This window comes from Tenacibaculum ascidiaceicola (genome assembly GCF_047470925.1).
Classification (GTDB): domain Bacteria; phylum Bacteroidota; class Bacteroidia; order Flavobacteriales; family Flavobacteriaceae; genus Polaribacter; species Polaribacter discolor.
In genome coordinates this window covers 403,700-461,370 of the sequence record NZ_JAZKJP010000005.1, presented here as the reverse complement: position 1 = coordinate 461,370, position 57,671 = coordinate 403,700, and the positions used below count along the sequence as shown (strand labels likewise).

Annotated in this window: 57 protein-coding genes and 1 riboswitch (1 of these 58 cut by a window edge); of the genes, 36 read left to right on the top strand and 21 right to left on the bottom strand. The window is 32.3% G+C overall.

Annotated elements, in window-relative coordinates; translation table 11 throughout:
- Together VBY68_RS06580 and VBY68_RS06575 are read left to right on the top strand one after the other, a co-directional pair.
- On the top strand, positions 1-365 hold the 3' portion of the coding sequence (locus tag VBY68_RS06580) for an HAD family hydrolase (RefSeq protein ID WP_415269279.1). The gene continues 316 nt to the left of window position 1, outside the view; the window shows 365 of its 681 coding nt (coding positions 317-681); its start codon lies off the left edge, out of view; the stop codon is at positions 363-365.
- 10 nt (positions 366-375) lie between these two features.
- The gene (locus VBY68_RS06575) at positions 376-762 is read left to right on the top strand and encodes a pyrophosphohydrolase domain-containing protein (RefSeq protein ID WP_028892423.1); all 387 of its coding nucleotides are present in this window, start codon (positions 376-378) and stop codon (positions 760-762) included.
- A gap of 46 nt (positions 763-808) precedes the next feature.
- On the opposite strand, the gene VBY68_RS06570 is transcribed toward VBY68_RS06575, so the two are convergent.
- Positions 809-1,720 (bottom strand): TlpA family protein disulfide reductase, encoded by a 912-nt coding sequence (locus VBY68_RS06570; RefSeq protein WP_415269278.1) that lies wholly within the window; start codon positions 1,718-1,720, stop codon positions 809-811.
- Positions 1,721-1,787: 67 nt separating this feature from the next.
- Positions 1,788-2,837 (bottom strand): branched-chain amino acid aminotransferase, encoded by a 1,050-nt coding sequence (locus VBY68_RS06565; RefSeq protein WP_099215866.1) that lies wholly within the window; start codon positions 2,835-2,837, stop codon positions 1,788-1,790.
- Between the two features lie 119 nt (positions 2,838-2,956).
- Here VBY68_RS06565 and VBY68_RS06560 point away from each other — a divergent pair, with 119 nt between their 5' ends.
- From VBY68_RS06560 to VBY68_RS06545, 4 genes are all read left to right on the top strand, one after another.
- Complete coding sequence (locus tag VBY68_RS06560) at positions 2,957-3,469, top strand: DUF4920 domain-containing protein (protein WP_415269277.1); 513 nt, start codon at positions 2,957-2,959, stop codon at positions 3,467-3,469.
- Positions 3,469-3,888, top strand: coding sequence for a hypothetical protein (locus tag VBY68_RS06555; protein ID WP_415269276.1), 420 nt, complete (start codon positions 3,469-3,471; stop codon positions 3,886-3,888). The genes VBY68_RS06560 and VBY68_RS06555 overlap by 1 nt, the downstream gene beginning before the upstream one ends.
- 7 nt (positions 3,889-3,895) lie before the next feature.
- Positions 3,896-4,555 carry a tRNA (5-methylaminomethyl-2-thiouridine)(34)-methyltransferase MnmC2 gene (mnmC2, locus tag VBY68_RS06550; protein WP_099215869.1) on the top strand — a complete coding sequence of 220 codons (660 nt, stop codon included), beginning with the start codon at positions 3,896-3,898 and terminating at the stop codon, positions 4,553-4,555.
- Positions 4,556-4,761: 206 nt separating this feature from the next.
- Complete coding sequence (locus tag VBY68_RS06545) at positions 4,762-5,481, top strand: tRNA1(Val) (adenine(37)-N6)-methyltransferase (protein ID WP_415269275.1); 720 nt, start codon at positions 4,762-4,764, stop codon at positions 5,479-5,481.
- Between the two features lie 28 nt (positions 5,482-5,509).
- Here VBY68_RS06545 and VBY68_RS06540 read toward each other — a convergent pair whose 3' ends face one another.
- From VBY68_RS06540 to VBY68_RS06515, 6 genes are all read right to left on the bottom strand, one after another.
- A complete protein-coding gene (locus VBY68_RS06540; protein WP_415269274.1) occupies positions 5,510-5,938 on the bottom strand; it encodes an acyl-CoA thioesterase in 429 nt (142 codons plus the stop codon).
- A gap of 67 nt (positions 5,939-6,005) precedes the next feature.
- Positions 6,006-8,330, bottom strand: coding sequence for a 5-methyltetrahydropteroyltriglutamate--homocysteine S-methyltransferase (gene metE / locus VBY68_RS06535; RefSeq protein ID WP_415269273.1), 2,325 nt, complete (start codon positions 8,328-8,330; stop codon positions 6,006-6,008).
- A 187-nt stretch (positions 8,331-8,517) separates the two neighbouring features.
- Positions 8,518-8,704, bottom strand: a riboswitch (cobalamin riboswitch).
- A 109-nt stretch (positions 8,705-8,813) separates the two neighbouring features.
- A complete protein-coding gene (locus VBY68_RS06530) occupies positions 8,814-9,569 on the bottom strand; it encodes a DJ-1/PfpI family protein (RefSeq protein ID WP_415269272.1) in 756 nt (251 codons plus the stop codon).
- Positions 9,570-9,575: 6 nt separating this feature from the next.
- Entirely contained in the window at positions 9,576-10,850 is a 1,275-nt protein-coding gene (locus VBY68_RS06525; protein ID WP_415269271.1) for an NAD(P)/FAD-dependent oxidoreductase, read from the bottom strand.
- An 82-nt stretch (positions 10,851-10,932) separates the two neighbouring features.
- Positions 10,933-11,502, bottom strand: coding sequence for a Crp/Fnr family transcriptional regulator (locus VBY68_RS06520; protein ID WP_415269270.1), 570 nt, complete (start codon positions 11,500-11,502; stop codon positions 10,933-10,935).
- A gap of 113 nt (positions 11,503-11,615) precedes the next feature.
- Positions 11,616-12,986: a saccharopine dehydrogenase family protein gene (locus VBY68_RS06515; RefSeq protein WP_099215876.1), complete on the bottom strand. Its 1,371-nt coding sequence runs from the start codon at positions 12,984-12,986 to the stop codon at positions 11,616-11,618.
- Positions 12,987-13,066: 80 nt separating this feature from the next.
- Here VBY68_RS06515 and VBY68_RS06510 point away from each other — a divergent pair, with 80 nt between their 5' ends.
- The 14 genes from VBY68_RS06510 to VBY68_RS06445 all read left to right on the top strand — a co-directional run bounded on the left by VBY68_RS06510 (position 13,067) and on the right by VBY68_RS06445 (position 26,538).
- Positions 13,067-13,447 carry a DUF423 domain-containing protein gene (locus VBY68_RS06510; RefSeq protein ID WP_415269269.1) on the top strand — a complete coding sequence of 127 codons (381 nt, stop codon included), beginning with the start codon at positions 13,067-13,069 and terminating at the stop codon, positions 13,445-13,447.
- Between the two features lie 86 nt (positions 13,448-13,533).
- Positions 13,534-15,126, top strand: coding sequence for a phosphoenolpyruvate carboxykinase (ATP) (gene pckA / locus VBY68_RS06505; protein ID WP_099215878.1), 1,593 nt, complete (start codon positions 13,534-13,536; stop codon positions 15,124-15,126).
- 90 nt (positions 15,127-15,216) lie between these two features.
- Positions 15,217-16,839 carry an adenine deaminase gene (ade, locus tag VBY68_RS06500; RefSeq protein WP_415269268.1) on the top strand — a complete coding sequence of 541 codons (1,623 nt, stop codon included), beginning with the start codon at positions 15,217-15,219 and terminating at the stop codon, positions 16,837-16,839.
- Positions 16,840-16,847: 8 nt separating this feature from the next.
- Entirely contained in the window at positions 16,848-17,399 is a 552-nt protein-coding gene (gene ruvC, locus VBY68_RS06495; protein ID WP_099215880.1) for a crossover junction endodeoxyribonuclease RuvC, read from the top strand.
- A gap of 1 nt (position 17,400) precedes the next feature.
- On the top strand, positions 17,401-18,561 hold the full coding sequence (gene hemW / locus VBY68_RS06490; protein WP_415269267.1) for a radical SAM family heme chaperone HemW: 1,161 nt from the start codon (positions 17,401-17,403) through the stop codon (positions 18,559-18,561).
- A 12-nt stretch (positions 18,562-18,573) separates the two neighbouring features.
- Complete coding sequence (locus VBY68_RS06485) at positions 18,574-19,323, top strand: cyclase family protein (RefSeq protein ID WP_415269266.1); 750 nt, start codon at positions 18,574-18,576, stop codon at positions 19,321-19,323.
- A gap of 237 nt (positions 19,324-19,560) precedes the next feature.
- Positions 19,561-20,778, top strand: a complete 1,218-nt coding sequence (locus VBY68_RS06480; RefSeq protein ID WP_099215883.1) for an MDR family MFS transporter — start codon at positions 19,561-19,563, stop codon at positions 20,776-20,778.
- Complete coding sequence (locus tag VBY68_RS06475) at positions 20,769-21,146, top strand: VOC family protein (protein WP_028892442.1); 378 nt, start codon at positions 20,769-20,771, stop codon at positions 21,144-21,146. The genes VBY68_RS06480 and VBY68_RS06475 overlap by 10 nt, the downstream gene beginning before the upstream one ends.
- Before the next feature lie 47 nt (positions 21,147-21,193).
- Complete coding sequence (locus VBY68_RS06470; RefSeq protein WP_121146133.1) at positions 21,194-21,520, top strand: nucleotide pyrophosphohydrolase; 327 nt, start codon at positions 21,194-21,196, stop codon at positions 21,518-21,520.
- Positions 21,521-21,769, top strand: a complete 249-nt coding sequence (locus VBY68_RS06465; protein ID WP_121146132.1) for a hypothetical protein — start codon at positions 21,521-21,523, stop codon at positions 21,767-21,769.
- A 6-nt stretch (positions 21,770-21,775) separates the two neighbouring features.
- Positions 21,776-23,005, top strand: coding sequence for a 3-phosphoshikimate 1-carboxyvinyltransferase (locus VBY68_RS06460; protein ID WP_415269265.1), 1,230 nt, complete (start codon positions 21,776-21,778; stop codon positions 23,003-23,005).
- Positions 23,006-23,072: 67 nt separating this feature from the next.
- Positions 23,073-24,122: a tRNA preQ1(34) S-adenosylmethionine ribosyltransferase-isomerase QueA gene (queA, locus tag VBY68_RS06455; protein WP_099215887.1), complete on the top strand. Its 1,050-nt coding sequence runs from the start codon at positions 23,073-23,075 to the stop codon at positions 24,120-24,122.
- A gap of 68 nt (positions 24,123-24,190) precedes the next feature.
- On the top strand, positions 24,191-25,231 hold the full coding sequence (gene rlmN / locus VBY68_RS06450; RefSeq protein WP_099215888.1) for a dual-specificity RNA methyltransferase RlmN: 1,041 nt from the start codon (positions 24,191-24,193) through the stop codon (positions 25,229-25,231).
- 329 nt (positions 25,232-25,560) lie between these two features.
- Positions 25,561-26,538, top strand: a complete 978-nt coding sequence (locus VBY68_RS06445; RefSeq protein ID WP_099215890.1) for a polyprenyl synthetase family protein — start codon at positions 25,561-25,563, stop codon at positions 26,536-26,538.
- A gap of 61 nt (positions 26,539-26,599) precedes the next feature.
- Here VBY68_RS06445 and VBY68_RS06440 read toward each other — a convergent pair whose 3' ends face one another.
- The 8 genes from VBY68_RS06440 to miaB all read right to left on the bottom strand — a co-directional run bounded on the left by VBY68_RS06440 (position 26,600) and on the right by miaB (position 34,391).
- Positions 26,600-27,580: an alpha/beta hydrolase family protein gene (locus tag VBY68_RS06440; protein ID WP_415269264.1), complete on the bottom strand. Its 981-nt coding sequence runs from the start codon at positions 27,578-27,580 to the stop codon at positions 26,600-26,602.
- A gap of 229 nt (positions 27,581-27,809) precedes the next feature.
- Complete coding sequence (groL, locus tag VBY68_RS06435; RefSeq protein ID WP_099215891.1) at positions 27,810-29,447, bottom strand: chaperonin GroEL; 1,638 nt, start codon at positions 29,445-29,447, stop codon at positions 27,810-27,812.
- 99 nt (positions 29,448-29,546) lie between these two features.
- Complete coding sequence (locus VBY68_RS06430; protein WP_047788560.1) at positions 29,547-29,822, bottom strand: co-chaperone GroES; 276 nt, start codon at positions 29,820-29,822, stop codon at positions 29,547-29,549.
- A gap of 164 nt (positions 29,823-29,986) precedes the next feature.
- Entirely contained in the window at positions 29,987-30,331 is a 345-nt protein-coding gene (secG, locus tag VBY68_RS06425) for a preprotein translocase subunit SecG (RefSeq protein WP_047788559.1), read from the bottom strand.
- The gene (locus VBY68_RS06420; protein WP_415269263.1) at positions 30,332-31,075 is read right to left on the bottom strand and encodes a hypothetical protein; all 744 of its coding nucleotides are present in this window, start codon (positions 31,073-31,075) and stop codon (positions 30,332-30,334) included.
- A 2-nt stretch (positions 31,076-31,077) separates the two neighbouring features.
- The gene (locus tag VBY68_RS06415) at positions 31,078-31,587 is read right to left on the bottom strand and encodes an LptE family protein (RefSeq protein WP_415269262.1); all 510 of its coding nucleotides are present in this window, start codon (positions 31,585-31,587) and stop codon (positions 31,078-31,080) included.
- A 36-nt stretch (positions 31,588-31,623) separates the two neighbouring features.
- On the bottom strand, positions 31,624-32,856 hold the full coding sequence (locus VBY68_RS06410; RefSeq protein ID WP_099215895.1) for a sigma-54 interaction domain-containing protein: 1,233 nt from the start codon (positions 32,854-32,856) through the stop codon (positions 31,624-31,626).
- Between the two features lie 80 nt (positions 32,857-32,936).
- Entirely contained in the window at positions 32,937-34,391 is a 1,455-nt protein-coding gene (miaB, locus tag VBY68_RS06405; protein WP_415269261.1) for a tRNA (N6-isopentenyl adenosine(37)-C2)-methylthiotransferase MiaB, read from the bottom strand.
- A 199-nt stretch (positions 34,392-34,590) separates the two neighbouring features.
- Here miaB and topA point away from each other — a divergent pair, with 199 nt between their 5' ends.
- The 8 genes from topA (at position 34,591) to VBY68_RS06365 (ending at position 44,399) form a co-directional block, all read left to right on the top strand.
- The gene (gene topA, locus VBY68_RS06400) at positions 34,591-37,077 is read left to right on the top strand and encodes a type I DNA topoisomerase (RefSeq protein WP_415269260.1); all 2,487 of its coding nucleotides are present in this window, start codon (positions 34,591-34,593) and stop codon (positions 37,075-37,077) included.
- Between the two features lie 59 nt (positions 37,078-37,136).
- Complete coding sequence (locus tag VBY68_RS06395; RefSeq protein ID WP_415269259.1) at positions 37,137-38,297, top strand: formimidoylglutamase; 1,161 nt, start codon at positions 37,137-37,139, stop codon at positions 38,295-38,297.
- A gap of 96 nt (positions 38,298-38,393) precedes the next feature.
- Complete coding sequence (gene porK / locus VBY68_RS06390) at positions 38,394-39,773, top strand: T9SS ring complex lipoprotein PorK/GldK (RefSeq protein ID WP_099215899.1); 1,380 nt, start codon at positions 38,394-38,396, stop codon at positions 39,771-39,773.
- Positions 39,774-39,823: 50 nt separating this feature from the next.
- Positions 39,824-40,465 (top strand): type IX secretion system motor protein PorL/GldL, encoded by a 642-nt coding sequence (porL, locus tag VBY68_RS06385; RefSeq protein WP_099215900.1) that lies wholly within the window; start codon positions 39,824-39,826, stop codon positions 40,463-40,465.
- 43 nt (positions 40,466-40,508) lie between these two features.
- Positions 40,509-42,044, top strand: a complete 1,536-nt coding sequence (gene porM, locus VBY68_RS06380; protein WP_415269258.1) for a type IX secretion system motor protein PorM/GldM — start codon at positions 40,509-40,511, stop codon at positions 42,042-42,044.
- A 19-nt stretch (positions 42,045-42,063) separates the two neighbouring features.
- Positions 42,064-42,924 (top strand): type IX secretion system ring subunit PorN/GldN, encoded by an 861-nt coding sequence (porN, locus tag VBY68_RS06375; RefSeq protein WP_415269257.1) that lies wholly within the window; start codon positions 42,064-42,066, stop codon positions 42,922-42,924.
- Positions 42,925-43,084: 160 nt separating this feature from the next.
- Entirely contained in the window at positions 43,085-43,276 is a 192-nt protein-coding gene (locus tag VBY68_RS06370; RefSeq protein ID WP_415269256.1) for a hypothetical protein, read from the top strand.
- A 73-nt stretch (positions 43,277-43,349) separates the two neighbouring features.
- Positions 43,350-44,399: an NAD(P)/FAD-dependent oxidoreductase gene (locus VBY68_RS06365; protein ID WP_415269255.1), complete on the top strand. Its 1,050-nt coding sequence runs from the start codon at positions 43,350-43,352 to the stop codon at positions 44,397-44,399.
- A 64-nt stretch (positions 44,400-44,463) separates the two neighbouring features.
- Here VBY68_RS06365 and VBY68_RS06360 read toward each other — a convergent pair whose 3' ends face one another.
- Complete coding sequence (locus VBY68_RS06360) at positions 44,464-44,859, bottom strand: DUF983 domain-containing protein (protein WP_099215904.1); 396 nt, start codon at positions 44,857-44,859, stop codon at positions 44,464-44,466.
- A 119-nt stretch (positions 44,860-44,978) separates the two neighbouring features.
- Between VBY68_RS06360 and VBY68_RS06355 the strand changes: the two genes are divergently transcribed.
- A complete protein-coding gene (locus tag VBY68_RS06355) occupies positions 44,979-46,895 on the top strand; it encodes an ABC-F family ATP-binding cassette domain-containing protein (RefSeq protein ID WP_415269254.1) in 1,917 nt (638 codons plus the stop codon).
- Positions 46,896-46,978: 83 nt separating this feature from the next.
- On the opposite strand, the gene VBY68_RS06350 is transcribed toward VBY68_RS06355, so the two are convergent.
- Together VBY68_RS06350 and VBY68_RS06345 are read right to left on the bottom strand one after the other, a co-directional pair.
- Positions 46,979-47,386 (bottom strand): hypothetical protein, encoded by a 408-nt coding sequence (locus tag VBY68_RS06350; protein ID WP_415269253.1) that lies wholly within the window; start codon positions 47,384-47,386, stop codon positions 46,979-46,981.
- Positions 47,387-47,527: 141 nt separating this feature from the next.
- On the bottom strand, positions 47,528-47,920 hold the full coding sequence (locus tag VBY68_RS06345) for an SMI1/KNR4 family protein (protein ID WP_121146120.1): 393 nt from the start codon (positions 47,918-47,920) through the stop codon (positions 47,528-47,530).
- Between the two features lie 365 nt (positions 47,921-48,285).
- Here VBY68_RS06345 and VBY68_RS06340 point away from each other — a divergent pair, with 365 nt between their 5' ends.
- Genes VBY68_RS06340 through VBY68_RS06330 form a run of 3 tightly spaced genes read left to right on the top strand, consistent with a single transcriptional unit; the run spans position 48,286 to position 50,915 of the window.
- Complete coding sequence (locus tag VBY68_RS06340) at positions 48,286-49,149, top strand: winged helix-turn-helix domain-containing protein (protein WP_415269252.1); 864 nt, start codon at positions 48,286-48,288, stop codon at positions 49,147-49,149.
- A 30-nt stretch (positions 49,150-49,179) separates the two neighbouring features.
- A complete protein-coding gene (locus VBY68_RS06335) occupies positions 49,180-50,121 on the top strand; it encodes a 1-aminocyclopropane-1-carboxylate deaminase/D-cysteine desulfhydrase (protein ID WP_415269251.1) in 942 nt (313 codons plus the stop codon).
- On the top strand, positions 50,121-50,915 hold the full coding sequence (locus tag VBY68_RS06330) for a glucosaminidase domain-containing protein (RefSeq protein ID WP_415269250.1): 795 nt from the start codon (positions 50,121-50,123) through the stop codon (positions 50,913-50,915). Before VBY68_RS06335 ends, VBY68_RS06330 begins: the two co-directional genes overlap by 1 nt.
- A 175-nt stretch (positions 50,916-51,090) precedes the next feature.
- Here VBY68_RS06330 and VBY68_RS06325 read toward each other — a convergent pair whose 3' ends face one another.
- Positions 51,091-52,221, bottom strand: coding sequence for a vWA domain-containing protein (locus VBY68_RS06325; RefSeq protein ID WP_415269249.1), 1,131 nt, complete (start codon positions 52,219-52,221; stop codon positions 51,091-51,093).
- Between the two features lie 238 nt (positions 52,222-52,459).
- On the opposite strand from VBY68_RS06325, the gene VBY68_RS06320 reads away from it, so the two are divergent.
- The 3 genes from VBY68_RS06320 to VBY68_RS06310 are packed head-to-tail and all read left to right on the top strand — an operon-like array spanning position 52,460 to position 55,920.
- Positions 52,460-54,661, top strand: a complete 2,202-nt coding sequence (locus tag VBY68_RS06320; RefSeq protein ID WP_415269248.1) for a tetratricopeptide repeat-containing sensor histidine kinase — start codon at positions 52,460-52,462, stop codon at positions 54,659-54,661.
- Between the two features lie 2 nt (positions 54,662-54,663).
- A complete protein-coding gene (locus VBY68_RS06315) occupies positions 54,664-55,398 on the top strand; it encodes a LytR/AlgR family response regulator transcription factor (RefSeq protein WP_121146114.1) in 735 nt (244 codons plus the stop codon).
- 6 nt (positions 55,399-55,404) lie between these two features.
- On the top strand, positions 55,405-55,920 hold the full coding sequence (locus VBY68_RS06310) for a gamma carbonic anhydrase family protein (protein ID WP_415269247.1): 516 nt from the start codon (positions 55,405-55,407) through the stop codon (positions 55,918-55,920).
- Positions 55,921-56,001: 81 nt separating this feature from the next.
- On the opposite strand, the gene VBY68_RS06305 is transcribed toward VBY68_RS06310, so the two are convergent.
- Positions 56,002-56,466: a Spy/CpxP family protein refolding chaperone gene (locus VBY68_RS06305; RefSeq protein ID WP_415269246.1), complete on the bottom strand. Its 465-nt coding sequence runs from the start codon at positions 56,464-56,466 to the stop codon at positions 56,002-56,004.
- Between the two features lie 102 nt (positions 56,467-56,568).
- Between VBY68_RS06305 and VBY68_RS06300 the strand changes: the two genes are divergently transcribed.
- Positions 56,569-57,546 (top strand): endonuclease/exonuclease/phosphatase family protein, encoded by a 978-nt coding sequence (locus VBY68_RS06300; protein WP_415269245.1) that lies wholly within the window; start codon positions 56,569-56,571, stop codon positions 57,544-57,546.
- Positions 57,547-57,671: the final 125 nt, after the last annotated feature.

Here is a 57,671-nt window from a genome sequence, read left to right as displayed (position 1 = left end):
ATTATGCAATTTGTTTTGCAACGGGTTCTTTACTAAAACCAGCATTAATTAAATTAGAACAAGCAAATATAAATTTTGTGCCAAATTTAGTAGAAGCCTCAAATAATTTGTTTAGAAGAGAAGAAATAGTAAACTCAGCAATTAACAAAGCAAAAAACTATTTTCAAGTTCAGGAATTTAAAAATATTATTTCGGTTGGGGATGGTATTTGGGATTTAAGAACAGCAAAAAACTTAGGAGTAAATTTCTTAGGAATTAGAAATAAAAATCTATCAGATTTTAAACAAGAAGGGATTAAGAGTCATATTGAAGACTGGACAAGATTTAATTTTCAAAAAGTAAAAACAGAGTTACAAATCATATAAGTTATATAAAATGAAAAAAAGAATTGAAGCAGTACATGAATTTCATTCAGCATTTGGGTTAGGAATAAAAAATGAGCCAACAGCGAACATTGGAGAAGAACGAAACTTACTTCGTTTTAATTTGATGAAAGAAGAAAATGAAGAGTATTTAGAGGCTGCTCAAAATAATGATTTGGTTGAGGTAGCAGATGCTTTAGGAGATATGCTGTATATTTTATGTGGAACTATAATTGAACATGGAATGCAACATAAAATAGAAGAAGTATTCAATGAAATTCAACGAAGTAATATGAGCAAGTTAGGAGAAGATGGCAAGCCAATTTATCGTGAAGATGGTAAAGTGTTGAAAGGACCTAATTACTTTAAGCCAAACATTAAAGAAATTTTAGATAAATAAAAAAAAGCTCCTCATTGAGGAGCTTTTTTACATTTTGTTTTTCTATTTATTTACCCATAATTCTTTCTAATTCTGATGTTAATGTTTTTACATTACTAACCATTTTAATAATAACACCATTAGCATCTACAATTAAATGAGTAGGATATTGTTTTACTTTTAGTTTTTTGGCCATATAATCCTTTTGTTCAGGAATAGTTGGATATTTGAACTCTTTAGTTTCTAAAAACTCAACAAGTTCATCTTTTTTATCAAAAGCCAAACTAACAAACTCTATTTTATCATCTTTGTACTTGTCTACAAGTTCATTTAATTCAGGAAACTCTTCAACGCATACCTTACAAGTAATAAACCAGCATTTAATTACTAGTAATTTACCTTTTGTATCCGCTTTGTTATGTGCTTTACCTTTTAAGTCAACAAAATTATAATCAGGAAGTTTTTTACCTTCCATTTTAAAATATTGATGAGCTATTGAAGCTTTGCTAACAATTGATTTCTTAATTTTTTCGTCTGCGGAATCATCAATACCTGTAAGCTGATACAGTACTTTACCGTCTTTTTCAGATTTAACAGGAATATAGGCACCAGTACGAAGCAAGGTTAAAAAGATTCCCTTTTCCATAATAGCTCCCTCATCATCTAAAGGGGTAAAGGTTGACATTAAGTCAATATTTTCTTTTGTGTAAGCTTCCCAGTTATCAAAACTTTTCTGAATATCTTCAGTGTCAATAGAGGTAGAACTAGCTGAAGACTCATTAACAGTTAAGTTTTCTTCAGGGGCTTCCTCTTCTTCCTCAGAAGAAGTTTCTACAGTTTCTATAGGAGCAGTAACTTCACTACTTTGGGCTGTGATATTATTTCCGTTTTCTAATGAATTAGAATAAAAATCTAATCCAAAAAACGAAATAGCAAAACCAGCTCCTATTGATAATAAAGCAGGTATAATATTTCTCATTTCTTTAGAATTTTTTATTAAAATAACTTAATTCCGTTTACTAATATAGCTTTTTTAAATGAAATGATTAAATTTTAACCCTCCAGTTATGCTTGTCTTCTAATTTGTTATACTGAATGTTAAGTAGTTTTTCTTTAAAGAAAGAAGCATAAGAATCACTTACTTCAGGTAACTCAAAAGAGTCATTTTGATGTTTAAAACCTTTTATAGGGTTTATTACAGCAGCAGTACCCGAACCAAAGATTTCTTTTAGTTCACCTTTTTTTGCAGCTTCTTTAATTTCAGCAACCGATACTCTTCTTACTTCAACATCTATATTATAATCTTTTGCAAGTTGAATAATTGACTTACGAGTAACACCATCTAAAATACGGTCATTAGTTGGTGCAGTTACTAGTTTATCTCCTATTCTAAAAAAGATATTCATAGTGCCAGCTTCTTCAAGATATTCATGTGTATTAGCATCTGTCCAAACAATTTGTTGATACCCTTCTTTATGTGCTAAACTGGTAGGATAAAACTGTGCTGCATAGTTACCAGCAGCTTTTGCAAATCCAACACCACCATCTGCAGAACGACTATACTTTTCAGCAAAAATAACACGAACCTCACCTGCATAATATGCTTGAGCAGGCGAACAAATAATAATGAATTTGTATTCCTCAGCAGGAGAAGCAGCAATAGCACCTTCAGAAGCAATAATAAATGGACGGATATATAACGAGTTTCCAACACCTTTTTTAATCCAAGCATTGTCTAACTCAAGAAGTTTTTTTAATCCTTCAAAAAATACGTTTTCAGGAACTGGAGGCATCGCTAAACGAGCACCAGATTTATTAATTCTATGAAAGTTTTCATCTGGACGAAATAAAAACACATCATCATTATCATCCTTGTAAGCTTTCATTCCTTCAAAAACAGCTTGTCCGTAATGAAAAACTCTAGCCGATGGCTCAAAAGATAAAGGCCCGTAAGGCATAATCTTTGGTGTTTTCCACTCTCCGTCAGCAAAATCACAGACTAACATGTGATCCGTAAAAGTGCGACCAAATGCTAAGTTGTTAAAATCTACCGTATCTATTTTTGACTCTTTTATAAGCTCAATATCAATATTCATTGTGTTGTAGTTTTAGAAGTGCTACGAAGATACGAAATCTAGTGGTATATTTTAAGTTTAGCTTCTTGCTAGAAGAAATATAAGTATATTTGTTGAATGTTAATTTTAAAATTTTGAAAATGAAAAGACTACTAGTTTTTGCTATGGTTTTGAGCATAGCATTTATTTCTTGTAAGGTTGTAAAAAAGAATGGAACTTCTGATGTAAATAGCGCTAAAGAACAAAAAGTAGAATACGCATCATTTGGAGAAGAAATTTCAGATGCAGATGCTATTTCTGCTGAAGAAATGCGAACTAAATTCAAAAATTTAAAAAAAGGAGATACCCTAAACATAAAATTCACTTCAACAATTAATGAGGTATGTAAGAAAAAGGGATGTTGGATGAAGTTAGATTTGGGTGAAGAACAAGAATCAATGGTGCGTTTTAAAGATTATGGTTTTTTTATGCCTTTAAATGCAGATAATAAAGAGGTGATAGTAAATGGTAAAGCTTTTGTTACTGAGATTTCTGTAGATGAATTACAACATTATGCTAAAGACGCTGGAAAATCGGAAGAAGAAATAGCAAAAATTACAGAACCAAAATATACCTATGCTTTTGAAGCAGATGGAGTATTAATGAAGAAATAATGAAACAATCAATTATTGTTTTATTGATGTCTTTGGCGCTTTTTTCTTGTAAGGAGAAAAAGGAAGAACAAAAAGAAGAACTCATTATGTATCAATCTTCAGAAATGGCAGCTTTAATGAATGCTATGTATGAAGGAAACATGACAATTAAGAATAAGATTCTAGAAGGAGAATCAATAGGTGATTTTCCTGAAACTTATTTGAATATTCACTCTGCAGTTTTAACAGATCCAGCAGATAGGAATATAAGTTTTGAAGCTTTTTCAAAACAGTATATTCAAAATATGCAGCAAGTGTATTCAGGGTCAAAAGATTCTTTAAAACAAAATTTTAATCAAGCAGTAAACAGTTGTATTGCCTGTCATAAAACAACTTGTACAGGACCAATACCAAGAATTAAAAAGTTACTGATTAAATAGTTTAGTTATAAAACGGGAAATTATCATAACGTCCGATGGTTCTACAACCATTCATTTACCAGATTGGAATGAACAATATCATTCTAAGCATGGCGCAATACAAGAAGCATATCATGTATTTATTAGAAATGGACTAAAGTATGTAGATACTAAAAGTGTTTCTATTTTAGAAATAGGTTTTGGTACAGGACTCAATTGTTTTATTACGCTTTTAGAAGCAGATAGAAATATTGATTATGTTGGTGTTGAAGCTTATCCAGTAGCCAAAGAAGAAGTAGAGAAACTGAACTATGTTACGGAGTTGGAAGCTAATGATAAAAGAGAACTTTTTGATAAAATTCACAAAGTTTCTTGGGAAGAAAATCACAATATTACTCCCGATTTTTCATTGACTAAGCGTAAACAGTTTTTTGCTGAAATAACTGATGAAAATAGTTTTGATTTGATTTATTTTGATGCTTTTGGAGCAAGAGTACAACCTGATTTGTGGACGGAAGATATTTTTAAAATTATGTTTGCTGCGTTAAAACCAGAAGGGGTTTTAGTAACCTACTCAGCTAAAGGAAGTGTACGAAGAGCAATGCAAGCAGTAGGGTTTGATGTAGAGCGCTTACCCGGGCCTCCAGGAAAAAGAGAAATGTTACGAGCTACGAAAGTAGGCGAGTAATATTCAGTGTAGCTAAATGCTTCGAGGAGTAAAGCATTCAGCATAATTAATGTAGTAATTAGAAAAATAAACAAATGGAGTTTAAAAGACGCTTCGGTAACCGAAAAAAAGGAAATCCTAAAAGAGGATTGTTTCTAGTAATCTTATTAATCATTGTATTGTATTTATTTTTCAATGCAGAAAAAATTCTTGGGAGATTTTTATAAATGAAGCCATTTCAATTTAAAGAGTTTGCGGTACATCAAGATAAAACTGCAATGAAAGTTGGTACCGACGCTGTGTTGTTAGGTGCATGGTGTAATTTGGGAGATTTTCCAGATACAATGCTTGATGTTGGGTCAGGTACAGGAGTCATTTCATTAATGTTAGCACAACGAAGTGATGCAATGACTATTGATGCCGTAGAGGTTGATGGAGATGCTTATGAGCAAACTGTAGAGAATTTTGAGCAATCAGATTGGGGGGATAGGCTCTTTTGTTACAATGCTTCTTTTGTGGAATTTGCAGAAGAAATGTCTGAAGAAGAAGAAGAGTATGATATAATTGTATCCAACCCGCCATTTTATACCGATAACTACGAAACGGAAGATTTAGCGAGAAATAAAGCACGATTTACGAGTTCGCTGTCTTTTGAAGAGTTACTTAAAGGAGTGAGTGAAATATTGTCCGAAAACGGAAGATTCTCAACCATTATACCTTTTAAAGAAGAAGCGGATTTTATCAAGCTAGCTAAAAAACATAACTTATACCTAAACAGGGTTTGTAGAGTAAAAGGAAATCCAATGTCAGAAATAAAGCGTAGTTTATTAGAGCTATCGTTTACTGAAAGTTCTATACAAGAAGAAGAATTAATTATAGAAACTAAAAGGCACCAGTATACTGATGCCTATATTAATCTTACAAAAGATTTTTATTTGAAAATGTAACCTTTTGTATGGTTACATTTTCGAAGCTTTAATTTTGTTCTTGTTGTGAACAATGTAGTTCCTCTGTATCTGTTTTTATAACTACTATTGGGTTTTTATTTTCATCTATCGCAACAAAAGTAAACTCACCTTCGATGGCTTTTTCTCTATGTTGAGAGTACATCTGTTCAGTAAAAATTTTAACGGTAACTTTTAAACTTTTGTTGCCTATATAACTTACTTTTCCTACTAATTCAATAATAGTCCCAGCAGGAATAGGCTTTTTAAAATCAATTTTATCACTACTTACGGTTACAACTTTTTGTCTGCAAAATCGTGTTGCAGTAATAAAAGCAACTTCATCCATTAATTGCATGGCTGTTCCTCCGAATAGCGTATCATAATGATTGGTTGTATTTGGAAATACAGCTTTGAAAATTCGTGTTTCCGATTGAGTTATTTTTTCTTCAGTAGTCATTATTTTATATATATGTTGGTGTAATTAGTGCCTGAAAGAAATAGTTATTCAAGCACTTTTACCATTGTTAATTTACAGTTTCTAAGGTGTTAGTATTGTAGCTTAATGAAGCTTCTTTTGCAGCAGAAACCATAGCAAGTAATGCTTTTTCAGTTTCGTCCCAATGCCTAGTTTTAAGACCGCAATCAGGATTTACCCAAAGTAGAGAAGCTGGAATAACTTTTTGAGCTTTGTGTAGTAACTCAATCATTTCTTCTTTTGAAGGAACTCTAGGTGAATGAATGTCATAAACTCCTGGGCCAATTTCATTTGGATATTTAAAATCAGCAAAAGCATTTAACAACTCCATTTGAGAGCGTGAACATTCAATTGTTATCACATCAGCATCCATATCAGCGATGTTTTGAATGATGTCGTTAAACTCAGAATAGCACATGTGCGTGTGTATTTGTGTAGCATCATCTACACCACATGATGAAATTTTAAAAGCTTCAACAGCCCATTTTAGATAATTTTCCCAGCCCGATTTTCGTAGAGGGAGTCCTTCTCTTATAGCAGGTTCATCAATTTGAATAATTCGGATACCTGCTTTTTCAAGGTCAGCAACTTCATCGCGAATAGCCAATGCAATTTGTTTACACGTAACTGAGCGAGGTTGATCATCTCGCACAAATGACCATTGTAAAATAGTAACAGGCCCAGTTAGCATTCCTTTAACCCATTTGTCAGTTAAAGATTGAGCGTACTGTGACCAATAAACAGTCATTGGATGAGGTCGGTAAACATCTCCATAAATAATAGGAGGTTTTACACAACGACTACCATAACTCTGAACCCAACCTTTTTGAGTAAAGCTTACCCCAGCAAGTTGTTCGCCAAAATACTCTACCATGTCGTTTCGTTCATATTCACCATGAACTAATACGTCAAGACCTATTTTTTCTTGCCATTGAATGGTTTTTTGAGTTTCCTTTTTAAGTAAGTATTTATACTCCTCACTACTTAAATTTCCTTTTTTATACTGAGCTCTCCAGCTTCTTACCTCTTTGGTTTGAGGGAATGAACCAATAGTTGTGGTAGGGAATAATGGTAAGTTCAACACTTTTTCTTGAGCCTTTTTACGAACTGAAAACTCATTTTTTCTTTGAGAATCAAATTCAGTAACGGCATCAACACGCTGTTTTACATCATTATGGTGAATTAATGTTGAGGATTTTCTACTAGCTATAGCTTTTTTGTTTTCTTCAAAAGCGTTTAAAACAGGTTCATCACTCGTACTTTGAGATAACTTTTTTAACAAGCTTACCTCTGTAAGTTTTTGTTTTGCGAAAGCAAACCACTCTTTAATTTGATTGTCTAAAGATGTTTCTAAATCTAAATCACATGGAGCATGTAATAAGGAACAAGAAGGAGCTATAAAAACTCTGTCAGAACCTAATTTATCAGTAGCTTTTTGGATAAGTTGCAACGATTTTTCAAAATCATTTTTCCAAATATTTCTACCATCTACAATACCTAATGATAAAGTTTTATCTTCAGGAAGCGTGTTCAATACATCATCTAATTGTTCTTCACAACGAACTAAATCGATGTGTAGAGTATCTATAGGAAGTGTATTAGCTAATGAGAGATTGTCTTTTAAACCTTCAAAGTAAGTAGTAACTATAAACTTTAGTTTAGGGAATTTTTTTCTAATCTCATTATATATAAATTGATATGTTTCTTTGGCTTTTTCACTTAAGTCTAACGCTAAAAAAGGTTCGTCAAACTGAACCCATTCAGCACCTTGTGCTTGAAGTTCTTGTAAAATTTCAATATAAACAGGAAGTAGTTTTGAAGCTAAATCTAATTTATCAAAACCTTCCTCTTTTTCTTTACCTAAAAGGAGGTAACTAACTAAACCGATAATTACAGGTTTGGCATTAATACCTGCTTGTTTAGCTCCAACAAATTCATTAATAATTTTGTTAGAAAATAGCTCGAATTCTTGATTTTTATAAAACTCTGGAACGATATAATGGTAGTTTGTGTCAAACCATTTAGTCATTTCCATAGCAGTGATATCAAGTTCATCCTTCTGATACCCTCTTGCCATGGCAAAATAAAGATCAAGTTCAGAGTTTGAAATTTTTAAAGCTACTTCATTGTAACGTTTAGGAATAGCGCCAACAGTAAGTGTCATATCTAACACCTGATCGTAATAAGAAAAATCATTACAAGGAATAAGGTCTATACCTGCTTCTTGTTGTGTTTTCCAATTTTGTTGACAAATGTTTCTTCCTGTTTCAAGAAGTTCTTGTAAACTAGTTTTGCCCGACCAATATTGCTCGCAGGCTTTTTTGAGTTCTCTGTTGCTACCTATACGCGGATAGCCAAGAATGTGCGTTTGCATTTTCTTTTAAACTTTTATAATTAAACATTAATTTTAAAAGCTCTTTTAGATGCTTCGCAATACTAAAAAACGATGTGATGTTTGAGGAGAAATAATGACATACCAAAAAAGCACAGCATTTCATAAGTGAAAGTGTGCGTTAAAATATATCATCGGTATGACCCAAAAGCTTCAAATCGCGAAAGCATTGTCAATATCCGAATAGGCAGGTCTCCTGACTTATAACAGTTTTTATCATCCTTCCCGCTTTTGGCAGTGGATATACTAGGATAAAAACCTTTAGTGTGTTACTTACAGTTGCGCGACAGTTCGTGATTTTCACACGATTCCCTATTAATCTACAGCTAAGTAAAACCTTTCCGGTTGATGAAGTATGTAAAGAACTTATCGAGGTAAATGTATGTATTATTTTTTAAGAATAGAGAATAAAAAAAGCATCAGTATACTGATGCTTCTTGAGTTTTAACAAGATTTTAAATTTTGTTATTTTTCCCAGTTTTTAAGTTGATCCAGATATAAGTAGCTTTCAATAAATTTTCTATGTTCAGTATTTGTCATGATTTCGAGTAGTTCTAAAGCTGAAATATAACTTGCTAAATTTCCGTTTGAAGATAAAAATTTACCATCTTTAATAAAAGTTACCAAGCTGTCGTTTTGAACTTTTAAATTAGGGTAATCTTTTTGAAGCTGTTCACCACCACCAATCCATGTTACAATTTTATGGCCATCAGCTATACCAGATTTACCAATTAAATTAGCTCCAGCACAATTACTAACAGTGTATTTGGTTTCTTGATTTTTTGATTTTATAAAATCTATAACTTTAGCATTGTGTACTTGTGCATACATATCGTAAGCACTTGGTACAAATAAAGCTGTTAATTTAGGACAATTATCAAAAGTGTAGTCAGGAACAAAATGCATTCCTTCTTCGGTGGTAATTGGTTTTGTTGTTTCAGCTATAGTAACTACATTAAAAAGTTGTTTACCATCTTTGTCTACTTTTCCAAATACATCTGACGTTGCTATAACTTCTCCTTGTAAAACTCCGTTAAACATTAAAAGTCCTATAGTTGGTAAATCAGGGTTAAATGGTTTTAGGTGTTTAGTTAGTGTATCAGATGGAGATATAACTTGTTCAACTTCCTCAGTTTTTTTGTTGGTTTTCGATTTCTTAGAATTACAGCTGATAGCAATAATTACAAATATCAGCATTGTTATAAAGCTAATTTTTTTCATGTTTTTTTATTTTTTATCTCTTTCTGTAGGTTTAATAATCATTCTAAAATATTGGTCTTTATATATGTAGTAGCCTAACCAGTTGTATAGAGTTCTTACTTTGTTTTTAAAGTTTACAAGCCCCATGATATGTACAAAAATCCAAATTAGCCAAGCAATAAAACCTTTTAAAGACTGTTTCTGTCCAGGGAAGTCAAGTACAGCTTTGTTTCTTCCAATAATAGCCAGAGAACCTTTATCAGTGTATTGAAAAGCTTTCCATTTATTATTTTTCTTATGAAGATTTTTAGCTAAGTTTTTTGCTTGTTGTAAGGCAGGTTGCGCCAATTGTGGGTGTCCGTTAGGATAGTTTTTGTCTCCTAGAATCAAGGCACAGTCTCCTAAGGCGTAAATATTATCATATGAATGTACTAGGTTAAATTGGTTTGTTTTTAATCTTCTACCTGCGCCGAAACTATCCTTTGAAAAACCATCAAATGTTTTAGCAGATACACCAGCTGCCCATATAAGGTTTTTAGTATGTATTTCTTCTCCGTTTGACAAATACACGGTTTCGCCATCAAAGTCATTAACCATTGTATTCATTGTTAGCTTAACCCCTAGTTCACTTAATTTTTTAGAAGTGTATTCTTGTGCTTTTTTAGACATTGGTGCTAAAACAGAATCTTGACCATCAATTAGGTGTATTTCACCAAAATCATTTTCATCTAGCTCAGGGTAATCTTTTATTATAATTGAAGTTTTAATTTCAGCTAAAATCCCTGAGAGTTCAACTCCAGTAGGTCCAGCTCCTGCAATAACAAAAGTTAAGCACTTTTTCCTTTCTTCTGGATTGTGGATTCTAGTAGCACGGTCAAATCGAGTTAAAATAACATTTCTAAGAGACAAGGCATCGCTAATAGTTTTCATTGGTAAACTGTACTTTTCAATGCTTTTGTTTCCAAAAAAGTTAGTTTCTGTACCAGTAGCCATTACTAAGATGTCATACTCTATTTCTCCATTACTTACCACTATTTTGTTTTCTTCTGGAACAACTTTTTCAAGAGTACCGAGTCGAAAACGGGCGTTTTTAAATTTTCTTAAAATTTTTCTGAATGGATAGCTAATTGCAGATGGCTCCATAAAACCGGTGGATACTTGGTAGATTAAAGGAGGAAAGAAATTGTAGTTGTTACTATCTACTAAAATAATCTGATAATCTTCTGAATTTCCTAATCCTTTTATAAGTTCTAATCCAGCAAACCCGCCGCCAACAACGACAAGTTTTTTCATATTTTTCATAATGCTATTATGCCCTTAAATTAATATAAGTACAAAGGTAGTTAAGTAGGTTTTAGTAAAAAATAAACTGGCTTAAGAAAAGTTACTTTCTTTTAATTTCACTTAAGTATTCAGGAGTTAATCCTAAAAAACTAGCAACTAAATATTGAGGAACTCGCTGTACAAATTCAGGAAAATCTTCTTTAAACCTAAAATACATTTCTTCTTTAGAGTAGCTGTTTATGTATTTTAAGCGCATTAAAGCAGCTCCATAAGCTGTTTCGTATATGTTTCGGAAGTACTTTTCTAATAAAGGGAATTGATTTAATAACGTATTATACTTTGAAGAGGAGATTGAAAAAACTACAGAATTTTCAACTGTCTCTATAGTAAAGTTAGAACGTTTTTGATTCTGAAAAGCTAAAAAATCAGTTAACCACCAATTTTCTAAAGCAAATTGTGTAGTTTTTTGATAGCCTAAATCATCAATAAAATATAATTGTAAACAGCCTTTAGCAACAAAAAATAGTTTATCACAACGGTTACTTGTAGGTAGTAAAGTTTCTTTTTTCTTGAAGGACTGACAGTCAAAAAAAGAAAGTACTTCAGTTAATTCTTCTTCTGAAAGATCTGCGTAATTTTTAATGTGATTTTTTAAAATGCTTTCAGCCATATGTTAGTGGTAGTATTGAGGTGTAAAAATACTAACTTTATAAAGACTCTCTTTAGTTTTAAAAGGAAAAGGCACCAATATATTGGTGCCTTTTTTATTAGTTCTGGAAGATTTTATCCTTTTATACTCTCAGGGTTATACCCTAAATAAGGTACTTCTTTTTCAACAAAATTAATTCCGTAATCTTCCAACTCCTTTAAAATTGGTTCGTATACTTCTTTGTTGATTGGTAATTGTACACCAGGAGTTGTAATGTCACCATTTAAAATACGTACGGTAGCCATGGCTACAGGTAAACCAACAGTTTTTGCCATTGCAGTGTAAGTTTGATCATCACCTTTAATAACCATACTACTTTCTATTTGGAATTTATCTTCTTTGTATTGGTATCCAAAAATATGGTGCATTACAATCATATCTTTATCTTTGGCTTCAAGAGTCCAAGAATCCATCAATATTTTTTGTAAAATTTCAGCAGGAGTTGCGTTTTTCAATCCTACTTTTTTATTTGGGTTGAAAATGTCTAACTCTAAAAATTTATCCCACATTAAATCATCTTGGTCTATCTTTAAGTACGAACGGAATTTCAACTCTACAGAATCAGAAGGAGAATATGCCAAGAAAAGATTTGTGAAATCACGATAACTCATATTCTCAGAATCTTCAATAGTATAAGTGTCATCAGTCATTCCTAATTGAACAAATACATTCCAAGCACGAGAAAAACCAACTTTACGAATAGTTCCACGATACATGGTTTTAATATCTTCTAAACCATAAATACTTCTATACTTCAAAGAATCACGGTTTGCATACGCTTCAAATTTTCCACTACCGTTAATTGTTAAAAATTCAGTTCTTCTAAATAACTTTTGGTATGGAATATACTTATAGGTTCCTTCTTGAATAAACATTGAAGCTCCTCCTTGACCAGCTAATACCACATTTCTAGGATTCCAAGTAAATTTATAATTCCATAAATTAGTGTCACTTTCAGGAGCTACCAATCCACCACAAAAAGATTCAAATAATAACATTTTTCCTCCCTGTTCTTTTATACGATCAATAACTTGCATAGCACTCATATGATCAATTCCTGGGTCAAGACCAATTTCATTCATAAACACTAATCCTTTAGCTTTAGCTTCTTCATCTAGAGCTTTCATTTCATCAGAAATATATGAAGCAGTAACCATATGTTTACCATAAGTAATACAATCTTTAGCTACTTCAATATGAAAACGAGCAGGTAACATTGAAATAACAATGTCTGCTTTTTGAATTGCATTTGAGCGTTCTTCTGCGTTAAAAACATCTAGTTGAATTGCTGTAGCGTTTGAATGATTGTTAACTTTAGATTGAGCACTTTCTAATGAAACGTCACCAATAGTTATATGTAGGTTTTCTTGTGAAGATTTATCTAATAAATATTTTATAAGTGAAGAGCTTGATCTACCAGCACCAATTATCAATATATTTCTCATTATAATGTATTTTTGTTATCAATAAATTTTGAGGCGACAATATCGCTAAAAAAGTTTAAATTTAAACAAAAACTAAAATAATGTATAAAAATTTAACAACAGCAGCGGTTTTAGGAGTGGTTGCTGTTATTTTAGGAGCTTTTGGAGCCCACGCCTTAAAAACGAAATTAACACCAGAAGCTTTAGAGAGTTTTGAAACCGCTGTACGCTATCAGTTTTTTCATGTACTATTATTACTTTTTGTAAACATGTTTACTCAGTTCACAAACAAAGAAAAGAACAGGATTAGTTATTTTTTAATAGCTGGGATTTTATTGTTTTCAGGATCAATTTATCTAATTTATCTAGTGAATGTTCCTGCAAAAGCAATTTGGTTTATAACACCTTTAGGAGGATTACTATTAATCGTGGGGTGGAGTCTATTAACGTATAGCTTTTTTAAAAAAGTTATTAAAGGTTAAAGTTGATAAAATCTTTGTATGATTCATCTTTTTAATCAAAAAGAACTATTTTTGTCCAAAATTAAACACAACTAAAATCTTTTAAGATGACAAATCTTGATACGAAAACGATATCGTTAGATAACTTAGGCATAAAAGACGCTACGGTTCGTTATCAATTAACTTCAGACGAGTTACACGACATCACTATTGAAAAAGAACAAGGAGTAGAAACCAGTTTTGGAGCATTAGCTGTTAAAACAGGTGAGTTCACAGGTCGTTCTCCAATGGATCGTTTTATCGTTAAAGACGATATAACTAAAGACCAAGTTTGGTGGGGAGATATTAACATCCCTTTCGATTCAGAAAAATTTGACAAGCTATACGATAAAGTAACAAACTATTTATCAAACAAAGAGATATTTGTGCGTGATAGTTATGCATGTGCAGATGAAGATTACAAGCTAAATATTCGTGTTGTAAACGAATACCCATGGAGTAACATGTTTGCATACAACATGTTTTTACGCCCTACAGCAGAAGAGTTGAAAAACTTTTCTCCAGAATGGACAGTAGTAAACGCTCCAGGTTTTATGGCTGATCCAGAAGTAGATGGAACACGTCAACACAACTTTGCTATCTTAAACTTTACTAGAAAAATAGCATTAATTGGTGGTACAGGGTATACAGGGGAAATTAAGAAAGGAATTTTCTCTGCGTTAAACTTTATTTTACCAGTATTTAAAAACACGTTACCAATGCACTGTTCTGCAAACGTTGGTAAAGATGGTGATACTGCTATCTTCTTCGGGTTATCAGGTACAGGTAAAACTACTTTATCTACGGATCCAAATCGTAGTTTAATTGGTGATGATGAGCATGGTTGGACTGCTGAAAACACAATCTTCAACTTTGAAGGAGGATGTTATGCAAAAGTAATCGACTTATCTCAAGAGAAAGAACCAGAAATTTACGGAGCAATTAAAAGAGGAGCAATCCTTGAAAATGTTGTGATGGACGATAAAGGAAATGTGGATTTTGCTGATACATCAATTACACAAAATACACGTGTAAGTTATCCAATTTATCACATTGAAAATATTCAAACACCATCTAAAGGTTCAAACCCAAAGAACATCTTCTTCTTAACAGCAGATGCTTTTGGAGTATTGCCTCCGATATCTAAATTAACACCAGGTCAAGCAGCATATCACTTTATTTCTGGGTACACAGCAAAAGTAGCAGGTACTGAGGCTGGAATTAATGAGCCATTACCAAGTTTTTCAGCTTGTTTTGGAGCTCCATTTATGCCATTACACCCAACACGTTACGCTGAAATGTTAAGCAAGAAAATGCAAGAAGCAGGAGTAAACGTTTGGTTAATTAATACTGGATGGACAGGTGGTGCTTACGGTACTGGTAGCAGAATGAAATTAAAGTACACTCGTGCTATGATTACTGAAGCTTTACAAGGTAATTTAGAAAACGTTGAATTTGTACAACACCCAATTTTTGGATTATCAATGCCAACTACTTGTGAAAATGTTCCTGATGAAGTGTTAAATCCAAAGCAAACATGGGCAGATAAAGATGCTTATGATGCAAAAGCTATGGAGTTAGCTAATTCATTCAGAAAGAACTTTGCTCAGTTTGAAGAAATGGCAAGCGAGGAAATTATTAAAGGTGGACCAATAGCGTAACCTTTAAAACATAAATACAAAGAAAGCATCCACTATGGATGCTTTTTTTATGGAAAATACTCAGTATTTTAGCAATAAATAAATTTTAGCATGATTGTACAGGGAAATATAGTCGATATACAAAATAAACGAATCTTTAAAGGAGAAGTTGAGGTTAAAGAAGGAAAGATTATACAAATTAGAGAGGTAGAAAACACTTTAGATAACTATATTTTACCTGGATTTATAGATGCACATATTCATATTGAAAGCTCGATGTTAGTACCATCAGAATTTGCAAAAATAGCGGTAACTCATGGTACCGTAGCTACGGTATCTGACCCACATGAAATAGCCAATGTGCTAGGTGTGAAAGGAGTTGACTTTATGATTGAAAACGGAAAGAAAGTTCCGTTAAAATTCAATTTTGGAGCGCCGTCATGCGTGCCAGCAACTTCTTTTGAAAGTGCAGGAGCGGTAATTGATTCAGAAGACATCAAAAAAATGATGCAGAATCCTGATATCAAGTATTTAGCAGAGATGATGAACTACCCAGGAGTCATTTATCAAGATGAAGAAGTGTTGAAAAAAATAGCTTGGGCAAAACATTATAATAAGCCAGTAGATGGACATGCACCAGGATTAAGAGGAGAGGATTTAGACAAATACATAGCAGCAGGAATTTATACCGATCACGAATGTTTCACTTATGAAGAAGGATTAGAAAAATTACAAAAAGGAATGAAAGTCATCATTCGAGAAGGGAGTGCTGCAAAAAACTTCGAAGCACTGATTGATTTACTTCCTGAATATTATGAGAACATGATGTTTTGTTCTGATGATAAGCATCCAGATGATTTGTTATTAGGACATATCAACCAATTATGTGAGCGTGCAGTAGCGAAAGGAATAGATGTTTTTAAAGTATTACAAGCTGCTTGTATCAATCCAGTAAAACATTATAATTTGGATGTAGGAACTTTAAACGAAGGGGATGATGCTGATTTTATAGTAGTAAAAGACTTACAAAAGTTTGAGGTGTTACAAACCTATATCAATGGGGAATTAGTAGCCGAAAAAGGAGAGTCATTCGTACAACATGTAGACTTTGAAGTACTAAATAATTTTGATACTGATAAAAAAAATATTGCTGATTTTGAGTTTCATTCAGCGTCTGAAAAGATTCGAGTTATTGAAGCCTTAGATGGAGAATTAGTGACGAATGAAATAGAAGCAGATTCTTTAATAAAAGATGGAAATTTAGTTTCAAATGTAGAGAATGATGTATTGAAAATGACGGTAGTAAACCGTTATGAAAATGCAGAACCATCCATAGCCTTTATTAAAAACTTCGGATTAAAAGAAGGAGCAATAGCGAGTTCTGTTGGTCATGATTCACATAATATTATTGCAGTAGGAGTATCTGATGAATTGATTTGCAAAGCAGTTAATTTATTAATAGAAAATAAAGGAGGAGTTTGTGCGGTAACTGCATCCGAAGAAAAAGTAGTTCCTCTCCCAGTAGCAGGAATTATGTCAGATAAGTCAGCTATTGAAATAGGGAAAGCCTATGCAGAGTTAGACGTCATGGCAAAAAAGCAAGGAAGTAAACTACGAGCTCCATATATGACCTTATCTTTTATGGCATTGTTGGTAATTCCATCTTTAAAGCTATCAGATAAAGGACTGTTTGATGGAAACACATTTAAATTTACCTCTTTAGAGGTTAAATAACCTGAAGTTTGAAGACAGAAAAAATTATATTAGGGATTGACCCAGGAACTTCCATTATGGGATTTGGAATTATAAAGGTAGTAGGGAAAAAGATGGAGTTTGTGCAGATGAATGAACTACTTTTAAAAAAGTATGACGATCATTATTTAAAACTCAAAATTATTTTTGAACGTACTATTGAGTTGATTGACACCTATCATCCAGATGAAATAGCTTTAGAAGCTCCTTTTTTTGGTAAAAATGTACAATCGATGTTAAAATTAGGACGTGCGCAAGGTGTTGCCATGGCAGCAGGATTGTCAAGACAAATTCCTGTAACCGAATACGCACCTAAGAAAATTAAAATGGCAATTACAGGAAAAGGGACAGCGAGTAAAGAACAAGTAGCCCTAATGTTAAAGTCGTTATTGAACTTAAAAGAACTCCCTAAAAACTTAGATGCAACAGATGGATTAGCTGCAGCGGTGTGTCATTTCTATAATTCAGGAACTAAAGTAGGAGGTAAGAACTATACAGGTTGGGCAGCGTTTGTAAAGCAGAACCCAGGAAAAGTGAAATAATTTGGCAGGAATTTATCTACATATCCCATTTTGTAAGCAAGCGTGTTATTATTGTGATTTTCACTTTTCTACCTCTTTAAAAAAGAAAGAAGAGCTGGTATCTTGCTTGGTAAAAGAATTGGAGTTAAGAAAAGAAGAACTTCTAAATGAAACCATAGAAACTATCTATTTTGGAGGAGGAACACCGAGTTTATTATCTATTCATGAAATAGAACTATTGCTGAATACGATTTCCAAAAATTATACAGTAATTGAAGATCCGGAAATTACCTTAGAAGCCAATCCAGATGATTTGTCAGAAGAAAAAATAATTGAATTATCTAAAACTCCAATTAACCGACTAAGTATTGGAATTCAATCTTTTTTTGAAGAAGACTTACAATTAATGAACCGTGCTCATAATGCACAAGAAGCGAGAAAATGTTTGTCTGTAGCAACTCGCTATTTTAATAACATTACGATTGATTTGATTTATGGTGTTCCGAATATGAGTAATGAGCGTTGGAGAGAAAACCTACAAATTGCTTTTGATTTTGGAATTAATCATATTTCATCATATGCATTAACAGTGGAACCTAAAACAGCGTTAGATTCCTTTATTAAACAAGGAAAATATCCAGATGTTGATGAAGCTGTAGCAAAAGAGCATTTCGATATTTTGGTAGCGGAAACTGCTAAAAATGGATTTGTTCACTACGAAATTTCCAACTTTGGAAAACCAGATTATTTCTCAAAACATAATACAAGTTACTGGTTAGGAAAAAAATATATAGGAATTGGTCCATCAGCACATTCGTTTAATAAAACACATCGTAGTTGGAATGTAGCTAACAATGCAAAATATATCAAAACTATTCAAGAAGGAAATCTCTCTTTAGAACAAGAGGAACTCACTAAGGAAGACCAGTTTAATGAATATTTAATGACAGGATTAAGAACCATTTGGGGAGTATCTTTAGAAAAAATTACGCAAGAATTTGGAGAAGAATTCAGAAAGAACCTCCTTAAAAATGCCGAGAAATTTATCAATCAAGGCTTATTGGTTATAGAGAATGAATTGAAGAAGCCTGATTCTGACAACAATGTTAAGAAGGTTTTGAAAACAACTTCAAAAGGAAAATTCTTAGCAGATGGATTGGCTAGTGAGTTATTCATAATTTAGGTATATTTGAGTATGATAGCAATAATTGAATACAACTCAAGAAAACACAAAATAGATTTATCAAAACCGTTAGATATTTCCATAGCTATTGATACTTCTAAAGAAAATGTAAATGCTTGGTATTTAGATGATCCGAAAATTTCCCCCGTTTCCGATGGAGATTGGGTAGGAAGTGTACAAAAAGGAGCTGATGTAAATTTTAATAATATACAGTTTAATCCGCATTCACATATTACACATACCGAATGTGTTGGCCATATAACAGAAGAAGTTTATTCAGTAAATAAAGAACTATCAAAATTTTTCTTTTTAGCAGAAGTAGTGACTATTGCTCCAGAGCAGTTAAAAAATAAGGACTTTGTGATTTCAAAAAAACAATTACAAAATGTTATAGGAAATAAAAAACGTGATGCAATTGTAATTAGAACTTTACCTAACCTATCAGACAAAAAATCGATGCGTTATTCAAATACAAATCCAACTTATTTGTTAGAAGAAGCAGCGATTTATCTTAGAGAAAAAGGAATTGAGCACTTGTTGATAGATTTACCATCGGTAGACAAAGAAAAAGACGAAGGAAAGTTGTTAGCACATAATGCTTTTTGGAATACACAAGCAGAAATCAGAATGAAAGCAACAATTACTGAATTTATTTATGTGTCTAATAAAATAAAGGATGGAGCTTACTTTTTAAATTTGATGGTAGCACCATTTGAAAACGATGCAACACCTAGTAAACCTACGCTTTACGAAATTATTTAAAACTTTTTTTATTGGTGTATTTATTTTTTTACTAGTTTTACACCTCAATCAAGAAATAACAATGACAATTTTTAATACATATAAGCAATGTAAATCGACTGTGGTGAGACACAGGACAGATCGGGCTATGTATGTATTATAATTATGTTTATATAAAATATAACGATAATAAAGAGTCCGACTTCATAGTCGGACTTTTTATTTTTATATCAGCAATCAACACTAAAACCAAACCAAATGAAAAAACTCTATTTTAATTATTTAGACACTTTTAAAGGTCTCTCAAGCGAAGTATGGTGGCTCGCTTTAATAACTTTAATAAACAGAGCAGGAACCATGGTAATTCCGTTTATGTCATTGTATTTGAGAGAAAGTTTGCATTTTTCTTTAAATGATGTAGGTTGGATTATGACTTGTTTTGGATTAGGATCTGTTGGAGGATCTTGGTTGGGAGGAAAGTTAACTGATAAAATAGGGTTCTACAAAGTGATGAAAACAAGTTTGTTTTTAACAGGGATTCTCTTTATAGCCTTACAGTTTATTAATACTTTTTGGGGATTTTGTATCGGCATTTTTTTAGTGATGCTAGTAGCAGATACTTTTAGACCCGCTATGTTTGTAGCTTTAAATACTTATAGTAAACCAGAAAATAAAACACGTTCAGTAACCTTAATTCGTCTGGCAATTAACTTGGGCTTTTCTGCAGGTCCAGCTGTTGGAGGGTTAATAATTACCTCAATGGGGTATAGCGGATTGTTCTGGGTAGATGGAGTTACTTGTGTTTTAGCAACTATATTATTGGTAAATGTGTTACACCCTAAAAAAGCAAGAGTGTTGGATGAAATAAAGGTAGAAAATCCAGAATCGGTTTTTTCAGATAAGGCTTTTTGGGTGTTTTTTGTAGGAATGTTTGTGTTCGGATTTATTTTCTTACAATATTTCTCTACTATGCCATTGTATTATAAAGATGTACATCATTTGACAGAGTTAGAAATAGGATTGTTAATGGGGATGAACGGATTTTTCATTTTCCTATTAGAAATGCCGCTCATTACTTGGTTAGAAAAAAGTAAGTATACTAAAGAGTTCTTAATGTTTTTTGGCTTATTACTTACAGGATTAAGTTTTGTAGTAATCAATTTAACAGGTTGGGTTGGAATTTTAATTGTAGGAATGTTGTTAATGACTATTGGAGAAATGATTGCATTCCCTTTTTCAAACGCCTTTGTAATGGAACGAGCCAAAAAAGGAAATCAAGGAGAATATATGGCATATTACAGTATTGCATTTTCAATGTCTCATATTTTTGGACATAATTCTGGAATGCAATTAATTGATAATATTGGATTTGATAATACATGGAATTTTATGATTGTATTATCAGGAATTGGAGTGTTATTTTTATTAATGTTAATACGAATTGTAAAAAGAGAAAAAGTAATCGCATGGACTTAAATCAAGTAACAATTCCATCTATAGATGTAAATGAATCTGTAATATTTTATAAAAAACTAGGCTTGCTTCTCATTGTAGATGCAAGTCCTAGATATGTCCGATTTGAAGTGCCAGATGGTAATACAACTTTCTCAATTCATCAAGTAGAGAGGTTACCCAAAGGAGAAGGAGTTACTCTTTATTTTGAAGATGATAATTTAGATGAGTTAGTAGAAGAATTACAGCAAAAAGGAATTCAGTTCACTCAGTTACCAATAGACCAACGATGGTTATGGAGAGAAGCCCATTTGTTAGATCCTGATGGTAATAAATTAATTCTGTTTAAAGCAGGTGAACACAGAAAAAATCCGCCTTGGCGAATCAATTAAGAAATAGAAGTTTTTATCTTTGGATATTTAATAAGAAAGTAGAAAGCATGAATATACAAGACGCACAAAAACAAGTAGATAATTGGATTAAAAACCACGGAGTACGTTACTTTAATGAGTTAACAAATATGGCGCAACTAACAGAAGAAGTTGGAGAGGTAGCTCGAATTATTGCGCGTCGTTATGGAGAGCAAAGCGAAAAAGAAAGTGATAAAAACAAAGATTTAGGAGAAGAGTTAGCAGATGTGATGTTTGTGGTATTGTGTTTAGCAAATCAAACAGGAGTAAACTTACAGGAGGCATTTGATAAGAAGCTAGATATAAAAACTAAGAGAGATCACGATCGTCATCATAATAACAAAAAACTACAATAAATGAGTCTCATAAAAAATATACAAAAAGGAAGTTTTTGGATTAATGTTTTAAAAGTAGGAACTCCATTTTTGATAATAGTAGCTGTCTTTTCTTTATTATTTAAAACAGGAGGGGCTATTTTTTCAGGAGACTTTGAAACTGTATACAATGTGCACTTCGCAAATAAACAGTGGATTCGTTTTTGGTTAAGTAAAATTGTAATTGCACTTATTTATAGCATGTATATTGTAAATAAAAAAACGAAGTAGTTTTTTATGGATTTAAGATTAAAAACCGAAGAGTTTAATTCGGATACTCATATAACGATTTCAGGGTCAAAAAGTGAATCAAATCGATTGTTGATTTTACAGCAATTATATCCAGATTTACAGATAGAAAATCTATCAGACTCTGATGATACGCACCATTTGCAAGAAGCGTTATCTTCAGGTGCTACTATAGCTGATATTGGGCATGCAGGAACAGCGATGCGCTTTTTAACTGCTTTTTTTGCAACACAAGAAGGTGTTACAAAAGTACTGCAAGGTTCAGAACGTATGCATAACCGACCAATACAAATTTTAGTAGATGCTTTACGTGATTTAGGAGCAGATATTAATTATATTGAGAAAGAAGGATATCCACCACTTAAAATATCAGGGAAAAAACTAACGAAGAATAAAGTTTCAATTAATGGAAATGTAAGCAGTCAATACATTTCAGCATTAATGTTGATTGCTCCAAGTTTAGAAAAAGGATTGGAAATCGAATTGATAGGAGAAATTACTTCGGTTCCTTATATCAACATGACTTTACAGTTGTTACATCAATTAGAGGTTGAGGCTAAGTTTGAAGGGCAGTTTATAAAAATCAAACCAAAATCAACTATAAAAAAGCAAACAGTAGTTGTAGAGTCTGACTGGAGTTCAGCATCTTATTTTTATTCGATTATAGCATTGAGCGAAGTAGGTTCTTCTGTGAAATTATCAGCTTATAAAAAAGATAGCTTACAAGGAGATAGCTGTTTAGAGGAAATCTACAAGAATTTTGGGGTGACTACCACTTTTGAAGAAAATACAATTCTTTTAACAAAAGAAAAAAAGCATAACTCAGAAGTATTCGAACAAGATTTAAAAAATGCACCAGATATTGCACAAACTATTGCAGTTACATGCTTCGGGTTAGGAATTGCTTGTGATTTATCAGGATTACATACGTTAAAAATTAAAGAAACCGATCGTTTAGAAGCATTACGTGAGGAGCTAACAAAACTAGGAGCTGATATTTCTGTAACTAATGAAAGTTTACATTTAAAATCATCTTCAGAAATTAAAGAAAACATTCAAATAGCTACCTATAATGACCATCGAATGGCGATGGCGTTTGCACCATTAGCATTGAAAGTTTCTATTGAAATTTTAGATGCTGAGGTTGTTACTAAGTCGTATAGAAATTTTTGGAAAGATATGTTTTATGTAGGAATTCAGAATGTTACCATAAAATAATATGGTAATCGCTTGACAACCCCTATGTTGAAATTGTATATTTGCCACCGTTAAGAAAATTTTACAAATGAAATTATCAAATTTTAATTTTGAGTTGCCAAAAGAGTTATTGGCAGAATATCCTTCAGAACACAGAGATGAAGCACGATTAATGGTATTGCACCGTGACACACAAAAAATCGAGCATAAACTATTTAAAGATTTAATCGATTATTTTGATGAAGGAGATGTAATGATGTTAAACAATACGAAAGTATTTCCTGCCCGTATGTACGGAAATAAGGAAAAAACAGGAGCTCGTATTGAAGTATTTTTATTACGTGAGTTAAATGCTGAAAATCGTTTGTGGGATGTATTAGTAGATCCAGCAAGAAAAATAAGAATAGGTAATAAATTATTTTTTGGAGAAGACGAAAGTTTAGTAGCTGAGGTTATTGATAATACTACTTCACGTGGTAGAACATTACGTTTCTTATTTGATGGACCTTACGAAGAATTCAGAAAGAAATTAATAGAGTTAGGTGAAACACCATTACCAAAATATATTAAACGTGAGGTAGAACCAGAAGATGAAGACCGTTACCAAACTATTTTTGCAAAGCACGAAGGAGCAGTAGCAGCACCAACTGCAGGTTTACACTTCTCTAAACACTTAATGAAACGTTTAGAAATTAAAGGAGTAGATTTTGCTGAAACAACATTACATGTAGGTTTAGGTACCTTTAACCCAGTTGAGGTTGAAGACTTATCAAAGCATAAAATGGATTCTGAGCAAATCGTTATTCCACAAGCTAGTGCAGATATGGTGAATAATGCTATTGCTAATAAGAAAAGAGTATGTGCAGTAGGTACTACAGTGATGAGAACGATTGAATCATCAGTGTCTTCAAGCAATCAATTAAACGCTTTTGAAGGATGGACTAACAAGTTTATTTTCCCTCCATATGATTTCAGTATAGCTAATTGTATGGTGACAAACTTCCACACACCAAAATCAACATTGTTAATGATGGTATCTGCATTTGCAGGACACGATTTTGTTATGGAAGCATACCAAGAAGCAATAAAAGAAAAATATAAATTTTACTCGTACGGAGATGCGATGTTAATTTTATAAAATAGTTTTTTAAACCATTAACAAAACCTCACAAGTAACTTGTGAGGTTTTGTGTATTTTTGCACTAGATGACACTAAAGAAGAAAGACATACGCGCATTAACCAAAGAACAGCTTCGTGATTTTTTTGTTGAAAACGGAGATAAAGCTTTTCGTGGTAACCAAGTATATGAATGGTTATGGCATAAAGCAGCACATTCGTTTGATGATATGACAAGTTTATCTAAAGCAACAAGAAAAATGCTTGATGAAAACTTTGTAATCAATCATATTGAAGTTGATACAATGCAGCGTAGTAATGATGGTACTATTAAAAATGCAATTAAACTTCATGACGGGTTAATTGTAGAGTCAGTTTTAATTCCTACTGAAAAACGTACTACTGCTTGTGTATCTAGTCAAGTAGGTTGTAGTTTGGACTGTAAGTTTTGTGCAACAGCTCGTTTAAAACGTATGCGTAATTTGAATGCAGATGAAATTTACGACCAAGTTGTAGCGATTGACAAGCAGAGTAGATTATACCATAACCATAAATTATCAAATATTGTTTTTATGGGAATGGGAGAGCCTTTAATGAATTATAATAATGTAATTAAAGCTATTGATAAAATAACTTCAAAAGAAGGCTTAGGAATGGCAGCACGTAGGATTACAGTGTCAACTTCTGGTGTGCCTAAAATGATTAAAAAGATGGCAGATGATGAGGTGCGTTTTAATTTAGCTGTTTCTTTACATTCTGCTATAGATGAAGTTCGAACATCTATAATGCCATTTAATTCTACTTTTCCGTTAAAAGATTTAAAAGAGTCATTAGAATATTGGTATGAAAAAACAAAACGAAAAATAACGTATGAATATGTTGTTTGGAATGGAATTAACGATAGAAAAGAAGATATTGATGCGTTGGTTCGATTCTGTAGTTATGTTCCTTGTAAAGTCAATTTAATTGAATATAACCCAATAGATGATGGAGAATTTCAGCAAGCTTCAGATAGAGCTTTAAATAATTATATTTCAAATCTTGAAATGAACGATATTGTGGTAAATGTACGTCGTTCTAGAGGAAAAGATATTGATGCAGCTTGTGGGCAATTAGCGAATAAATCTTAGGCTTACATGAACAAAAAAATGATAAGAAAAGAGAGCAGCATTAAACTTAAGTTAAATATAGCTTTGTAAAATTTTAGTTTTTTTGAGAAAGCCAATACAATAACATCTAATATTCCTAATAAAAATATAGAAGGAACACCCAAAAAAGTGTATGGTAAAATAATTGGGTTACCTAAACAAGAACGCTGATTACTGTCAGAAATATAAATACCAAATGATATAAAAGAGATACAGATTATAAGAAAAATAAGTCCTCTTGTCTTTAAATGTTTCATATTTTTTTTTAAATCAAAAGTAAACATTATTTATTCTTATTTTTGTTCACTAATATGAAGCCAGTAGAGCAAATAAAACTTCCGATTGCTAAAGAAATGGAACTCTTTGAAACTAAGTTCAAAGACTCGATGTTGTCTAAAGTTCCACTATTAAATAGAATAACTTATTATATCGTTCGTAGAAAAGGAAAACAAATGCGACCAATGTTTGTTTTTTTAGTAGCCAAAATGGTTTCTAATGGTGGTTTTGATGAACGTACATATAGAGGAGCATCTGTGGTAGAGTTAATTCACACAGCAACCTTAGTGCATGATGATGTGGTAGATGATAGTAATCGCCGTAGAGGTTTTTTCTCAATTAATGCGCTTTGGAAAAATAAAATAGCCGTTTTAGTAGGTGACTATCTACTTTCTAAAGGGCTATTGTTGTCTATAGATAATGAAGATTTCGATTTGTTAAAGCTTATTTCCATAGCTGTTCGAGAAATGAGCGAAGGAGAATTATTACAAATTGAAAAAGCTCGTAAACTTGATATTACAGAGGAGGTTTATTTTGAAATCATCCGTCAAAAGACAGCTACGTTAATAGCAGCTTGTTGTGGTATTGGTGCAGCATCGGTTGGAGCAAATAACGAAACTGTTCAACAAATGCGAAAGTTTGGAGAGTATATTGGTATTGCCTTTCAAATTAAAGATGATTTGTTTGATTATACAGAAGATAAAATAGGTAAGCCAACAGGAATTGATATCAAAGAGCAAAAGATGACACTTCCGTTAATTTATACACTGAATACTTGTTCTCCAAAAGAAAAATCGTGGTTAATCAACTCGGTTAAAAAGCATAATAAAAATAAAAAACGAGTAAAAGAAGTTATTGCTTTTGTAAAAGAAAATGGTGGGCTAGAATATACTACTGCCAAAATGCACGATTATAAAAACAAAGCGTTAGCTATTCTTAATAATTACCCTGATTCAGATTATAAAGACTCTTTACTACAAATGATAGATTATGTTGTAGAGAGAAAAATATAAAAATAAATAAAAATCCTCGAGAGAATCTCGAGGATTTTTGGTTAACAAACAAACTAATTACCTAATAAGTACTGTGGTATTTTACCATTTGTAATTGATAGTATCCCGATAAGTTTTTAACCCCAAAATGACCGTATGGAGCAGAACTGTAATATTTTTCTCCATCTTGGGTGTTTATTCTACAAGTATTTTTCCCATAAACAATACAACCATAACCAACAACTTGATCGGCAGAACTCCATATAGAATAAACTTTATTCGCTTCTTTTGTAGGGTTATTATTTAATTCTGTTAGAAAATTAGAAACTCCATAAGGACCAGCTCCCCAGAAAAGATATCCAGGGTAAAAACCATTAACATCATTACAAGTTGGTACTCCAGTGCCTGAATAATAACATGATGTTAAACCTCTGTTAGCACCTGCAATTCCTACAAAAGTATCGACGTAGTTTAATGGGGTGCCTAAGTTATAGTAACCATAAGCTTGATCGTAGGCATTCCCCCCTTTTATAGCTTTTCTACCTAAAGTAACACCCATAGAATGACCAATTACATCTACTTTTTGAGCACCAGTATAATTTTTAACAGCTTGTATAAAAACCCTAATCCTTTGTAAAAACTCCTTACTATGATAGTTAGAAGAAGCATTATAAGGATTTGCATTTCCCCAGGTAAAGGCATACAATTCACTAGTGTTGTATCCACTATTTAGAAAATAGTTTATAGGTTCTCCCCAACCGTCAGCTTTATCACTATTACCATGTATAAATATAACAGGTTGGTTATTTAGTGTTTCAGAACTAGAAATTTTACCACCATAACTGTAACCTATACTACCTTTAAAATTATAAGAACCATAACCGTTTTGTTGAAGCCAATTATCAAAGTGAGAGGTAATTTGAAATGTACCAGCACTTTTATTTAGTAATGTTGGTGTTTCGTAAGATCCGTTACCTTTAATTAAATCATCTTCACTTTCTGTGGAACAAGCTATTAGGAAAATAGAAAAAACGAACACAATAAAACCATATTTTTTTAACATAATTAATTTAGTTTTTAGGATTCCAATACTTTACAATTTAGATAAGAATAAATATTATAATTATTTAAAATTAAAGATTTGTTATACAGACTATTGTGTTTAGCGGAGTTCTTTTCTGTAATATTTTCAGATTTTTAGACTTGTATTGATAGGGGTGAGACTTTCGGTTATAAAAAAACCTCGAGACACGTCCCGAGGTTTTTTTATATCTATCTATGGCGATTCGCCATTACATCATTCCTGGCATTCCACCACCCATTGGAGGCATTCCACCACCAGCAGGAGCATCTTCTTTAATATCTACTAAAGCACACTCAGTAGTTAAGATCATTCCTGCTACAGATGCAGCATTTTCTAAAGCCACACGAGTTACTTTTTTCGGATCGATGATACCTGCTTCTAACATGTCTACATATTGTTCAGATTTAGCATCATATCCAAAGTTTTGGTTTTCTTCTAAAACTTTATTAATTACAACAGAACCTTCACCACCAGCGTTTTCAACAATAGTACGTAAAGGAGATTCGATAGCTCTATTTACAATTTGAATACCAGTAGTTTCATCTAAATTCTCTGTAGTAATTGTTTCTAATACTTTTTTAGCACGTACTAAGGCAACACCACCACCAGCAACAATTCCTTCTTCTACAGCAGCTCTTGTAGCATGTAAAGCATCATCAACACGGTCTTTCTTTTCTTTCATTTCTACTTCAGAAGCAGCACCAACATATAATACAGCAACACCACCAGCTAATTTCGCTAAACGCTCTTGTAATTTTTCACGATCGTAATCAGAAGTAGTAGTTTCAATTTGTGCTTTAATTTGGTTTACACGAGCTTTGATTTGTGCTTCGTCACCAGAACCATTAACAATTGTAGTATTATCTTTATCAATAGTTACTGTTTCAGCAGTACCTAATAAATCTAAAGTTGCATTTTCCAAAGAGAAACCTCTTTCTTCAGAAATTACAGTACCACCAGTTAAAATAGCGATATCTTCTAACATTGCTTTTCTACGGTCACCAAATCCTGGAGCTTTTACAGCAGCGATTTTTAATCCACCACGTAATTTGTTGACTACCAAAGTAGCTAAAGCTTGTCCGTCAACATCTTCGGCAATGATTAATAAAGGCTTTCCTGATTGAGCAACAGGTTCTAAAATTGGAAGAATTTCTTGTAAGTTAGAAATCTTTTTATCAAATAATAAAATATAAGGATTGTCTAAATCAGCAATCATTTTATCAGCATCTGTTACGAAGTACGGAGACAAATATCCACGATCAAACTGCATTCCTTCAACAACATCAACATAAGTGTCAGTTCCTTTTGCTTCTTCAACAGTAATCACTCCTTCTTTTCCAACTTTACCAAATGCTTCTGCAATTAAATTACCAATTACCGCATCGTTATTAGAAGAAATAGCAGCTACTTGCTTAATTTTTTCTGATGAATCACCAACTTCTTTAGATTGTTTTGCTAAATCTTCAGTAATAGCAGCTACGGCTTTATCAATACCACGTTTTAAATCCATAGGGTTTGCACCAGCAGCAACATTTTTTAATCCTTCTTTTACGATTGCTTGAGCTAATACAGTTGCAGTAGTAGTACCATCACCTGCTAAATCGTTAGTTTTAGAAGCTACTTCTTTTACCATTTGAGCTCCCATGTTTTCTAACTCATCTTCTAACTCTACTTCTTTAGCTACAGAAACTCCATCTTTAGTTACATGAGGAGCTCCGAAAGATTTAGAAATAATAACGTTACGTCCTTTAGGTCCTAAAGTTACTTTTACTGCATTTGCTAATGCATCTACACCGCGCTTTAATCCGTCGCGAGCGTCTACATCAAATTTTATATCTTTTGCCATGTTTGTTTAAGTTTTTTTGCCGTTAGCATATAGCTTTTGGCTTAGTTTTTAATTTTTTGTTTAATTGGCTAATAGCGAAAAGCTAATAGCAAAGAAATTTTAGATAATAGCGAAGATGTCGCTTTCTCTCATAATTAAATAATCTTTTCCTTCTAATTTAAGCTCAGTACCAGCGTACTTTCCGTATAAAACAGTATCACCAACTTTTACAGTTAAAGGCTCATCTTTTGTTCCGTTTCCTACGGCTACGACAGTACCTTTTTGTGGTTTTTCCTTTGCGTTGTCAGGGATGATGATTCCTGATGCTGTAGTAGTTTCTGCTGCAGCTGGTTCAACAAGAACTCTGTCTGCTAAAGGTTTAATGTTTAATCCCATTTTATATATTTTGATTGATTAAATTAATTTTTACTGGTTAAGTTTTGTCAGAAATTATGCCATTAGATTTTTGCTGACAATTTTTCTAATAGATTAGACTAATGAATAAAAAAAATGCCAACGTGTCATTTACGTTGGCATTTCATATTCTATTTTGTGAAAAACTACTGAGCGCTATCTTTTGCAGTATCCGTTGCTGCTGGTGTAGCAGGCGTAGTTGTAGTTTCAATATTGTTTAAAGTTTCGTTTAATTGAGGAGCGTCAGCTGCATTACCTCTTGGAATAGCGAAGTTAGCTAATAAAATTAAAGCAAACATAGTAATAGCTAATGTCCATGTAGTTCTGTCTAAAAAGCTATTCGTATTTTGTACACCTCCAATATTTTGAGCTCCACCGCCTCCAAATGATGAAGATAATCCTCCACCTTTAGGATTTTGAACCATTACAATTAAGATTAATGCTATTGCAACAATCAATATTAAAACTAAAAGTAAAGTATACGTTGTCATCTATTTATTGTTTTGTAAAATTTGTATTCTTTTAATTTGGTCTGCAAAGAAACCACTTTTTTCTGGATATTTCAAACTTAATATTTTATATGCTTGAATAGCACTGTCATATTTCTTTTGTTCTAAATATACTTTAGCCAAAGTTTCGGTAGCTAATTGATTATTTTGTTGATTTTCGGATATTTTTATATCCGAGGTATTTGTTTTGCTAGGGCGAGAAATTTTTGGAGCAGTTTCAATAAAACGATCAATAATAGCATCATGTTCAGATTTAACAGGTACTTCTTTTATTTGCTTTTCTGAAGGTTGATTGTCTAAAGTTCTTACAATAGCTTTCTTTGATGAAAGTTGTAACCATTGATTGAAAGAAAAGGTTTCATTCTGTGTGAATGAAAGTGGTTTACCTATAGCCAAATCCTCTTCTACTGATGAAGCTTTTGTTGATTTTCTTTTAGGAAGAATTTTGTCTTTTAAACTAGTTTTTTCTTCTTTTTTAGGCCTTTCTTTAAAAGCTTTTGAAGTAATAAAATCAAATAAAACAGTTCTATCACTAGTGTGAGCTGCTGTTGTTTTTAACTCGTTATTGTATTTATAGCTTTCTAGATTCTTTAAAACTTTTAAACGAAGAGCTCTAGCTGATTGAAAGTATGGGTACTCTTGAATAATAGCAGTAATGTCTGAAAGATGTTCTTGCGAAATCAATTCAGGCTTTTTTAATAACTGTATGTAAGTATCTTTATTCAAAATTATCCCCAGTCTCCTACAGAAGCATTAAAAATATCTTGTGTAATTCGTTCTAAAATTTCATCTAACGCGGTTTCTAACACAGTACCTGTTAACTGTTGATTAGCTCCATAATCGTAGTAAAAAGAAAAACGCTTTTCAAAATTTTTCTTTTCATTTAAATTGTTAACAAAATTTACATTTACAGTAATTGTTAATCGGTTTTGAGCAGCAGTTTGCTGTGCGGTAGCACTCATTGGTGTAACACGGTAATCAACAATTTCACCTGAAAAATGTAAATCACCACCAGAAGAAACCAGGGTTAAGTTGGTTTGGCGTGTAAATAAATCTTGTAAGTCTTGTGTGAATTTTTGACTTAAAGTAGGTTCTACTAATGGAGATTGGTTAGGAAAAAAATCAACCTGAATTGTTTTTGCATTTCCCGTATCTCCACCTGTAAAAGAATATGCTCCACAACCAATAATAGTTGTTAAACCAATAAATAACGATATTATATAGAGAGTTTTTTTCATTTAAAATTGGATGAGTTGTAAAAGTAAACAAATAGATTATAAATCGTATTGCTTTATTTTTCTGTATAGAGTTCTTTCAGATATTCCTAGCTCTTTAGCAGCTAACTTACGTTTTCCGTTATTTTTTTCAAGAGACTTTTTTATCATTTCAATTTCTTTTTCTTGTAATGATAAGCTTTCATCTTCTTCAATAGTCTCCGCATAATCATACTCACTTTGGTGAGACGTCGATTTTGGTATTTGCACAACCTCTATGTTTGAAGCTTCTGATAAATCTTGATCTTGGTATATACGTTCGATTAAACGATGATTATCTTCTTGCACTTGTTCAGAGTCTCCGTTTTGCATTAAATCTAGCGTTAGCTTTTTTAGATCATTAATGTCATTACGCATATCAAACAAGATTTTATACATGATGTCTCGTTCGTTAGCAAAGTCTGATTGACTTGTAGTTCTGCCACCTACAACAGCAGGTAGATTACTGCGGTTTTCAGGTAAATATTGAATTAGTTTTTCAGGAGTAATTAGCCTGTCTTCTTCAACAATTGATACTTGTTCTGCAATATTTTTTAATTGACGAATGTTACCAGGAAAATGATAGTTCAATAAAACTTTTACTGCATTTTCATCAAGTCTTATAGTAGGCATTCGGTATTTTTGAGCGAAATCTGCAGCAAACTTTCTAAACAATAAATGAATGTCTTCTCCACGTTCTCTTAAGGGAGGTAGCGGAATTTCTATGGTACTTAAACGATAATATAAATCTTCACGAAATTTCTCTTTAGAAATAGCTTCGTGCATATTTACGTTGGTTGCAGCTACAATACGAACATTTGTTTTTTGTACTTGGGATGAACCAACTTTAATGAACTCCCCATTTTCTAATACACGTAATAAACGTACTTGAGTAGTTAAAGGTAATTCTCCAACTTCATCTAAAAAGATGGTACCACCATCAGCAACTTCAAAATATCCTTTTCTTGTTTGTGTAGCTCCTGTAAAAGCTCCCTTTTCATGCCCGAATAATTCACTATCAATAGTTCCCTCAGGAATAGCTCCACAGTTTACAGCAATGTATTTTGCGTGTTTTCTGTGTGATAATTGATGAATTATTTTTGGTATGTTTTCTTTTCCAACACCACTTTCACCAGTAACAAGTACTGAAATATCAGTAGGGGCAACACGAATCGCTTTTTCAATTGCGCGATCAAGTTGCACATCATTACCGATAATGCCAAAGCGTTGTTTTATAGCTTGTAAATTTTCCATTTATATAGTTTTAAAGTTTTTGGTTTAAAAATTTGAAAGAAAAACATTCAAATCCTTAAACGGTTAAACTTTTACTAAAATTAATTGTTTTCTGAATATCCAACAGCCGTACCTTTTAAGGTAGTAGAAGTACAATCTTCAATCTTTACATTTACAAAATCTCCCATTTTATAGTGTTCCTTAGGGAAAACAACAACGGTGTTTTGTGTATTACGACCTTTCCATTCATTTTCGTTTCTTTTTGAAGTTCCTTCAATTAAAACTTCTTGAATTTTTCCTAAATGCTCCTTAGCTCTGTATAAACTATGTTCTTGTTGTAGGTCAATAATTTCTTGTAAACGACGTTTTTTGATAGCTAATGGAACATCATCTTCCATTTTTTTAGCAGCTAAGGTTCCTGGTCTTTCTGAATATGCAAACATAAATCCGAAACTATATTTTACATAGTTCATCATGTCTAAGGTGTCAAGATGATCTTCTTCTGTTTCCCCACAGAAACCAGCAATCATATCTTGACTTAAAGCCATTTCAGGAACAATTTTGTATATGTTGTCAACTAACTCCATATATTCTTCACGGGTATGTTGACGATTCATAGCTTTTAACATATTGTTACTTCCACTTTGAACAGGTAAATGAATGTATTTACAAATGTTTTGGTGTTTAGCCATAACATGAATTACATCCAGAGTCATATCTTGTGGATTCGAAGTAGAAAAGCGAAAACGCATTTTTGGGAATTCCGTAGCACACATATCTAACAACTGCGCAAAATCTACAGCAGAAGCTTGTGCTAATTCCGAAGCCTTTTTAAAATCTTTTTTCAATCCACCACCATACCATAAGTAAGAATCTACATTCTGACCTAATAGAGTAATTTCTTTGAAGTTCTTTTCTTGCATACTGCGGATTTCTTCAATAATACTCTTTGGGTCACGGCTACGCTCACGACCACGAGTAAAAGGAACCACACAGAATGTACACATATTATCACAACCACGAGTAATTGAAACAAATGCAGAAACTCCATTAGAGTTTAAACGAACAGGAGAAACATCGGCATATGTTTCTTCCTTTGATAAAATTACATTTACAGCATCACGACCAGCATCAACTTCTTCAATTAAATTAGGTAAGTCTCTATATGCATCAGGACCTACAACTAAATCAACGATTTTTTCTTCCTCTAAAAATTTCTCTTTCAATCGTTCAGCCATACAACCCAACACACCAACTTTCATCGTTGGGTTTGTTTTTTTAACAGCGTTGTATTTTTGAAGTCTATTACGAACAGTGGTTTCAGCTTTTTCACGAATAGAGCAGGTGTTAACCAGTACAAGATCCGCATCTTCTAGGTTTTGTGTAGTGTTAAAACCTTGTTCAGCTAAAATTGACGCCACAATTTCGCTATCATTCATATTCATTTGACAACCATAACTTTCTATAAAAAGTTTTTTGCTGTTTCCTTCTTTGTGTTCTGTAACAAGGGCTTTTCCTTGTTTTTTCTCATCAATTACTTTCTCTACGTGTTCCATAAATCCTTAAATCGTACTAAAATAGGCTGCAAAGATACAACCAAAAAGTGTAATTTGTGACAAATTGACATGGATAGTTTTTTTAAGAAAAAGTAAAATTTTGTTAAAAATGACCCATTAAAAAAAAACTATATACTTTTGCAAACCGAATTATGCCTATATTAATAAGGTGTAAAATGAGATAAGAGATATAAGACGTATGGCAAAAAATTTAGTAATAGTTGAGTCACCTGCTAAAGCAAAAACGATAGAGAAGTTTTTAGGAAAGGACTTTCAGGTTGAATCGAGTTTTGGACACATTGCAGACTTACCATCTAAAGAGTTAGGTGTAAATGTAGAAGGAGATTTTAAACCGAAGTATATAGTTTCTACCGATAAAAAAGCGGTGGTAAAAAAACTAAAAGACCTAGCAAAGAAAGCAGAAACTGTTTGGTTAGCATCCGATGAAGACCGCGAGGGGGAGGCTATAGCATGGCACTTAGCGGAACAGTTAAAGTTAAAAGATGAAAACACTAAACGTATTGTTTTCAACTCTATTACTAAAAAAGCAATTTTAAAAGCAATAGAAAATCCACGTACAATTAATTATAACTTAGTTGACGCGCAACAAGCACGACGTGTATTAGATAGAATTGTGGGGTATGAATTATCTCCTGTTTTATGGAGAAAAGTTAAACCAGGTTTGTCTGCAGGTAGGGTACAATCGGTAGCAGTACGTTTAATTGTAGAGCGTGAAAGAGAAATTGAAGGATTTACACCAGTAGCTTCTTATCGTGTTGATGCTGAATTTGTAAATTCAGAAGGGAAAAAGTTTAAAGCAAAGCTTGCGAAGAATTTTTCAACAAAAAAAGAAGCAGAAGATTTCTTAAATTCTTGTTTAGAAGCAGAGTTCTCTGTAGCTGATTTACAAAAAAAACCAGCAAAAAAATCTCCAGCACCACCATTTACAACATCGACTTTACAACAAGAAGCATCAAGAAAGTTAGGTTTTCCTGTTGCTAAAACCATGATGGTAGCACAACGTTTGTATGAAGCAGGTTTGATAACCTACATGAGAACAGATAGTGTAAATTTATCTGATGATGCAAAAAATGCAGCTCAAGCAGAAATTATAGCTTCGTATGGTGAAGAGTATAGTAAACCACGTAATTACGCAACTAAATCTAAAGGAGCACAAGAAGCACACGAGGCGATTCGTCCAACGAATATGGAGAATCACGAAATTACAGGAGAGTATGATCAAACAAGATTATATAGCTTGATTTGGAAACGTACATTAGCTTCACAAATGAGCGAAGCTCAGTTAGAACGTACCGTTGTAAAAATTGACAACAATAAAAATAAGAAACAGTTTACAGCAAATGGAGAAGTAATCACTTTTGAAGGTTTCTTAAAAGTATACTTAGAAGGGAACGATAATGAAGATGAGGAGCAAGCAGGTATGTTGCCTAAAATGGAGGTTAAAGAATTATTAATTAATGAGTTGATTACAGCTACTGAACGTTACACGCGTCCGCCAGCAAGGTTTTCAGAAGCTGCCTTAGTAAAACGTTTGGAAGAATTAGGAATTGGTCGTCCATCTACGTACGCACCTACTATTTCAACAATTCAAAGAAGACAATACATAGAAAAGGGAACAGTAGAAGGAAAAGAAAGAAATTACACACAATTAAGTTTAGTAAACCAAACAGTATCAGAACAACTTTTAACTGAAAGAGTAGGGTCTGATAAAGGAAAATTGGTTCCGACTGATATAGGTAACATTGTAAATGATTTCTTGGTTGCTAATTTTGATACTATTTTAGATTATGGTTTTACAGCCAAAGTAGAAAATGAGTTTGATGAAATAGCAGAAGGAAAAGAAGATTGGATAGCGATGATTAAAGATTTCTACAAAAACTTTCATGTTGTTGTAGAGGATGTTGCTGAAAATGCTGAAAGAGCAAAAGGAGAACGTTTACTTGGAGTTGATCCAGAAAGTGGTAAGAATGTTTATGTACGTTTAGGGCGTTATGGAGCAATGGTGCAAATTGGAGAGGCTACGGATGAAGAAAAGCCTCGTTTTGCCAGTTTACAAGGAGATCAAACGATGAACTCAATTACCTATGAGGAAGCAATGGACTTATTTAAGTTACCAAAAACATTGGGAGACTACGAAGAGAAAGAGGTTGTTGTTGCTAACGGAAGATTTGGTCCTTATATTAAATTCGATGGTAAATATGTATCATTAGATAAAGGAGAAAATCCAATGTCTGTAGATATGGATAGAGCTATTGAGTTAATAGAAGCAAAAAGGAAAGCAGATGCTCCTATTGGAGAATATGAGGGTATGCCAATTCAAAAAGGAGTTGGACGTTTTGGACCTTTTATTAAATGGAATTCTATTTTTATCAACGTAAATAAAAAATACGATTTTGATAATCTAAGCCAAGCAGATTTAGAAGAGTTAATTGAAGATAAAAAACGAAAAGAGCGTGAAAAGCTAATTCATAACTTTGAAGAAGTTGGTATTCGCGTAGAAAAAGCACGTTGGGGACGTTTTAATGTGATAAAAGGGAAGGTAAAAGTAGAACTTCCTAAAACCACAGAAATAGAAAAACTAACACAAGAAGAGGCTGTTAAAATAATAGAGGCAAAAACGCCTAAGAAAAAAGCAACCAAAAAGAAAGCTGCCAAAAAAAAATAAAGAAGCTTTCAGAAAAAAAATAGTTTAGTATATTGCGACACTTAAATTCCCCCTTAATAATGAATATAGACTTCTTTACACCTATTGAAGATTCTGTGGCTACTCACGTGGCTTTACAGTCATCTTCCACGTTAGGAAGAAATATTCAACTTCATACTGTTCAGGATGGTTTTCCAGACTTAACAGAAGTTTCTATAGCTATTTTAGGGGTCAAAGATGACAGAGGAGCAGTAGATAATTTTGGTAGTGGTAAAGAACTACATGAAATTCGTAAGCACTTGTATCAACTGTTTCCTGGGAATTGGTACACACATATAGCAGACTTAGGAAATATAGAAAAAGGTAATACTTTAGAAGATACCTATTTTGCGGTTAAATCATCAGTAGCATCTTTACTGAAAAAAAATATACTTCCAGTAATAATTGGTGGAGGGCAAGATTTAACTTACGCGAATTATAGAGCTTATGATGAGTTAGAGCAAACAGTTAATTTAGTGGCTGTAGATAGCCGATTTGACTTAGGTACTATAGAAGAAGAGCTAAGTTCAAGATCATATGTGAGTAGAATTGTTATGGAAGAACCAAACAATTTATTTAATTTTAGTAATATTGGCTATCAAACATACTTTAACTCACAAGAAGAAATTAATTTACTAGATAAATTGTATTTTGATGCTTACAGGTTAGGACAGGTGAAAGATGTGACGTTGGTTGAGCCTATAATGCGTGATGCAGATGTTGTAAGTATAGATATAGGTAGTGTTCGACAAAGTGAAGCTCCTGCTAATCAAAATGCCTCACCTAATGGGTTTTATGGAGAGGAAATATGTGCTATTGCACGTTATGCAGGAATTAGTGATAAAGTAACATCTTTTGGGATATACGAGTACAACAGTAAGTTAGATTCAAATAGTCAAACAGCAAATTTAATAGCTCAAGTAATTTGGTATTTCATAGAAGGAGTGAATTCAAGAGCTAAAGATTACCCATATGCAACAAAAGAAAGTTACCAAAAATTCACGGTACTTTTGAATGACGACGACCCAATAAACTTTTATAAAAGTGATAAAAGTGGTCGTTGGTGGATGGAAATAAATTTAATATCGAATAATAAACACAAAAGACATGCGTTAATACCATGTAACTATCGAGATTATGAACAAGCGTTGCAGCAAAAAACACCAGAGAGGTGGTATAAAGCATTGCAAAAGCTTGTTTAGGAGAAAGTTGTATGTTCTGTAAAAAATAATAACTCGTAATTGTTTTTTAATAAAAAAAATAATAGGTTTACGCCTCTTTTATAAGAAAGATATAATATGAAAAAAATAACAGTACTTGCATTGTTAGCATCTATCATCTACTCTTGTGGTTCAAGTGGAGATAGAGGAGAATTGGTAGGAGTAAAGTCTAAAAGAAAATGGTTTGCAGAGAAACCATATGGTATGGCTAAAATTCCAGGAGGATCTTTCACAATGGGTAAACAGGATGAAGACCCTATGGGAGCAATGAATGCTCCAACAAAAACTGTTACTGTACAGCCATTTTATATGGATGAAACAGAAATAACTAATAGTGAGTACAAGGCATTTGTTCATTGGGTAAGAGATTCTATTACAAGAACCAAGTTAGCTTATCAAGCAGAGTTTGCTTCTTTAGGTGGAGATGATGCAGCCAATACAGGTAAAAATGCACAAGGAATTCAATTATATGCTTTTGCATCAAAAGACACAGTAAATGAAACTCCGTATGAAAAATACATGCGTGAAAATTATTACGAGTTAGGAGAAGGGCTGGATTCATTAAAACCATTGAATTGGGAAGAGGAACTGATTTGGGACTCTCAAGACTATCCTGATGCAGATTATGTAGAAGTAATGGACTCTTTATATATCAAAAAAGATGAGGCCTTAAATGGAATTAGAACGTTTAATACAAAGTTACTAAACTATAGATATTACTGGTTCGATAATGAAGCTGCAGCAAGAACAGGTAAGAATAGAAAAGACTTTTTAAGAGACGAGGTTATTAATGTATACCCAGATACTACCGTATGGATTAAAGATTTTAATTATTCATATAATGATCCAATGCACCAAGAGTATTTTGGACATAAAGCATACGAAAACTACCCTGTAGTTGGAGTTACTTGGAATCAAGCTAAAGCTTTTTGTCACTGGAGAACTCAAACAAAGAATAATTTCCAACGATCAAGAAAAAAATTAGGTTTAGTTCCAGCATTTAGATTACCAACAGAAGCTGAGTGGGAATATGCTGCTCGTGGAGGTCTAGATTATGGTAAATACCCTTGGGGTGGACCAAGTACAACAAGTGATAGAGGGTGTTTCTTAGCTAACTTTAAACCAGTTCGTGGTGATTATGCCGCAGATGGTGCTTTATATACAGTTGAAGCTATGTCATATAACCCTAATGAGTACGGACTGTTTAATATGGCAGGTAATGTTTCTGAATGGACAAATACAGCTTATAACCAAATGTCTTACTATATGGGATCCACAATGAACCCTAACGTAGAGATTAAAGAAAATAGAAGAAAGATTATCCGTGGAGGATCTTGGAAAGATGTAGCATACTTCTTAGAAGTAAGTTCTCGTGACTGGGAATATGCAGATACAGCAAGAAGTTATATCGGATTTAGAACAGTACAAGATTATTTAGGTACTAATAAAAGTAATTAACAAGAAAACAAGAATAAATATTAATCCCCAAAATTTAAAAATCAAGAATTATGGCACAATCAAAATCAACGAAGAAAATGTTCAATATGGCTTACGGTTTAGGAGCCGCAGTAGTTATCATTGGAGCATTATTTAAAATTTTACACTGGCCTTTTGGAAATGAAGTATTAATGGTAGGTATGATTGTTGAAGCAGCAGTTTTCGCGTTGTCAGCGTTTGAAGCAGTTGAAGACGATTTAGATTGGACAAAAGTATACCCAGAGTTAGCAGATGGTCAATCATTAGGAAGTAAAAAAGGAAAAGAAGCATCTCCAGAAGAAGCGCAAAGCATGTTGTCTCAAAAGTTAGATAATATCTTAAGCGAAGCTAAATTAGATGCTCAATTAGTTTCTCGTTTAGGAGATAGCATTAAAAACTTCCAAGGAGCAGTAGAGCCATTAGCTTCAGCTTCTCAGTCAATTTCAGCAACTAATAGCTACAATGAGCAAATGTCTAGAGCTGCAGCTCAAATGGAGTCTTTAAACAGTTTATATCAAACACAAGTAGAAAATGCTAGTAAGCAAGCTGATTTAAATTCTGCTATGGTTGAAAACTCTCAACGTTTACAAGAGCAAATGCAGTCGTTAGCAACAAACTTATCTTCATTAAATGGAGTTTATGGTGGAATGTTAACAGCAATGTCTAATAAATAATTAATTAGTTTATCTAATTTATTAACTAAAGAAACTAATTAATATGGCAGGAGGACAACTATCACCAAGGCAGAAGATGATTAACCTTATGTACTTAGTGTTTATTGCAATGTTAGCAATGAACATGAGTAAAGAGGTATTATCAGCCTTTGGATTAATGAATGAAAAGTTAACAGTAGCAAACGAAAAGGCAACTGAGAAAAATAAAACAGCTTACGAAACGTTAGCTCAAAAAGCAGCAGAACAAGCTAAACAGTATGGTGAAGCTAAAGAGAAAACTGATAAGTTAAAAGTAGCTGCAGATGAATTATATGCTTATGTAGGAGATTTAAAGAGCCAAATGACTGGTGATTTAGAAGACAAACAAGCATATGAAACAATGGATAAGTCTAAGTTTTTAGATGAGTTAATCTTTAAAGGAGGTAAAATATCAAAAAAAGGACAAGAATTTGTTGCTAAGATAGATGCTTTCAGAAATGATGCAGTAACTGCTTTAGAAGGTACAGAAGTAGCAGGTGTTATAGCTGCTCGTTTTAATACTGACAAAGTAGAAAATAAAGACGGTAAGAAAATCGACTGGTTAAAATATCATTTTGAAGGATTTCCTTTGATTGCATCTTTAACTAAGTTAACTCAAATCCAAGCAGATATTAAAGCGACTGAATCAGATGCTTTAACAGCTTTATTACAAGGAGAGTTACAAAGTGCGGTATCTATGACCAAGTATGAAGCAATGGTTGTTTTTGATAAGAGTGCTTATTATCCAGGAGAAAACTTATCAGGTAGAATTGTATTAGGAAAAAAAGACCCTAACTTAACTGCAGAGAAAGTTATTATTAACGATAAAGAAGTTGAGCAAGAAAAAATTCAAGCAGGACAAGTTATTTTAGACGGTCCAGCTGGAAATGTTGGAGATAAGGAGTTAAAAGGTGAGTTCCAATTCAAAGAAGGAGATTCTATTGTAAAGATAGATATCAAAGGAGCTTATGCCGTAATCCCTAGACCAAATGAAGCTTTAGTAGCTGCGGATAAAATGAATGTAGTATATCGTGGTTTATCTAACCCAATGACAATTTCTATTCCTGGTGTTCCTGGAAACAAAATATCTGCAAAAGCACCTGGTTTAAGAAGAGTTAAAGGAGATAAATATGTAATGAACCCAGGGAAAGGTAGTGAAGTAAACATTGTAGTTACTGGAACCCCAACAGGAGCATCAAAAGGTGTACGTTCTGTTAAGAAATTTAGAATTAAAGATATACCACCAGCTGTAGGTATGGTAAGAGGTCAATATGGTACTGTAAAAATGCCTAAAGCAAGTGTTGGTAGAGTAAGTGTAGCTGCAGGTTTACCTGATTTCTTATTCGATTTAAAACTTAATGTTTCTAGTTTTAAAATAAAGGTGCCTGGACAAGTAGCTATTCCAATTACAGGAAGATCTATGACAAACAGAGCTAAAGCAGCGATTAATAAGGCAAGAAGAAATGATGTAATTACTATTTTTGATATTAAAGCATCAGTATCAGGTTCTAACTATAGAATTAAAAAGGTATTGCCTGTTAGTATTGAAATTACAAATTAATAAGTAAAAACAAGAAAGTATGAATTGGAAGCGTTTTTATATGGTTTTATTCGCATTTGCGGCAACAAGCTATGCAAATGCACAAGCTAACCTTTTAAATGCTAAAAAGGTAGATGAAATTGGAGTTAAATCTGAAGCTCAAATCGCTTCAGAAGATGACAAACCACTTCCTTATGGCTATATTAGTGATAGAGATGTGTTGTGGTCTAAAGTGGTGTGGGAGTATGTGGATTTAAACCAAAAGATAAATCTTCCTTATTACTACCCAATTGATACTATGAATGCTGGGTTAACAAGACGCTCTTTATTTCATACCCTTTTAAAAGGTATTAAAAATGGTGAAATAAAAGAGGTTTATAATGACTCTTACTTTACTACTAAAATAGGATTGGAAGAGGTTAAAATGATGACGTACAATGAACGTCAGAATGGAGATTATATAGACGAATACTATGTGAAAGCTGAAGATATCAAAGGTTATATGTTAAAAGGTATTTGGTACTTTGATAAACGTCAAGGAGAATTAAAGTATCGTTTATTAGCATTAGCACCTATGGGACCAGATGTACAGGTAATGGGAGTAGAAGAAATTGATGATAGTGAAAGTGTCTATGAGCTATTTTGGGTGTTTTTCCCAGCTGCAAGACAAACGTTGCACGAATCAAAAGTATTCAACCCAGAAAATTCAGCACAACCGCTTTCTTATGATAACTTGTTAAATGCAAGACGCTTTAATTCAACTATTTTAAAAGAAGAGAACATTTATGGAGATAGATCTATAAAAGATTATGTTCGTGGAAACTCTTTATTCCAATTATTAGAAGCAAACAGAATTAAAGAAGGTATCCGTAATAGAGAAATGGATATGTGGAATTATTAAAAATATTTATTTCATTATCTAATAAAAAAAGAGAGCTTGCAATACAAGCTCTCTTTTTTCTTAATTATAAATTACGTGATATTAAGAAAAAATAAATATAATTGTTGTGTTTTTAAAGGAAAGAGAATATATTAGCTTATAATTTAAAAATTTATATATTATGATAGGAAAAATTCTAGAATTAGAAGGAGTATCTAAGTTATCTAAATCAAACTTAAATGCTATTAAAGGAAAAGGGTGTTCATGTACAGACCCAGAAGGAGGAGCAGATTATCATCCACCATTACATCACCCTTCACACAAGAGTGTAAAAGCGTGTTGGGATTATTGTGATGAATGGAGAGCTAGTTAACCCAATAGTAAAAAATAAATGAAGAGCTTGCATTGCAAGCTCTTTTTTGTTGTAATAATAGTACTTTTGAACTATGAATAAAGAGGTAGATTATATCATTGTAGGTTTAGGCTTATCAGGAATAGCTTTTGTAGAACAATTAATTAAAAATAATAAAAGCTTTATAGTTTTTGAAAACGACTCACAAGTTTCTTCTGTAGTTGCTGGTGGAGTATATAATCCTGTAATTTTAAAAAGGTTTACACCGGTTTGGAATGGGCATGAACAACTACAAAAAGCAGTCCCTTTTTATAAAGAATTAGAAGATAAGTTACAAGTTACCTTAGACTATAAGTTTACCACAAAAAAAGTATTTACCAGTGTAGGAGATGAAAATAATTGGTTTATAGCATCGGATAAACTAATGTTGTCTTACTACATGAATCCAAAAATTTCAAAAGAAAAGATAAATGGAATTATAGGAGATTATGGTTTTGGAGAACTTAAGGGTACAGGAAGGGTTGACACGCCTTTGTTAGTGAGATCCTATAAAGAATATATCAAGTCGTTAAAAAGTCTCGTAGAACAAGCTTTTGACTATTCAAAACTAAATATTCAGGAAGATAAAGTTAGTTATGATAATATCACAGCAAAAAGAGTTGTGTTTAGTGAAGGATTTGGGTTAAAGAAAAATCCATTTTTTAATTATTTACCTTTGAATGGAACTAAAGGAGAAACGATAACAATTCATGCTCCTGAACTGCAAATAGATTTTTTATTAAAAGGAAGTGTTTTTGTAATGCCATTAGGTAATGATACTTACAAAGTAGGAGCCACTTTTAATTGGACAGACAAAACATCAGTTCCAACAGAAGAAGGTAGAAAGGAACTTGAAGAAAAACTACAAAAAATAATATCAGTTCCGCATACCGTTATAGAACAATCAGCAGGAATTCGACCTACAGTAAAAGATAGAAGACCCTTAGTAGGAAAACATCCAGAATACCCAAAATTAGCCGTTTTAAACGGTTTAGGGACAAGAGGTGTGATGATTGCACCAACTGTTGCTGAAAACTTGTTTAATCATCTTGAAAACAACGAAGAGCTAGACAAAGAAATAAATATAAAAAGGTTCGCTGAATAGCGAACCTTTTTATATTGTTATACTTTTAAGGAACCAGAAGCTAAAAGCTTATTCCTAAAATAGTTTATTTTTCTGACTGTAATTCTTTAGCGTCTTTTTTGTAACTCACAAAAATATTAATCCAAATAATTCTAGAAAGTCTTAGAGTAATAGGAGTTAAAATTAAAGATATAACTATAATAGCTATAAAACTATGTAAAATAGATAAGCCAATAAAAACTTTAGCAATAATAAAAATAGCAACAAAAAGAGCCACAGCAAGAGCATAATTTACATACATGGCACCAAAGAAAAAAGAAGGTTCCATCATGTATTTTAAGTTGCATTTTGGGCAGTTTTCGTGCAAAGTAGTGACTTTTTTAGGATTGAAGTTAAGTTTGTATTTAAAAAACTCACCTTCATGACAACGAGGGCATTTACTATTTAAAATACTATATAATTTACTCCCTTTTCCAAACATTTCTTCTGGGTATTAAGTTCAATTAACTATTTGCTTTTTGTAAGTTTGCACAAATTTCAACAAAAATAAAACTCTTGTTTGTAACTCTAGTTACAAAATCAAAGTAATTTTCTAAAAATATGTTAAACGTACACGACGTATCAGTTTCATTTATGGGAACAGACTTGTTCTCAGGAATCACCTTTAAATTAATTAAAGGAGACAGAATAGGATTAATAGGTAAAAATGGAGCTGGAAAATCTACTTTATTAAAAGTGCTTTCTAAAGATATAGAGAGTAGTGGAGGAACCTTAGCGTTTGATAAAGATGTTCGTATTGGTTTTTTACGTCAGGATATTGATTTTGTACACGGAAGAACTATTTTAGAAGAAGCCTATCAAGCATTTACTGAAATTAAAGAAATTGAGTTAGAGTTAGATGAGATAAATAGGCAATTAGCTGAAAGAACTGATTATGAAAGTGAAGCATATAATCAGCTAATTATAGATTTAAACGAAAAAACTGAACGTTACGAATTATTAGGAGGATACAACTATCAAGGAGAAACCGAAAAGATTTTACAAGGATTAGGATTTCAACGAGAAGATTTTAATAAGTTGACTGATACTTTCTCTGGAGGTTGGCGTATGCGTATTGAGTTAGCAAAACTACTTTTACAAAACAACGATATTTTATTACTCGATGAGCCTACTAACCACTTAGATATTGAATCTATTATTTGGTTAGAGAACTTCTTAAAAAATTATGCAGGAGCTATCGTATTGGTATCGCATGATAAAATGTTTTTAGATAACGTAACTAATCGTACGATAGAAATTTCGTTAGGACAGATTTACGATTATAAAAAGCCGTATTCTGAGTTTTTAAAACTGCGAGCTGAAATTAAAGAAAAGCAGTTGCAGACACAGAAAAATCAACAAAAAGAAATAGAACATACTGAAAAGTTAATTGAGAAATTCCGTGCAAAGGCAAGTAAAGCTTCCATGGCACAATCCCTCATTAAAAAGCTAGAGAAAGTTGAACGTATTGAAGTAGATCAGGACGATAACGCGGTAATGAATGTTCGTTTTGCTATTTCGAAAGAGCCAGGTAAAATTATTGTAGAAGCTGAAAACCTATCTAAGAGTTACGGCGAAAAAGAAGTGTTGAAGGATGTTAATTTATTGATTGAGCGTAATAGTAGAATTGCTTTTGTAGGTCAAAACGGACAAGGGAAATCTACCTTAGCTAAAATGATGGTAGGAGAAATTCCGTTTGAAGGAAACTTAAAGCTAGGACATAATGTAGAAATAGGATATTTTGCTCAGAATCAATCTGAAGAATTACCACCTGAAAAGACTGTATTGGAAATCATGGAGGATGCTGCTACCGATAGCAATAGAATGCGTGTGCGAGATATGTTAGGTTCGTTTTTGTTTGGTGGAGAAGCAGTAGATAAAAAAGCGAAAGTACTTTCAGGAGGTGAACGAAATCGTTTGGCATTGTGTAAGTTATTACTATCACCATTCAATGTGTTGATAATGGATGAGCCTACCAACCACTTAGATATTGCCTCAAAAAATGTATTGAAAAAAGCACTACAAAATTTTGAGGGAACCTTAATCGTTGTATCTCACGACCGTGATTTCTTACAAGGATTAACCACTACGGTTTACGGATTTAAAGACCGAGAAATAAAAGAATATTTAGGTGATATTGATTATTTCTTAGAGCAACACAAAATGGAAAGCCTGCGTGATGCTGAAAAAAGAACCGTGGTAAAAGAAGAAAAAGATACTTCTAAAAAAGAAGCTTATCAACTATCTAAAGAACAAGAAAAGGAACTTAAAAAGTTAAAAAATAGGCTGAATAAAATTGAAACTCAAATCGCAGATTTAGAAGCTGAAATTGAAAAAATAGATTTAGAGTTAGCTCAAAACTATGATGAAGTGTCTTCACGTCCTAATTTCTTTGAAAACTACAAAGCTAAAAAAGCAAAAGTAGACGAACTGATGGAAGAATGGGAGCAAATAGAGGAGCAGGTTGCTGGGTTTTAGAAGGTGATTTACTTATATACTTAATTTGAATATATTCTAAGTAAGAAAACCAAAGCAATGTTTTTTTGGATTGTTATAAGTAGTTATTTTATTTTCTGTTCCAGTAAGTATTTGATTTCTTTAGATAATCGACAAAGATAATCTCTAGCTATTTCCTCAGTCCCATATAAATTATGGAAATCAGATAGTTTCCGTTTAGGTGTAGTTAATTCATCTTCTATATCTTTAATAAATATTTCAAGATACCTTTTGTCGTGTTGAGCAAAAGCCAAAGCAATTCGATTAACTTTTTCTTGAGATACTTTTTCTTTTTCAAAAATTATATGATATAGAGGGTGGGAGAAAGAAGAGTCTAGTCTACTTTCAATTAAAGATTTACCTTTCAATTTTCCATATCCTTGACCACATTTTTTACACTCGCTCGAAAGAATATTATTTGAGTTTAATAAAAATATTAGGGGAGTTCCACATCTCCAACAAAAATCTTCCATAGTTTTAGATATTATCAATAAAGTTTTTTTAGTGTTTTAAGCACCTAATTTAGCAAATGCTATTATTCAATTGTAATTTCGTTGCTTTCTATTAATAATGGAGTTAACTGATCTTTTAATACACTTTGTTGTGCATAGTTTTTATCCATCCAATTCAGTTATAGATTCCGCTATTTTTTCTACTTGTCCGATTTCATGGTTCCAAAAGTGAATTTCGTCAGTCAAAATTCCGTTTCCACTATGAGTCAAGATTATTAGATTTCCAAATCCGTCGAACCCGATAACAATTCCATTTTTAGGAAATCCATTCCATTCACGAGCGTTTTTTGTTTCGAGTGCAATGTGATTACAAGTCCGACTTATTCTTTTTCGGTCAGATTTGTCAAAAAAAGGATATAGTTCAAATTCAAATTCGTCTGTAACTAATTCGCCTCCATTTAATTTAATCATTCGGTTTTTAAATTCAGACGGGAATTTTACGTTTAATTCTGATTCAGTCTCTCTAATATATTTTTCGTCTAAGTCAAATGGCATTTTAAATTATTTTTTTTATTTTGAGAATTACTGAATTACACACAACATGTCATAAAAGAACTAAAAGTATTGTTATCCCGATTTTCACAGATGATAAAAATAAGATTTCAGCAATTTTATTCATTTCAATTTTCGAGTTTCAATATAGTAAAATAATGTCATTTCGAATAAGCGATTTTATGAGCTACTGAGAAATCTTAAGGTTGTGAGTTACTTTTATTAATGAGATTTCTCCTTGCAGTCGAAATGACAGTAAGTGTTTTCCCTCTGGTCGCAATGACGAGAGATAAAAAATGTCAAAAAAGTGTAAAAGAAATGTCAACTCTTGTTTAAAGCAATTGAAAAGTAGGATATTTGTAGATAGTATGAGTAAGAACTTTAATTTAATAATATCCAAAATAGGATTATCCCTATTTACTGTAATAATCTTGTTTACTTCGTGTACAACCAATGAAAATCTTTCAGAACGCGTAAAAGTTTCACTTCGAAATGTAGGACACCAGTTATTGCTAAGTAACGCAGATACTACCTCATTAGTTTTACCTGTACAACAGTTGAGTGAATCAACCTTTAAGCTAAGTTTTCAAAATAACTTGAAGATTGAACCAGATGGTTTGGTAACTTTAGTGAATAGGAGTTTTAAAAAGTCAAGTTTTCCAACAAATTACATTCTAGAGGTTAAAAATTGTGATGATGAAGAGGTAGTGTATAGCTACGAAATGCAGAAAAAAGAAGAAAAAGCAATAATCCCTTGTAAAGGAAGGGTGTTGCCTACTAACTGTTATTTTATAGAAGTTCAATTTCTTAAAATAAGCACGTCAAATAATAATCAGTTTATTTTTTATGGATTACTGGTTTTAATAGCTGTACTTGTAGGTTTTGTGTTTCAAAAAAAGAGGAAAAATAAAACAGCAAAAACTAATAATTTGACGAACGTAGTAAGCTTAGGGATTTTTGAGTTTTACCCAGAGCAAAACAAATTAGTAAAACAAGCTGTAGAAATTAGTTTATCTAAAAAAGAATGTGAGTTGTTAGAAATTCTTATCAGTAAACCTAACGAAATTATAAAACGTGAAGAGTTAACCAAAAGAGTTTGGGAAGATAACGGGGTAGTAGTCGGAAGAAGTTTAGATACGTATATCTCTAAACTTCGTAAAAAGCTAAAAGACGATACTTCTATAAAAATAACCAACATTCATGGAGTAGGATATAAACTTGAAATAGATTAAAGCTTATTTTTGCGTTGATAACTTTTTAAAATGCTGTTTCAACTAGAAATTCCCATACCAGAGAATGAACAAATTCATTTACCTATTTTAAAAACAAAAGGAGTTGAGCTTTTTGTAAAGCGGGAAGATACTATTCATCCGTTTGTTTCGGGAAATAAATTTAGGAAACTCAAATACAATATTGAAGAGGCAAAACGACAAGAAAAAGAGGTTTTATTAACCTTTGGAGGTGCTTATTCTAATCATATTGCAGCTACTGCATCCGCAGGGAAAATAGCAGGGTTTAAAACTATTGGAATTATTAGAGGAGATGAACTAGGTAAAGACTTAGTTAAGACCCTTTCTCAAAATGAAACTTTGAGAAAGGCATATGAGAATGGTATGCAGTTTAAGTTTGTTACAAGAGAAACCTACCGAAACAAAACTTCCGAAGAATTCATCAATGAGTTAAAAAATGAGTTTGGTAATTTTTATTTGGTTCCAGAAGGAGGAACGAATGCATTAGCGGTACAAGGCTGTGAAGAGATTTTAACAAATGAAGATGAAAAATTCGATTATATTTGTTGTGCAGTAGGTACTGGCGGAACAATTTCAGGATTGATAAATTCAGCTAAAAAACATCAAAAAATAATAGGGTTTCCTGCATTAAAAGGTGATTTTTTAGTAGATGAAATCAAACCTTTTATAAACAAGAATGAGTATTGGAGCTTACAAAATGAGTATCATTTTGGAGGCTACGGAAAATATACTCCGGAATTGATTCGTTTTATAAACGAATTTAAAGAGCAGACGAATATCCCGTCAGATCCAATTTACACAGGAAAAATGTTATTCGGAATATTGGATTTGGTAGCAAAAGACACATTTCCGAAAAATAGTAAAATACTTGCAATTCATACAGGAGGTTTACAAGGAATTGCAGGAGTAAATCAAAAATTAAAGAATAAAAATCAAGAGTTAATAAAGGTTTAATGAGGATAAAGGTAGTTTTTTTAGCAGTGTATGCTGTAATATTGACAAGTTGTGGATCAGGTAAAAATGTAGTAAAAAGTACACCAAATGAGGTGGTTTTAGAACCTAGAGAAGAAAAAATGCCTGAGTTACCACAGTTAGAGCAAATACAAAAACCAATATCAACTACTACAAATCATACCGAAGCATATATTCAAAAATTTGCGCCAATTGCGGTTAAGAAAATGCACGAACATGGTATTCCTGCTAGTATCACCTTAGCACAAGGGGTATTAGAATCAGGAAGTGGTAGAAGTGCATTAGCTCTTAGATCAAACAATCATTTTGGAATCAAATGTCATAGAGGTTGGCAAGGGCATAGTGTAACTCATGATGATGATGAAAAAGGAGAGTGTTTTAGAAAATATAAATATCCAGAAACATCGTATGAAGATCACTCTCAGTTTTTATTAACTCGTAAAAGGTATGCAAGCTTATTCAGGTTGAGACATACCGATTACAAAGGTTGGGCTTATGGGTTAAAAAGAGCAGGATATGCAACGGACAGAAAATATCCTCAAAAATTAATATCTATTATTAGAAAGTACAATCTAGATAAATACGATAGAGTAAGACGAGATGGTTCTCTAGCAGCGAAAACACCAACTTATAAAACAAGTTCTCATAAAGTTCAAAAAGGAGATACGTTGTATTCTATATCGAGACGATATAATATTTCGGTACAACGATTAAAAGAAGTAAATGGACTAAGTGACAATAACATTAGTATTGGTCAAGATTTGCTAGTAAAATAAACGAAATGTCATTTCGAACTGTAATGTAACGGAAGTGAGAAATCTGAAGGGCTTTGATTCTGTTTATTAAAAATATTTACTGTTTCTTTGAATGAGATTCCTCTCGTTGGTAGGAATGACGACGTAAAAAAGCGGAGTAAAACTCCGCTTCAACTTAACCAAACCCCAATCAAAACTACCAAGAGTAATTTTTCTTTTTTGCTTGTTTTTTGATAGCCTTAATCATAACACTTTCTAATTCATTTTTTTTAGAACTTTCGCGTTGTTTTTTTGCTACATAAGACTTTCTTTTTTTATTTAACTCTTGAATTTTTTGCTGAATTTCAGCACGTTCTTTACGTTTCTTTTCAACATACACTTTAATTTCCTTGGCAGATTTGTTTTGTAACTGTTTAGGAAGTTGTTTCTTTTTTAAAGAGCTATAATCAATTTCTTTTTCCTCTGAAGCATCCACCAAATCCCATTCTGCATTCTTATATAGTTTAGAACTTTTAGTTACAGCACGTTTAACTACCACAGCTTCATCTAAACTTTCAGCATTCATATCTTGTTTAGCTTGATTACTATATTTAGAATATCCATAAGAACCATAGTGAATGTAAGTGTCATTTAAACGTTTGTTTAAAATAATAATATCGTTATCATATGGAGTTACAATATGTACAATGTGTTTGTTTTGATTAATAGTCATATAATCACCACCGCCATAAATAGCTCCGTCTTGCCATCTTCCAGTAATACCTTGGTTATAATCACCACAAAAAATAGTATTTATGGTAACATCTTTTTCTTTAGCATTTGTAATAGCATCTCTGTAATTAATTTTTCCTTGAGTAAATGGTTCATTTCCTGCAATAAAAATCATTTTTAAATCACGTTTATTAGCTCCCCAATCTAATTCGTCTAGTGACGTTTGTATTACTTGACCACAATATTCGCTACCACCATTAGTACTCAAAGAAAAAAGATGCTCAGAAATCTCATCTAAATCACTAGTAAACTGTAAAACTTGTCGGATATAACCTTCTCTAGAAGATAAATTTGAGTTTCCATATTCGTACAAAGCTATTTCTAAGTTAGGTGTGGTACCGTTACATTTAGCATACGATAGTTCGTTTACAATTTCCCATAATTGTGCTTTTGCCTGATTGATAAGTCCATCCATACTATTACTTGTATCTAGTAATAATGCAACTTTAACGGTTTGTTTTTTTACTTTTCTTGTACGTTGATTTTCATTAGCAAACGTAGTTGTTGTTAGTAGTACTAAGCAAAAGAAAAATACTTTGAATGCGTGCGTTTTCATAATTTTTGTTTTAAGTTATTAATTGGGTAAAAAGTTTGATTGGTGTTAATTTCTATTCAAAATTACCCCCAACTTTTTTCTTAAAAAATCAAGAATGAGTGAACAAGCTATTTTGTTTAGGGAAATGATAAGTTAAATGAGTAAGCCTCATTTTTTAACTACTTTTTATAGTGTTTTAGAGAGTTAACCGTTTTTTTGTATGGTATTTTGTGAGTATGTTTACAGTAAGAAATAAAGAATGAAGAAACTTTTTTACATACTATTACTCCCTATACTTTTACTGAGGTTTTCAGAAGTATACTCTCAAGTAGGCAAAGAACTATCGAAAGAATTTTCAGTAAAAGTTCAAGTGGTGAGTAAGGAAACAAATCGTCCCATTAAAGATGCGAGAGTAGAAGTAAACGGACGAACTTTCCGGTTTTCTGAAATAACGGGAAACTATACTGTAAAAGCAACAGCAGGAAGCCAATTGGAAGTGTCACATCCTAATTTTAATCGTGTTTTTTATACTATTAAAGATGATGAAGATATAAAGGTGGAAGTTGAAGGATTTACATCTAAAAGAAAATCAAAACTAAGTTCTTACAGTAAAAGAAAGCAAGTAAGCTTATACTCACAATATTTAGACTCAGTTGAGTTTTATAAAAAGAAAAATATTGATAAAAGTTTGTCTTTTGTTGAAAAAACGTTGTTGACTAACCCTAATAAAAACCAAAGAGCAAATGTATTCAAAGAATTAGCAGATGTGTACTTTTATTGGAAACAGTACGATTTAGCGGTTGAAAATTATCAAATTTCTTTACAAGAAGTGAATTCGCCCAGAATTCGTCTGAAATTGGCTAAAGCAGCATTTTTATCTGAAGATTATAGTAGTAGTGAACAAAACTATTTGCAAAGTTTACAAAGCGGAGTATTAAATAATTACTTGCGTTTAACTGCATATCAGGGGTTAGGAGACGTGTATTTAGTCCAAAAAAACTATAACAAGGCTAAAACAAACTATGAAAAAGCATTAGAAATTGCGAAAAAGAACTTAATCACTCCTAAAATAACAGATTTAAATTCTAAACTAGCAGAAGTTTTTGCCGCTCAAGGAAACACACAAAAAGCTGATGGATATTTTAAGAATTCTTTAAAATTAGCATCTGAAGAGAACAAGAAACGTTCGTTAAAGGAACAGCAAAAAGTTGCTGATTTTTATAATAAATCTCAACGATACGACGAAGAAATTCAGTTGAGAAAAGAGAGCTTAAAAGAAGCAGATGATATAGTTGTAGAGGCAGAGAGTAACGAATCGTTAGTTGATTCAATTACCTCACAAAAAATCAACTATAAAATAGGTAATGCATATATGCAAAAATCTGAATATGAAGAAGCAATTCCATATTTAAAAAAGAGTATTGCAGATGCTGATAAAAACAAAGATTTAATCATTCAAAAAGATGCTACCAAGCGCTTATCAGAAGTATACGCAACAGTAGGAGATTATACAGAAGCTCTAAAAACCTATCAAAATTATGTAACGTTGGTAGATACGTTGTATTCACGAAAAGAACAGGAAATTCAGCAAGTAAAACGTTTTAGTAAGCGGATTTCAGACAATCAAAACAGGATAGCGAGTTTAGAAAAAGACAAAAAATTAGCAGATAGTAAAATCAGTTTAGCATATAAAGATCAGCAATTAGTTCAGGAAAGTAATAAACGCCAAAAATGGATTATTTATTCATTAATCGGAGGTTTTTTATTGATGATTCTGTTAGTGTATTTTATGTTTAGAACCAACAAGCAACAAAAATTAGCAAACAATTTATTGGCATTAAAGTCGATGCGCTCACAAATGAATCCGCATTTTATTTTCAATGCATTGAATTCAGTGAATAGTTTTATTGCAGTAAATGATGAACGAAGTGCAAATCGATATTTATCAGAGTTTTCAGTATTGATGCGTTCGGTATTAGAAAATTCAGATGAAGATTTTATACCGTTGACTAAAGAAATTGAGTTGTTAGAATTGTATGTTAAATTAGAACATAATCGTTTTAAAGATAAGTTCGACTATAACATCCATATTGAAGAAAGTATACCGCTAGAGCAATACTCTATTCCACCAATGTTACTACAACCGTATATAGAAAATGCTATTTGGCACGGGCTTCGATATAAAAAAGAAAAAGGAAAACTTCAAATTTCGATGCTTCCTAAAAATAATGAATCTATCACAATTTTGATTGAAGACGATGGAATTGGAAGAACGAAATCAATAGAAATGAAGACGAAAAATCAACTCAAACAGAAATCAAAAGGAATGAGTACTATTAAAAATAGAATTGCTATTCTGAATGATATGTACCAAGATAAAATATCTGTGATGGTTTCTAATGTTTTTGAGGACGGAAGTGGGACTAAGGTTGAATTGACACTAAAAAAAGACGAAAATTAGCAATGAAAATAAAAGCAATTATAGTTGAAGACGAGCAAATAAGTAGAGATATTCTACGAAACTATATTACTAAATACTGTCCTAATGTTGAATTGTTAGGAGAAGCAAGCAATATTGGAGAAGCACAAAAATTAATTGAAAAACACGAATTAGACTTGGTGTTTTTAGATGTAGAAATGCCTTTTGGTAATGCTTTTGATTTATTAGAAAAAGTAGAAAATAAAACTTTTGAAGTAGTTTTTGTAACTGCTTACGATCATTACGCCATTGAAGCATTAAACAATCAAGCAACTTATTATTTGTTAAAGCCAATTTCTATAGATGAGTTAATTAAGGCAGTAAGTATTGTAACGGAAATTAAAGAAAAAGAAAATGAGTTAGAAACCGCTGTGTTAACCCCAAAAATGACCCATCAAGTAAATGGAAAAATAACTATTCCGCAACAAGATGGATTTGAAGTAGTAGCTATTGAAGAAATTTTATTTTGTAAAGCCGATGATAACTATACTGAAATATATTTTGAGAACTCTAAAAAGTTAGTGAGTAAAACACTAAAATATTTTGAAGAAGCCTTAAAAGATAACTCTTTTGTGAGGGTGCACAAATCATTTTTAGTGAATATAAACGAAATTTCAAAATATAAAAAAGGAAAAGGAGGAAGCGTAATACTATCAAACGGAAAAGAGATTATGGTTTCAGCATCCAAGAAAGCAAACTTATTATCATATTTTAAATAAAAATTTATGCCAATTATAAAACCAGTAAGAGGAAAACATCCACAAATACCAAAAGATTGTTATGTTGCTGAAAATGCAACTATTGTTGGTGATGTACAAATGGGAAAAGAATGCAGTGTGTGGTTTAATGCAGTAATTCGTGGAGATGTACATTATATAAAAATGGGAGATAAAGTAAATGTACAAGACGGAGCAGTAATACATGCAACCTATCAAAAATCACCAACTACTATCGGAAATAATGTTTCCATTGGTCACAATGCTTTAGTACATGGATGTACTATTCACGACAATGTGTTGGTAGGTATGGGTAGTATTATTATGGATGATTGTATAGTAGAATCTAATTCTATAATTGCAGCAGGAGCAGTTGTAACTAAAAATACGCATATTGAAAGTGGGAGCATTTATGCAGGAGTACCAGCAAAAAAAGTAAAAGATATTTCTAAAGAACTTATTTCAGGAGAAATTAACAGGATTGCTAATAATTATGTTAAATATTCAGGTTGGTTTAAAGAGTAATTGAAAAGTAAAAAGCCCGGTTCTGTTTCCAAAACCGAGCTTTTTTTTTCAATCAAAAACTAATTTATTAAGAGGTTTAGCTTATTTTTCCTCTTGATTTTTTTTATGGTGTTCTCCTTTTTTAAACTTTTTATGAGTACCTTTCTTTTTATGTCTTTTCATTTTTCTTGCAGTCATTTTCTCATAACGTTCATATTGTTGCTCGTTTAAAATACGTTTCATTTCAGTTTTATGAGCAATTTGCTTATCTAACATTTTACTTTTCATAGCATAACGTTCATCAGCTGTAGCCTTTTTACCGCTTTGTTTCATGGCTTTTCTTTTAGCCCACATTTTTTGTTTTTCAGCAACTTGTTTTGCTATTAAAGGCTTAATTTGCTTTTGTTGAGCTTCAGTTAAATCAAGCTGTAACGTCATCTTTTTTACAGCTAGTTCTGTTTTTTGCTCAGTACTTAACTCCTCATGTTTTGTCTTATCGCTCTTTTGTGCTTGAGTAGTAACAGTAAAACCAACTGCTAAAATCAAGATTGTTAGTAATTTCTTCATGTTATTAAATTTTAAGGGTCTTTAATTATTTACGCTTCTAAGACCATTCCAGATTAAAAAAGTTTAAATTTGAAATCGTTTTTAACACTTTTTTAATTTTTTATGAAGTCAGCTTTTAGAATTGTTTTAAGGTTTTTACTAGTATTTGTTGGGTTGTTTGCGATGTTTTTTTTCTGGGCATCGTCCCCAACAATGGATGAAGCAGAATATGCCAAAGTTATTACACACGACTACACTAATACGACTGATAATGATTCAATCTATAGCATAGTAACTTATAATATTGGTTATTTAAGCGGAATGACAAATAACAGAGCAATAGCAAAACCTAAAGAATTATTTGATTCAAACTTAAAAAAGGTGCTTGCAGAAGTAAAAAAAGTAAATCCGGACATTATTGCTCTTCAAGAAGTCGATTATAATGCAGCCAGATCTTATGAAGTAAACCAAGAAGAAAAATTAGCAGAATTAGGGTATAATTATGTGGCAAGAGGTATAAATTGGGATGAACATTATGTGCCGTTTCCATATTGGCCACCAAGCATGCATTTTGGTAAAATAGTTTCAGGTCAATCAATTTTGAGTAAATACGAGCTAAAAGATTATAAACGCATAGTTTTAGAGCGAGTAGCTGACAACCCATTTTATAGAGATGCGTTGTATTTAGATAGATTGGTACAAGTGGTAAAAGTTATTTTAGGAGGAAAAGAAGTAGTTGTTATAAATCTACACTTAGAAGCTTTTGACAAAACAACACGAGTACGTCAATTTGAATATGTATTGAATCTTTTTAATAAGTATAAAAAAGAATATCCAACCATTTTATTAGGAGACTTTAATTCAAAAGCAAGAGATAAAGAGGCTATTGTTAGAAAAATGTTTGCAATGGATGGAGTAGGAAATGCAGCCTTTTTTGTTGAAAACCCTGAAAATACATTTGACACAAAAAATCCAGTAGAACGTATTGATTATATTTTTTATACGGAAGACTCTATAGAATACATAGATGGAACTGTATTAAAAGAGTTTGAGCAAGCATCAGATCATTTGCCAGTAGAAATGAAATTTAAGTTAAAATAGGTAAAAAAGCTCGGTAATTTACCGAGCTTTTTTATCGTTTTATTTTCTTTCTCAAATAGTAATATGTAGCTATAACACTATGTAAAGGTTTGAGCAACGATTTATAGAGTTTTAAATTTCATGTA

What these genes read in the sequence shown, in the direction of transcription:
- VBY68_RS06575 (WP_028892423.1), top strand. Translation starts at nt 376, where the DNA reads ATGAAAAAAAGAATTGAAGCAGTACATGAATTTCATTCAGCATTTGGG.
- VBY68_RS06570 (WP_415269278.1), bottom strand. Translation starts at nt 1,720, where the DNA reads ATGAGAAATATTATACCTGCTTTATTATCAATAGGAGCTGGTTTTGCT.
- VBY68_RS06565 (WP_099215866.1), bottom strand. Translation starts at nt 2,837, where the DNA reads ATGAATATTGATATTGAGCTTATAAAAGAGTCAAAAATAGATACGGTA.
- VBY68_RS06560 (WP_415269277.1), top strand. Translation starts at nt 2,957, where the DNA reads ATGAAAAGACTACTAGTTTTTGCTATGGTTTTGAGCATAGCATTTATT.
- VBY68_RS06555 (WP_415269276.1), top strand. Translation starts at nt 3,469, where the DNA reads ATGAAACAATCAATTATTGTTTTATTGATGTCTTTGGCGCTTTTTTCT.
- VBY68_RS06545 (WP_415269275.1), top strand. Translation starts at nt 4,762, where the DNA reads ATGAAGCCATTTCAATTTAAAGAGTTTGCGGTACATCAAGATAAAACT.
- VBY68_RS06540 (WP_415269274.1), bottom strand. Translation starts at nt 5,938, where the DNA reads ATGACTACTGAAGAAAAAATAACTCAATCGGAAACACGAATTTTCAAA.
- metE (WP_415269273.1), bottom strand. Translation starts at nt 8,330, where the DNA reads ATGCAAACGCACATTCTTGGCTATCCGCGTATAGGTAGCAACAGAGAA.
- VBY68_RS06530 (WP_415269272.1), bottom strand. Translation starts at nt 9,569, where the DNA reads ATGAAAAAAATTAGCTTTATAACAATGCTGATATTTGTAATTATTGCT.
- VBY68_RS06525 (WP_415269271.1), bottom strand. Translation starts at nt 10,850, where the DNA reads ATGAAAAATATGAAAAAACTTGTCGTTGTTGGCGGCGGGTTTGCTGGA.
- VBY68_RS06520 (WP_415269270.1), bottom strand. Translation starts at nt 11,502, where the DNA reads ATGGCTGAAAGCATTTTAAAAAATCACATTAAAAATTACGCAGATCTT.
- VBY68_RS06515 (WP_099215876.1), bottom strand. Translation starts at nt 12,986, where the DNA reads ATGAGAAATATATTGATAATTGGTGCTGGTAGATCAAGCTCTTCACTT.
- VBY68_RS06510 (WP_415269269.1), top strand. Translation starts at nt 13,067, where the DNA reads ATGTATAAAAATTTAACAACAGCAGCGGTTTTAGGAGTGGTTGCTGTT.
- pckA (WP_099215878.1), top strand. Translation starts at nt 13,534, where the DNA reads ATGACAAATCTTGATACGAAAACGATATCGTTAGATAACTTAGGCATA.
- ade (WP_415269268.1), top strand. Translation starts at nt 15,217, where the DNA reads ATGATTGTACAGGGAAATATAGTCGATATACAAAATAAACGAATCTTT.
- VBY68_RS06485 (WP_415269266.1), top strand. Translation starts at nt 18,574, where the DNA reads ATGATAGCAATAATTGAATACAACTCAAGAAAACACAAAATAGATTTA.
- VBY68_RS06480 (WP_099215883.1), top strand. Translation starts at nt 19,561, where the DNA reads ATGAAAAAACTCTATTTTAATTATTTAGACACTTTTAAAGGTCTCTCA.
- VBY68_RS06475 (WP_028892442.1), top strand. Translation starts at nt 20,769, where the DNA reads ATGGACTTAAATCAAGTAACAATTCCATCTATAGATGTAAATGAATCT.
- VBY68_RS06470 (WP_121146133.1), top strand. Translation starts at nt 21,194, where the DNA reads ATGAATATACAAGACGCACAAAAACAAGTAGATAATTGGATTAAAAAC.
- VBY68_RS06465 (WP_121146132.1), top strand. Translation starts at nt 21,521, where the DNA reads ATGAGTCTCATAAAAAATATACAAAAAGGAAGTTTTTGGATTAATGTT.
- VBY68_RS06460 (WP_415269265.1), top strand. Translation starts at nt 21,776, where the DNA reads ATGGATTTAAGATTAAAAACCGAAGAGTTTAATTCGGATACTCATATA.
- queA (WP_099215887.1), top strand. Translation starts at nt 23,073, where the DNA reads ATGAAATTATCAAATTTTAATTTTGAGTTGCCAAAAGAGTTATTGGCA.
- rlmN (WP_099215888.1), top strand. Translation starts at nt 24,191, where the DNA reads ATGACACTAAAGAAGAAAGACATACGCGCATTAACCAAAGAACAGCTT.
- VBY68_RS06445 (WP_099215890.1), top strand. Translation starts at nt 25,561, where the DNA reads ATGAAGCCAGTAGAGCAAATAAAACTTCCGATTGCTAAAGAAATGGAA.
- VBY68_RS06440 (WP_415269264.1), bottom strand. Translation starts at nt 27,580, where the DNA reads ATGTTAAAAAAATATGGTTTTATTGTGTTCGTTTTTTCTATTTTCCTA.
- groL (WP_099215891.1), bottom strand. Translation starts at nt 29,447, where the DNA reads ATGGCAAAAGATATAAAATTTGATGTAGACGCTCGCGACGGATTAAAG.
- VBY68_RS06430 (WP_047788560.1), bottom strand. Translation starts at nt 29,822, where the DNA reads ATGGGATTAAACATTAAACCTTTAGCAGACAGAGTTCTTGTTGAACCA.
- secG (WP_047788559.1), bottom strand. Translation starts at nt 30,331, where the DNA reads ATGACAACGTATACTTTACTTTTAGTTTTAATATTGATTGTTGCAATA.
- VBY68_RS06415 (WP_415269262.1), bottom strand. Translation starts at nt 31,587, where the DNA reads ATGAAAAAAACTCTCTATATAATATCGTTATTTATTGGTTTAACAACT.
- VBY68_RS06410 (WP_099215895.1), bottom strand. Translation starts at nt 32,856, where the DNA reads ATGGAAAATTTACAAGCTATAAAACAACGCTTTGGCATTATCGGTAAT.
- miaB (WP_415269261.1), bottom strand. Translation starts at nt 34,391, where the DNA reads ATGGAACACGTAGAGAAAGTAATTGATGAGAAAAAACAAGGAAAAGCC.
- topA (WP_415269260.1), top strand. Translation starts at nt 34,591, where the DNA reads ATGGCAAAAAATTTAGTAATAGTTGAGTCACCTGCTAAAGCAAAAACG.
- VBY68_RS06395 (WP_415269259.1), top strand. Translation starts at nt 37,137, where the DNA reads ATGAATATAGACTTCTTTACACCTATTGAAGATTCTGTGGCTACTCAC.
- porK (WP_099215899.1), top strand. Translation starts at nt 38,394, where the DNA reads ATGAAAAAAATAACAGTACTTGCATTGTTAGCATCTATCATCTACTCT.
- porL (WP_099215900.1), top strand. Translation starts at nt 39,824, where the DNA reads ATGGCACAATCAAAATCAACGAAGAAAATGTTCAATATGGCTTACGGT.
- porM (WP_415269258.1), top strand. Translation starts at nt 40,509, where the DNA reads ATGGCAGGAGGACAACTATCACCAAGGCAGAAGATGATTAACCTTATG.
- porN (WP_415269257.1), top strand. Translation starts at nt 42,064, where the DNA reads ATGAATTGGAAGCGTTTTTATATGGTTTTATTCGCATTTGCGGCAACA.
- VBY68_RS06370 (WP_415269256.1), top strand. Translation starts at nt 43,085, where the DNA reads ATGATAGGAAAAATTCTAGAATTAGAAGGAGTATCTAAGTTATCTAAA.
- VBY68_RS06365 (WP_415269255.1), top strand. Translation starts at nt 43,350, where the DNA reads ATGAATAAAGAGGTAGATTATATCATTGTAGGTTTAGGCTTATCAGGA.
- VBY68_RS06360 (WP_099215904.1), bottom strand. Translation starts at nt 44,859, where the DNA reads ATGTTTGGAAAAGGGAGTAAATTATATAGTATTTTAAATAGTAAATGC.
- VBY68_RS06355 (WP_415269254.1), top strand. Translation starts at nt 44,979, where the DNA reads ATGTTAAACGTACACGACGTATCAGTTTCATTTATGGGAACAGACTTG.
- VBY68_RS06350 (WP_415269253.1), bottom strand. Translation starts at nt 47,386, where the DNA reads ATGGAAGATTTTTGTTGGAGATGTGGAACTCCCCTAATATTTTTATTA.
- VBY68_RS06345 (WP_121146120.1), bottom strand. Translation starts at nt 47,920, where the DNA reads ATGCCATTTGACTTAGACGAAAAATATATTAGAGAGACTGAATCAGAA.
- VBY68_RS06340 (WP_415269252.1), top strand. Translation starts at nt 48,286, where the DNA reads ATGAGTAAGAACTTTAATTTAATAATATCCAAAATAGGATTATCCCTA.
- VBY68_RS06335 (WP_415269251.1), top strand. Translation starts at nt 49,180, where the DNA reads ATGCTGTTTCAACTAGAAATTCCCATACCAGAGAATGAACAAATTCAT.
- VBY68_RS06330 (WP_415269250.1), top strand. Translation starts at nt 50,121, where the DNA reads ATGAGGATAAAGGTAGTTTTTTTAGCAGTGTATGCTGTAATATTGACA.
- VBY68_RS06325 (WP_415269249.1), bottom strand. Translation starts at nt 52,221, where the DNA reads ATGAAAACGCACGCATTCAAAGTATTTTTCTTTTGCTTAGTACTACTA.
- VBY68_RS06320 (WP_415269248.1), top strand. Translation starts at nt 52,460, where the DNA reads ATGAAGAAACTTTTTTACATACTATTACTCCCTATACTTTTACTGAGG.
- VBY68_RS06315 (WP_121146114.1), top strand. Translation starts at nt 54,664, where the DNA reads ATGAAAATAAAAGCAATTATAGTTGAAGACGAGCAAATAAGTAGAGAT.
- VBY68_RS06310 (WP_415269247.1), top strand. Translation starts at nt 55,405, where the DNA reads ATGCCAATTATAAAACCAGTAAGAGGAAAACATCCACAAATACCAAAA.
- VBY68_RS06305 (WP_415269246.1), bottom strand. Translation starts at nt 56,466, where the DNA reads ATGAAGAAATTACTAACAATCTTGATTTTAGCAGTTGGTTTTACTGTT.
- VBY68_RS06300 (WP_415269245.1), top strand. Translation starts at nt 56,569, where the DNA reads ATGAAGTCAGCTTTTAGAATTGTTTTAAGGTTTTTACTAGTATTTGTT.